Below are 57,017 nucleotides of genomic sequence, written 5' to 3' on the forward strand. Positions count from 1 at the left end.
CCCGGTAGCTCGTCAGGCTCATAACCTGAAGGCCGCAGGTTCAAATCCTGCCCCCGCAACCAAAACTTATATGACTATCAAGACTTTAATCGGCCTCCTTCGGGAGGCCGAAGTCGTTTTTATCCCTAGCACAACGCTAGGGCAGATTCTGTGGTCGATGAATCGATTGTGAAGGGACAGGGCGAGCGGAAGCTGATTCAACATCCACTGCGAAAGAGGTGGATGATGGGACGAGCACTGAGCGATGATCTTCGACTACGCGTGTTAAAAGCGTCTGCGGCGGGCATGTCTGCGCGCCAGTCGGCGGCGCGGTTCGGGGTTGGGATTTCGATGGTGACCTTGCCCCCAAGTTTTATCCAGTTTTGAGTTTGCTCCAGCGGTTTTGGGTTGCTGTATTCGGGGCGGTAGCGGCGGGTGGCGGTGCGGAGCCATTTCGGCTGCGCAGCACCGCATCACGTCGCGGGTTGATGGTCTTGGGCGAACTCGGCGGGTGTCAGCTAGCCGAGGCCAGAGTGTGGGCGGTGATCGTTTGTAATCGCTGCGCCAGTTTGAAAGCCCTGATCGAGCATGGGGCAGTGACGAGAGAGCGTTTCATTCAGAAACTCGTCTCGCAGCCGCCCGTTGAAGCTTTCGATGAAGGCGTTCCGGATCGGCTTGCCAGGCGCGATGTAGTGCCATGCCACTTTGGTCCGATCCGTCCATTGCAGGATTGCGTTGCTGGTGAACTCGCTGCCATTATTGCTGACGATCATCTTCGGCTTGCCTCGTCCCTCGATGATCCGGTCCAACTCACGGGCAACCCGCAGGCCGGAAAGAGGCGTATCGGCGACGAGGCCCAGGCATTCCCTAGTGCAATCGTCGACGACGGTCAGCACCCGGAACCTGCGACCATCGGTGAGTTGATCCGACACGAAGTCCAGTGACCAGCGATCATTGGCGGCAAGCGGGACCAGCATCGGTGCTCGTATGCCTATCGCTCGTTTCCGACCGCCGCGCTTGCGCACCGTCAGCTTCTCTTCCCGATAGAGCCGGAAGAGACGCTTGTGGTTCACAAGGTGACCCTCACGCCTGAGCAGCACATGAAGGCGTCGATATCCAAAGCGGCGACGTTCATGCGCCAGCGCCTTCATCTGCTCGCGAAGGTCATTGTCATCGCTGCGCCTGGTTTCGCAACGGATCGTCATCCGGCAAAAGCCGATGGTTTTACACGCCCGCCGTTCGCTCATCTGGTGGTGGATCATCAGATGAGTGACAGCGTTCCGCCTTGCTGCGGGCGTCACCATTCTTTCCCAAAAGGTCTTTCAAAGCCGCATTGCCGAGCATCGCATCTGCAAGGAGCCGTTTCAGCTTCGTGTTCTCGTCTTCCAGCGTCTTCAGACGCTTGGCTTCGGATACGTCCATGCCGCCGAATTTGGCCTTCCATTTATAGATGCTGGCATCGCTGACGCCGTGCTTGCGGCAAAGCTCCGAGACCCGCGTGCCAGCCTCGTGCTCCTTCAGAATGCCGATGATCTGTTCGTCTGTGAAACGATTGCGCTTCATTCCCTGGTCCTCTCAATGGGCCAGAGCTTACTTCAAAATGGATTATTTCAACGGGGCAAGGTCAGCCGACCTTAATGTTGAGTTTCGAACGACGAGCTCTCCCCGGAGAGTGACCGTCTTTAAATCCGAGTGCCCCTTGATCATACTCAGAATTGCATCAATCATTTCGTCGCGCGGTTGCTCATAGGTGGTAATGCCATATCCGAACGAACCGGATAGCTCGTAGTTGTCGAAGCCCACTATCGCAATGTCTTCAGGCACTTGAAGGTGGAACCGCGCCCGGATTTCATCCATGGCGCCCATCGCCAGAATGTCGTTTTCGCACATCAGGACATCGATGCGATCGTCAGGAGACGCCTCACTCAAGTACTTCCTCACCGAGGCGGCGCCAGCGTCCAGGCTGTATTTTTCCGCGCTCATGTGGACAATGTCCTGGATACCTTTTTCCGCCCAAAACTCCGTGAAATAGTAGCTTCTTTTTAAAGCTGTAGACAAAGCCGTAGCACCACTCATGAAGCCTGGGCGCCTATATCCCCTCGCATGAAGGTGGTCTACGATTTCCTTGAGGGCCAGTTCCGCGTCGCAGACAACAGCGGGAACGCCGTCGATCTGACTGTCGCGTGCAAGCACGAACATAGGCGGCATGCCTTGCCCCTGCTGCAGGTCTGTCAGAGTTTCGTCACGAAACGCTGTACCAAAGAGAATGATGGCATCGACCTGACGCTGGTCCGCGTGGAGAAGGGCGTTTACATGGTCAAAGTGACTGTTGATATTGATCAGCATCACCACCAGGCCGGCCGCCTGGAGCTTCTCGGTGAGCGCCTCAAGGAAGGGGAGTTTTTGCGGGTTGGAAAAGTCATCCACGAAGACGGCGATCTGTCCCGTCGAGTTGGTTGCGAGGCTTCGTGCAAGGAGGTTCGGCGTATAGTTTAAAGCTGCGGCAGTCTCCAGTACCTTCCGCTTGCTTTCGTCAGTAATAGAGGCGCCCGGTGTGAAAGCGCGGATTACGGTCCACTTCGAGACTCCTGCCGCATCCGCTACCTGTTTTGCCGTTGCTCTCTTCCGCATGAACTCTCCGGGAATGGAACATAAATTCCATTTTTCTGATACAGTGAAATGAATGCTTGCTTTTAACGCATTCTGACATAACATGCACCTGCTTGCACCCGGTAGCAAACAAATTTGCACCCGGTAGCATTCGAATTTGTCATCCAGAGGAGTGGGTGACATTGAGGAGGAAAAAATGAAATCCATTTGGAAGAATGTCGCTTCTGCGGCTATTGCTGTGTCACTGGCTGCAGCGGGGTCGATAGGCGTCAGAGCCGATGAACAGCCCAGCATCATTGCTGTCACTCATGGGCAAGCGTCCGACCCCTTCTGGTCGATCGTGAAAAACGGTATGATGCAGGCCGGCAAGGACATCAATGCCAAGGTTGACTATCGTGCACCTGAGACCTTCGACATGGTCGCGATGGCTCAGCTCATTGAAGCTGCAGTCAATCAGAACCCGGCGGGTATTGTAATTTCCAATCCCGATCCGGATGCGCTGGGCCCGGCGATTGCCAAGGCTATTGCGGCCGGTATCCCCGTCATTTCCATGAACTCCGGCATTGCCGCAACGGAAAAGCTGGGCATCAGGCTCCATGTTGGCCAGGACGAACTTACCGCAGGCGTGAAGGTCGGCGAAAAACTGAAGTCGCTCGGCAAGAAACACGTCCTTTGCGTAAACCAGGAGGTCGGAAATGCCGCTCTTGACCAGCGTTGCGCGGGGACGGCGAAGGGCTTCGAAGGTGGAAAGGTTACGGTCCTGCCGACGACAGCCGATCCGGCGGAAATTGAATCGAAGATTCAGGCTGCTTTAACCTCAGATCCTTCCGTCGATGTCGTACTTGGCCTGTCGGCACCCCTCGTTGGTGAGCGGGCGGTCGCTGTTGTCGAGAAGATGGGCAATGGTGACAAGGTCAAGGTCGCTTCTTTCGATCTTTCGGCGAATTTCCTGAAGGCTGTTTCGGAAGGCAAGGCACTGTTTGCCGTGGACCAGCAACCCTACCTTCAGGGGTATCTGCCAGTCACATTCCTCGCGCTGAATGCCAAGTATGGCACTATTCCTGCTGGAAACGTCGCCTCGGGTCCGAGCTTCGTCGAGAAGGATGCGGCAGCCTCGGTGATTGAGAAATCCTCCCAGGGTATCCGCTGAGCGGGACCCATCTAGCAGCTCTCGCACCTCCGGCGGGAGCTGCCCTCATCGCCTGGCATCCGATCCGCGTGACGCGTGAACGGCAACCGATGGCGCACGTAGAAAACTTACATCTGAGGTATGCCCATGACGCTGGCCAACGAACAGAACGGGTCACCGACTCGATCCGACGAGCGCCTGAAAAAGGTTTCGACTTTGACCGCGCTCGCGCGACGTCCGGAACTCGGCGCCGTCGCAGGATTGGTGCTCGTTACGATATTCTTCATGCTCACCGCAAACCCAGCCATGTTCACACTTGCCGGTATTGTAAACTTCATGGCGCCAGCAGCCCAGCTCGGAATTCTTGCGGTTGGTGCGGCACTTCTAATGATCGGCGGCGAGTTCGATCTGTCCATCGGCTCGATGGTCGCATTCGCGGGGCTGGTTTTCGGCACGGCCCTTGTCGTCCTTAATCTCCCGCTCAGTGTCGCGATCCTGATCGCGCTTGCTTTTGCCGTGGTCATAGGTGTCACCAATGCCCAGCTCACCATGCGCACCGGGCTTCCATCGTTCATAGTGACGCTTGCGTTTCTCTTCATTCTTCGCGGCTTAACGCTCGTCGGCCTGAAGTGGGCGAGCGGCGGTTCAACCCAGCTTCGCGGGATGAGAGAGGCTGTTGCGGACAGTCCCCTTGCGCCGCTGTTTTCAGGCGATGCCTTCCCGGGTCTCTTCACATGGCTTGGCAATGCAGGAATTATCGAGACCTTCCCGAACGGAACGCCGAAAGTCCCGGGTATTCCGGTGGAAATCCTCTGGTTTGTGCTCATTGCACTCGTCGCGACATGGGTTCTGCTTCGCACACGATTTGGAAACTGGATTTTTGCATCGGGCGGTGACCCGAAGGCTGCCCGCAAGTCGGGTGTTCCTGTCGCCCGTGTAAAGACCACCCTATTTATCGTAACCGCGATGTGCGCCACTCTTGTCGCCATTCTAACTGTCCTCGACGCCGGTTCGACTGATGCCCGACGCGGCTTTCAGAAAGAATTCGAAGCAATTATCGCGGCCGTTATCGGCGGATGCCTTCTCACCGGCGGCTACGGTTCGGCGATCGGCGCATTTTTCGGTTCGATCGTCTTTGGTATGGTTTTGATCGGCCTCACCTACACGTCAATCGACCAGGATTGGTACCTCGTCTTCCTCGGCGGGATGCTGCTGACCGCCGTTATTTTCAACAACATCATTCGTAAGCGTGTGACGGGAGAACGCTGATGAGCACGACCCAGACACCACTCGTCGAGGTCAAGAACCTCGTCAAGCACTTCGGCTCGATTATCGCACTTAACGGCGTTTCGCTGAGTGTCCACGCAGGAGAGGTTCTGTGCCTTCTCGGAGATAACGGAGCCGGCAAATCAACCCTGATCAATACTCTTTCCGGCGTTCACAGACCGACATCCGGCGACTTCCTCGTCGAGGGGAAACAACATCTCTTTACCGGTCCAAGAGATGCGCTCGATGCGGGGATCGCGACCGTTTACCAGGATCTGGCGATGATCCCGCTGATGTCTGTCACAAGAAACTTCTTCATGGGTCGCGAGCCATTGAAGGGCTTCGGTCCGTTCAAATACATGGACATGGAATTCGCGGATCGCGTTACCAGCGAAGAAATGAAGAGAATCGGCATCGATGTTCGTGAACCCGGACAGGCCGTCGGCACGCTCTCCGGTGGCGAACGTCAATGCGTGGCGATCGCACGCGCCGTGTATTTCGGCGCAAAAGTCCTCATTCTTGACGAACCGACATCTGCACTCGGTGTTGCGCAAACCTCGATGGTCCTGAAGTACATCGATCAGGTTCGTAGCAAAGGTCTGGGCGTCATTTTCATTACCCATAACGTCAGACACGCTTTTGCCGTCGGCAACCGTTTCACAGCTCTGAACAGGGGAAAGACGCTGGGGACATTTGCCAAGCATGAAATCGACCTCGATGGCCTGCAGAATCTGATGGCCGGCGGCAAGGAACTACAGTCGATCTCCGCGGAGCTGGGCGGCACCATTTGAAGACACTTGGAAACATCAATTTTGGCTCGGCGCATTCGCCGGGCCTCGGGACAGCCATATCCAAAATCCAGGAAACCACCCCAAATGAGCAATGCGAATATTAGCCCGTTTCCGTTAGCGGCCTGCGCGGAGATGCTGTGGCGGGACAAGCCGATCGAATGGCGCGCCTCCCGATTGAAGGAGCAGGGATTTGGCGTCGGCCTCTGGAATTGGCAAGAGCACGACATCAGCAAGCTCGAAGCCACCGGTGCAACCTTCACAATTATGAACGGTTACCTGACAGGCTGCCTCACCGATGATGAGGGCGCAGCCGAACTTTTGAGAACCGCACGCGAAACGGCTCATATCGGCAAACGTCTTGGCGTTCAGCGCCTCAATCTTCACGGCACAGGCCTCGGGGATCGTGGACTGCCGGTTCAGCCTGTCGAGGTCGTCACGGGAACCATGTGGCTGAAGGCTCAGGAGACGCTATGCCGTATCGTTGACCTCGCGGAAGAAGAAAATGTGGTTTTCACACTGGAGAACCTGAACCTTCCCGTCGATCACCCCGGCGTGCCGTTCGGGCGCGCCGAAGACACGTTGGCGCTCGTGTCCAGCATCGATCACCCGCGTCTGCGTTTGAACCTTGACCTCTACCACGCGCAGATCGGTGAGGGGAACCTGATCGAACTTTGCCGCAGGAGCCTGTCGTGGATCGGTGAGATTCAGGTGGCTGACGTACCCGGCCGATTTGAGCCGGGCACCGGCGAGGTGAATTGGAAGGGGATCGCAAAAGCCCTGAGCGATATGGGCTACTCCGGCCCGATCGGGATGGAAGCTTGGGCATCCGGAGATGCCGACGCCGCGCTCGCTGCCTTCCGCGAAGCCTTCACTCTCTGATTTCAAAAACAGGACTAAAAATCATGACCAAGGTCAAAACAGTCAACGTCGGACTTATCGGGGCAGGGCGCATCGGTTCATTCCATGGGGAGAGTGTCGCAAAAAGGCTCGTAGACGCGGAGCTTGTGGCCGTCGCTGATCCCGCTCCCGGGGCCGCCGCAAAACTTGCAGACGCGCTGGGCGCCGACGCTTCTTATACCGACGTCGCAGAAATGCTTTCTCACCCCGGTCTGGATGCGGTCATCATTGCCACACCTGCACGCTTTCACACCAATATCCTTGTGCAGGCGGCGGAGGCCGGTAAAGCGATCTTCTGCGAAAAACCGATGGCACTCACGCTTGAAGATGCGGACCGCGGTATTGCAGCCGCCAAGGCCGCAGGCGTTCCCCTGCAGGTCGGTTTTAATCGCCGTTGGGACCAGGCATTTTTTGAAGGCCGCGAAGCGATCGATGCCGGAAAGGTCGGCGCGGTTCAGCTCATCCGGTCACTGACGCGCGATCCCGGTCCGTTCGGCGGTGATCCTGACAGGATTCCGTTGTGGACGATCTTCTATGAAACCCTTATACACGACTTCGACACATTGCTTTGGTTGAACCCCGGCGCAAAGCCTGTCGAAGTGTTTGCAATGGCAGATGTATTGGTTCGCCCGGATGCACGCGACAAGGGCTTCCTAGACACGGCGGTCGTCAATATCCGCTTTGACAACGGGTCTATTGCGGTTGCGGAAGCAAACTTCTCTGCAATGTACGGCTACGATATTCGCGGCGAAGTATTCGGCTCCGGCGGAATGGTCACGATGGGCGACGTACGACGTTCGAGCATGACGCTGTTCGACGCGACTGGCGTATCCAACGACACATGGCGGCGCGACACGGACCACTTCGTCCAAGCCTACACGGCGCAGCTTGCTTCTTTCGTTGAGGCGGCTCGTCGCGGTGTTGTTCAGAATGCACCCACGGGAGCTGATGCTCGCAACGCTCTGGCGATCGCCCTTGCTGCCATTGAATCCGTGTCGAGAAAACAGCCGGTTCCTGTGAGTTGAAGGCCTAGCTGACAGGGGCGCTGTCGGCCTCTGTCAGCACATATATGTTGGAAAAGTTCGTGACCAGAAGCCTGTTGGTGAGGCTAGGAGGATCATCATGGAAGCGAAAGCAGAAGTTCAGAAGCCAAAAACGGGCTTGTCGCAATCATTTCTGCACGTCGCAATTACCCTCTGACCGCCGCTGCTTTCACGCTTTGTTAACCTTTTGAAGTCCGAAGAGGCGCGCAAGGAGATCATTCTGGTCGTTTACGGTCCAGCCGCCTGAAAAACCGAAGCCCTTCCTCAGCCACAGCATCGCCTCGAAACCCGCGATCGTTCGCCGCGCCGTGTTGAATGACTGGAAGCCACCAATCTTCGGCATGTTCTTCTTCACGCGGAAATGGTCGCTCTCGATGCCTTGCTGCAGGTGTTTGGTGACGTAGTGCACGGGATCCGGATGCAGAAGCCCATCGTCAACCGACGTTTTAATCGCCGATGGAAACGTATTGGCGCCATCCGTGCCGATCCTGCCGGGCGACAATAACGGATCATCTTTCAGCATTTTGCGGAAGAAACGCTTGGCGGCATCGAGGTCGCGCTTGGCTGTCAGCAGGAAATCAACGGGATTTCCTGCTTTGTCGATGGCGCGATACAGGTATCGCCATTTGCCGCGGACCTTCACATAAGTCTCGTCGATCCGCACCGATCCACAATGTGGTCGGCGAAACCGGCGAAGCCGCTTCTCGATAATGGGCGCATAAACCAGAACCCACCGATTGATCGTGCTGTGATCGACCTCGAAGCCACGCTTACGGAACATCTCGTCCGGATCCCGATAACTGAGCGGGTATCGCAAATACCACGTAACCGCCTGCACGATCACCCACGCCTCGAAATGCCTTCCCTTGAAATCGTCCTTTGATTGGCGCTTTAGCTTTTCGGCAATGGCATTCAGAATCATTGGCTTGCTCCGCAACTTTTGGAGCGCGAATTTCTCTTCCGATGGTCAACTTTCCGTTAAGCTAGAAAATTTGCGACAAGCCCGGAGCGGCCATCCCGTAGTCTAGGCGCGCATATTGGGCGTAGGCGCCGCCACCGACAATGCCCATGACACGGTCTCCGACTGCAAATCCGCTCACCCCGTCCCCCATGGCGATGACCTGACCAGCGACTTCAAGCCCGAGAATAGTGCTGTCGCCGTAGCTTTGTGAGCCATAGACACCTTCACGAGAAGGAAAGTGCTACAAATGCCTGCAGATGATAACGAACTGAATGGTCGAAACGGTTTTGCGTCTTAGGCAAAGATGAGGGACCGACGGTTCGCAGAACATCTCGCTGTTTACGTCGATGTCGTCCGCACCGGAAGCTTCTCGGCTGCGTCTCGGCGCCGGGCCGTCACGCCCTCGGCTGTCGTTCGACAGATCGATGCGCTGGAGAAGGACCTCGGAGTTCCTCTCCTCGTTCGCTCGACACGGGCGCTGTCTTTGACGGACGCGGGCCGTCACCTGTTTGAGCGCGTCCAGCGCCTGCTTGACGATCTGGCCGACACCCATGCCGAGGTTGCTGCTTTCGATGGTGCGGTCAGCGGCACGTTGCGGATCGCCTGCTTCCCGACGTTCGGAAAACGCTACGTCATCCCCGTTCTGACATCTCTCGCGCGGGAATATCCGAGCCTGCATGTCGAACTGGATCTGACCGAGCGGCTGGCCGACCCGGTCGCAGAGCGGCTCGATCTGGTGGTGACGATGGGGGATCTCCAGGATAGCACGTTGATCGCAACCAGGCTGGCGCCTCTTGATCGCATCATCGTGGCGAGCCCTGCCTATCTTGAGCAATATGGGGTGCCGGAAAGTGCAGATGCGCTTCGCCAACATCGTGTCCTCGATAAGCTCCACGGTAACGATCTTCTCGGTTGGTCTAATATTCTTGGCACGCCAACAGGGGAGGCTTGCGAGCGCGTCGTATTCCGGTCCGACGATTTTGAAGCGATGAACGGGGCTGCGATCGCCGGGATGGGGGTGGCGTTCCTGCCGAGCTGGGTCTCGGGGCCTTCCGTCCAGGCGGGTGATCTTGTCCGCCTACCGCTATCGGGCGAAGGTTGGAATGAAAGGCCTTCCGGGATCTATCTTCTTCGTGCGCTCCAGGTGCCATCTGCGAAGATCAGAGCATTCACCGAGGCGCTCAAAAATCACATCGGGACTCCGCCGCGTTGGAGTTGAGGCTCCCCGCAACAGGAAATCATTAAACGGCAGATGAGCAGGCAGCTGATAGCTGCCGTCGTTCGGTTCCCTTCAAGGCGAGGAGCAGAACGATGATCTCCCACTCCGCCATCCATAATCGTGTCTTCTTGAGTTTCATCCCATACGTTTCTGGTTCCCGCTGAACATGCCGCCGCGAAACACCTCGGCTTCCGGGTTGAGCGCGAACAGGACGACATCGGAATCGGTTTTTGCTATGGGCTTGTCATCAACCCGACGCGCGAACGCGCTTTCGCCGCTAACGATCGTGACGTCGCCGAAATCTATCGCCCCGTCGAAGACATAGAGCAGAAAAGCTGTCCCGGGATCGGCCGCGGCGGGGAGGCCCAGCTGCGTGCCCTTCTTGATGTGGGCATCGAACACCCGGACATTGGATCGCACAATAAGCGGCGCCTCCGTTGGCTCGGCAATCAATCGCCACTCGTTTTCACTGCTCGCGTCAACGAAATCATGAAACTGCACCATCGGCTCAAGATCGGGAGCGTTGGGCCGCAGGAAGATTTGCAGCGCTCGAACCGGGCTGTTTCCGAGCATCAGCTCTTCGTGCTGGAAGGTGTGGCCGGCATTCATCATCATGAAATGCGTCTTGTCGAGCTTCTTCTCGTTTCCGACCGTATCGCGATGGAGCATCTCGCCGCTGCGGATGTAGGTCAGGATCTCATCGTCCTTGTGCGGGTGCATGCCGATGAGGTGACCGGGTTGCACCTGGGCGCGATCGATCCTGCCGATCGGACCGATCCCGCTATCATCGCCCGTTAGGGAGAAACCCGGATACAGGATTTCGACGCCGAAGCCTTGGACGATGTTCCCGCGCATCCGGCCTGCGGAAATCTTGGTGATGGTCATTGGAATTTCCTTCCATTTCGGGCGCGGGCGATTGTTGCCCGCGCCGATGAACACGATATCGTTCCGACATCAGTGATAGTTCAGGATGCCGACCAGCTTCTGACCGAGCGGGCTCGTCCAGTCGACGGCAAGTTCGGAGATGATCTGATCGACAGTGGTGATGATGGCTCCGGCCTTTTCCATGCGACGGAGAGCAAGGTCGTCGCCGTACTTGGTGTAGGAGGCGGAAGCATCCGCCGAGACCTGAACCTCGTAGCCTTCGTCGAGCATCTGCAAGACCGGGAAGGTGACGCAGATTTCTGTCGTGACGCCTGCAACGAACAACTTCTTGCGGCCGGTCGCCTTGACCGCCTGGTTGAAGCCGTCGTGGTGCATGGCGTTGACGATACCGGGGCGCTTGATACGGGCGTCAAAGGCTTCGGGCAGGATTTCCTTGAGTTCCGGAAGCAGCGGTCCCTGGATCTGGTCTTCCATGCTGGATGTCAGGATGGTCGGGATATTGGCGGCCTTGGCGATTCGGGCGAGTTTCAGCGCGTTTTGCTTGACCAGGTTGATATCGTGCGAGTGGGTCCAGGCCATCGTGCCGATCTGATGGTCGATCAGCAGCATGGCGGAATTTTCGGGGGGTGAAGACGTTATTATGCATTGTCGTGTTCCTTTTGCTTGTCGGCGGTGGGTGAAATTCGGTTTCGATCCGCTCGATGACTTGAATTTGGCGTTGCGATCGGTGGTGCGGTAGCTCTATGATTTGCCACTCTGTAGAACGAAAAATGGAACGCAAACATGATCAGCTTGGAGGACATGCAGACCTTCGTTGAGGTTGCCGACGGCGGAGGGATCACGGTCGCGGCCCGGCGTCTCGGACTGCCGAAATCGATCGTCAGCCGGCGGCTCGTCCGCCTCGAAAGCGAACTGGGCGTTCAGCTTTTAGCGCGCACGACCAGAGGCGCATCACTCACCGAAGCCGGTGTTTCCTTCCGCGAGCATGCGGCGCGCATGTGCCTGGAAATGGACGTGGCGCGCGAGGAAATGTTGCCGACCGGGGAGTTGCGGGGACGACTACGCGTGGCGGTTCCTTCGTCCTTCGGTCCCGGACACTTCGCGCCGGCGCTGGCCGAGCTTGCCCGCCGCCATCCGCTGATGCAGCTTCACGCGCACTACAGCGACCGGTACGTTGATCTGGTGGCAGAAGGGTTCGATTGCGGCATACGGGTCGGCTACCTTCAGGATTCAAATTTGACGGCGCGCAAGATCGGCGCCTTTGCGGCCGGATTGTTCGCCAATCCAGACTACCTGAGTGCCCGCGGCATCCCGAAAACGCCCTCGGACCTGCTCGAACACCAGGCCATCCTTCAAGGGACCGAAAGCTGGAGGGTGTCGGACGGCAGCCGCACGGTCGTCGTCAACGGGCAGGGAAGGTTCAAGGCGGACAGCGCCGTGGGCATCGCCGAAGGGACGGCGGCCGGGCTGGGTGTCGCGGCCCTTCCTGTCGTGATCGCGCAAAGCTACGTGACGGCGGGCGCGCTCGTGCCGATCATGACGGAATACAGCCTGCCGGAGATCGGCGTCTACATCGTGCGGCCGCCGGGATCGCATGTCTCGCGGAAGGTCAGGGTGCTGATCGATTTCTTTGTCGCGCGGTTCTCGGCGAGCGCCGCAGGGGATGCGTCCTAACCTCGTGCGGAGAGCCGACGCTCCTGAAACGCGACGCCCCAGTCGCGCATGGCCATGAGCACGGGCGCGAGCGTCTGCCCGAACGGTGTGAGCGAATACTCCACGCGCGGCGGGACTTCAGCGAAGACTTCGCGGGCGACAATCCCGTCAGCTTCAAGCTCCCGGAGCTGCATCGTCAATGATCGCTGGCTCGGATCGCCGACCAGGCGGCGCAGCTCGCCAAACCGGCGTGGCCCGTCCAGCAGCCGGTAAATGATCATGGGCTTCCACTTGCCGCCGGTGACATCGACGGTGGTCTCGACGGGACACTTCTGGCCAAGGCTCATCCTGGTCTCCAATGGTGTACTTTCTATCCCTATAGGCAGAACTGTTGCCTACTTGCAAGATTGCCTGTACCGCGCCTAATTGGAGCGAGTTGATTGGAGGTGTTGTCATGCGCGCTGCGTTTTACGAGAAACAAGGAGCTGCGAGAGAGGTGCTTGTTGTCGGTGACTTGCCCGACCCACAGCCGGGCGCCGGCGAGGTCAGGGTGAAGGTGGCTGCCTCGGGCATCAATCCTTCCGACATCAAGACGAGAACCGGATTCGGGGATAAGGCCATGCCATTCGCGCGGATCGTTCCACATCAGGACGGCGCGGGCGTGATCGACGCCGTCGGCCCCGGCGTCCCTGATACAAGAATCGGCGAGAGGGTCTGGATCTACATGGCGCAATGGGGCCGCGCGTTTGGGACAGCTGCGGAATTCGTTGTCGTGCCGTCCGCGCAGGCCGTCATGCTGGCCGACAACGTGTCCTTTGAGATCGGGGCCTCACTCGGCGTTCCTGCGATGACGGCGCATCGCTGCCTGTTCGCCGATGGTGACCTGCGCGGCAAGCGGGTTCTGGTGCAGGGTGGCGCTGGGGCGGTCGGCAACGCGGCGATCCTGCTTGCGAAATGGGCGGGGGCATGGGTGGCGGCGACGGTGAGCCGCGAGGAGCAGGCAGAGGTGGCGCGAGCGGCTGGGGCCGACCTTGTGCTCAACCGGCACGAGGAGAACGTCCCGCATGCCATACGATCGGCGACGGGCGGCCATGGTGTCGATCGTATCGTGGATGTCGATATCTCCGCCAATATCGAAGTGGCAATCTCCTGCCTCGCCCGCGACGGTGTCGTTTCGGCCTACTCGACGGAATCACCGGAGGCTAAGCTCACAATCCCGTTCTTCAAGGCGCTGCTTGGAGGCTTCTCGTTCCGTTTCGTCTATGTCTACACCATGCCGGAAGCGGCGATGCGTCAGGCGACTGAGGAGATTTCGGCCTGCGCCGCTTTGGGGACATACGTTCCGCAGATCGCGAAAACATATGCCCTCGACGCAGTGGCCGATGCCCACGAGTTTCAGGAGAGCGGCAAGGCTGTCGGAAAGGTCCTCCTCCAAATTCGGAATCCGTGACGCGGTCCGCTCAAACTCAGCTTATCAGGCGATAACGGCTTTCGGTTCTAAGAACGCCTCGAGGCCGAACACCCCATACTCGCGACCGATCCCCGACTGCTTGAACCCGCCAAAGGGAGCGAGCGGTTCATGCGGCGCGCCGTTGACGACCACCCGCCCGCTGTCCAGTCGATCCGCAAGCCGCTGCATATGAGCGGCGTCGGTGCCATGCAGATAGGCCTGGAGGCCGTAGGGGGTGTCGTTTGCGATAGACATGGCTTCGTCTTCGTCGCGGTAGGCGATGACCGACAGGACCGGCCCAAAAATCTCTTCGCGTGCGATCCTCATCTGATTGTCCACGCCGAAAAAGATCGTTGGCTTCGTAAACCAACCGCGATCCAGACCGGCGGGCCGCCCAGGGCCACCCGTCAGGAGACGGGCGCCTTCGCGCGTTCCCAGTTCGATGTAGGACTGGACGCGATCGTACTGCTTGCGGCTCACCATCGGCCCGATCATTGCGTCGGGATCGCTCGGGGCGCCGACCTTGAACGTCTCGATCTCCTGCTTCAGCCGGACCAGGACGTCATCGAGCCGAGGGCTCGGAACCAGAATGCGAGTGCCGGCGATGCAGGCCTGACCGCTGTTGATAAAGCCCATCCGCAGTACGGCAGGAATGACGACGTCAAGATCGGCATCGTCGAGAATGATGTTCGGCCCCTTGCCGCCAAGTTCCAACGTGACGCGCTTGAAGCTCTCGGCCGCGTTTCGCATGATTTCCCTACCAACGGCGGTTGAGCCCGTGAAGGTCACCTTTGTGATGTCTGGATGCCGGCTGAGTTCCGCACCGACGACATTGCCGAACCCGTTGACGATGTTGAATACACCCTTCGGCAGACCCGCTTCATGCAAACACGCCGTCAGGATCTGCGTCTGGATCGCGCTCATTTCGCTCGGCTTGATGACGATGGTCGAACCGGCGGCGATGGCGGTTGCGAGCTTTGAGGTGATGAAACCGATATTGCTGTTCCAGGGGGTGATAGCCGCAGCAACGCCAGACGGCTGCATGACCACGCGGGCGCGGCCCATTTGGCGCTCGAATTCATAGTCCTCCAGAACGGACGCCATGGTGAGGAAGCTCGAAGCGGCATGGGGAATAGCAAAACGCGTGAAGTTCTGCGGAGCGCCATATTCGAGCGCCATTGCTTCGGTGAGGTCAGAGACGCGCGCGGCGACTGCGGCGTTCAAGCGTTTCAGCATATCGATGCGCTCGGCCTTCGACGTGCGTGAGAACTCGGGGAAGGCGCGCTTTGCCGCCGCGACGGCTTCCCAGGCATCCTCGCCGCCGCCAAGCCTAACCGTGCCGATCTTCTCTTCCGTGGACGGATTGTGGAGATCGGCCATTTCGGTGCCCTTTGGCGTGACGAACTGACCGTCGATATAGATCTTGTCGATGTTGCGCATTTGAAACTCCTTCCGACTGCCAGGCCTATGTGGCATTTCAGGACTGTCCTGATAAGCTGGCCAAAATCGTTCAGCCTGATAGGAGATGACGGACAATGATGCGTGGCTCGCTCGCCGAACTCGAAGCAGTTCTCGCGGTGTCTTCCAGAGGCGGGTTTCGGGCCGCAGCGCGCGAGCTTGGGATCCCGTCGTCGTCGCTCAGCCAGCAAATAGCTACGCTGGAGGCGCGCATGGGCGTCAGACTGTTCAACCGTTCGACGCGCAGCGTGGTCCTTTCCGCCGCAGGCGAACAATTCGTGGCGAGCGTCGGTCCGGCGCTGGAGGCCATTCGCAACGCCGTCGAGCATGTCGACGAGCATCGTGCCGAAGCCACGGGTACTCTGCGCATCAACACGTCGGTGGGTGCGACCCGGATGATCCTGACGCCGCTGATCCTGGAATACATGCGAAGGAACCCGCAGATGGCGGTGGAGATTGTCACGGAGGGGGCACTCGTCGATGTCAATGCCAGGGGTTTCGACGCGGGGATAAGGATTCGGGAAGCCGTTCCGCCCGACATGGTCGTCGTTCCTATCGGCGACAGCGTCCGTCCGGCCATCGTCGGTTCGGTCGAATATTTCCGCCAGCATGGAAAGCCGCAGGTTCCGTCAGATCTTCAGAACCACGAGTGCATTCGGGCCAGAATGGCGAGCGGCACGCTCTATCGCTGGGAGTTCGAAAAGCGAGGAGAGAGCATCATGCTCGACGCTCCCGGCAAGCTCACGCTCGACGATAGCGACCTGATGCTCCGGGCGGCCCGGGAAGGAGCCGGACTTGCCTATCTGAATGAATGGCAGGTATCAGACGACGTCGCGGCTGGAAGGCTGGAGCAGGTTCTTGCCGACTGGACCCCGCCCTATCCGGGGCTCTGCCTTTATTATCCGGGAAGGCGGAATATCCCCGCCAAACTGCGGCGGTTCGTCGATCTCATCAGGGACGTTCGACACGGCAGCCACGTTGAGACCCAGCCTCAGGACTGAGGAATCTCTCGCCAACTCTGCGGTAACCAGTAGCTTTTAGCGGGCCCATCCATCGAGCTCACCACGCGGATCGGTTCCAAGCACTGTTGCACACAGCGTAACGGTGCACTGTCAAAGATGAGTATTCAGCCCGCTGATCGCCCGTTGCATCCTTTGCGCATGGATCGGGAAAGGACCCGGTCTTCAATCAGGAGCGATCACATGAAACTTTATCACCATCCGCTGTCAGGCCACGCGCACCGTGCCCGGCTTTTCCTCTCGCTGATCGGGCTCCCCCACGAGCTGGTCGAGGTCGATCTGAAGGCTGGCGCCCACAAGCACCCCGACTTCCTGAAGATGAATCCTTTCGGGCAAGTACCGGTGCTGGCGGATGGCGATGTCTTCATTTCCGACTCCAACGCGATCCTGGTCTACCTCGCCAAGAAGGCAGGCCGGACGGAATGGCTTCCGGAAGACGCAAAAGGGGCGGCTGAGGTTCAGCGCTGGCTTTCGGTTGCGGCAGGCGAGATCGCCTACGGACCGGCCGCTGCCCGTCTGGTGACGGTCTTCGGCGCCAAGTTCAATCCGGAAGAGGTCATTGGCCGTGCACACACCATCCTTGGCCGGATCGAGAGCCAGCTGCAAGGGCGGGAATGGCTTGTGGGCAATCACCCGACGATTGCCGATGTCGCTATCTACAGCTACGTCGCGCGCGCTCCGGAGGGCAATGTCGATCTGAGCGCCTATCCGTCCGTGAATGCTCTCTTGCGTCGGGTCGAACAACTTCCGGGCTTCGTCGACTTCGTCAAGACGCCGGTCGGCCTTGCCGCCTGACCCTCGACAGGGTGTGCGATACGTCGCGCGCCCTTCGCCTCTTTCCCCTGGAGAACGCAGATGTCCATGACCCTCACAAAACTGCCGACGTGGCATGAAGGCGAGACCTTTATCCAGGAAAAGCTCGGCGTAAAGGAACGCATGGCCGCAGTCGGTCAGCGTGTCGTTCGCGATTTCATGCCGGACCAGCATCGCGACTTTTATGCGCAACTGCCGTTCATCGTCCTTGGCAGCGTCGACCAAGCCGGTGATGCCTGGGCGACTTTTGTCGAAGGTCAGCCGGGGTTCATGTCGTCGCCTTCGCCTGTTGTGCTGGACATCGCCGCGACCCGAGATCCAAGTGATCCCGCAAGTGAAGGGTTGGCGGACGGCCTCCCGATTGGTCTTCTCGGTATCGAGATGCACACCCGTCGTCGCAACCGCATGAACGGTTTTGTCTCAACGATAGAGGGCGGTTTCCGCGTCGATGTTGACCAGAGTTTTGGAAACTGCCCGCGTTACATCCAGCTGCGCGACTTCGCGTTCGAGCGCCAACCGGGAGCACCGTTCCAGGGTGAGGCGGAGGAACTGCCCGTGCTGGATGATCAGGCACGCGCGATCATCCAGCAAGCCGATGCTTTTTTTGTTGCCTCCTACGTCGATCGCGAAGACCGGCGCCAGGTGGATGTCTCCCACCGTGGCGGCAATGCCGGATTTGTTCGCGTTGGCGACGACGGCGTCCTGACGATCCCCGACTTTGATGGAAATCTTTTCTTCGCGACGCTTGGCAACATCCTGCTGAACGGAAAGGCAGGACTTCTGTTCGTGGATTTCGCAACGGGCGATGTGCTGCAGATGACGGGGAAGGCCGAAGTCATATTCGACTCACCCGAAATCGACGCGTTTCAAGGCGCTGAGCGGTTTTGGACATTCAAGCCGACACGTATCGTTCGTCGCCGCAATGCATTGGCTTTAAGATGGGCATTCCAGAAAGACGGCTGGTCGCCAAGCTCCCTGATGACAGGCAGCTGGAGCCAAGCCGCCGACCGTCTCCGCGCGACAGAGCTTGCCACAAGCTGGCGGCCAATGACCGTCACCGCGATCGTTGATGAGAGCGCAACGATCAAGTCTTTCCATCTGCAGCCCGGCGATGGCGCAGGGCTGCTCCCCCATAGGGCGGGTCAACATCTACCTATACGGATAAAGCTGCCCGGCGAAGAAAAGTCGATCATCCGCACCTATACGCTTTCGGTTGCGCCGTCCGATGGTATCTACCGCATCAGCGTCAAGCGAGACGGCCGGATTTCGCAGTTCTTGCATGATAATGCTGCCGTTGGCGATGTCATCGAGGTGCGCGCGCCGGCCGGCGACTTCAGCATCGACGCCGGGTCGACCCGTCCGGCGGTTCTTCTCGCAGGCGGCGTCGGCATCACGCCGCTGCTCGCGATGCTCCGTCATGTCGTCTATGAGGGGCTCCGCAAGCAACGCGTCCGCCCGGTGACGCTATTCCATGCGTCTCGTTCCAAGGCCGATAGGCCTTTCGACAAGGAGATCGCCAACCTTATCGGCGTGACGAAGGGCGCCGTGCGCTTGGTCAGGGTTCTCAGCGACCCCACGGATGCTGAAGAGGGCAGGGATTACGACGCCGCGGCGCGGATCGATATGGCGATGCTGACGCGGTTTCTCCCCTTCAACGACTATGATTTCTATCTCTGCGGACCTGCCCAGTTCACGCAAGGGCTTTATGACGGGTTGCGGGCTTTCAACATCGCTGACGATCGTATCCAGGCGGAAGCCTTCGGCCCGTCGTCGCTCATCCGCACGGGGCTCGCTACACCAGCCGTGATATCTCCCGCCGCGCAGCCGTCGGATAAACCGGTGCCGGTCATATTCACGAAATCCCTGAAAGAAGCACGGTGGACACCTGGTTCCGGCACTCTCCTGGAGTTCGCCGAGGCGCGAGGCCTCGAGCCCGAATTCAGTTGCCGCGAAGGCAATTGCGGGACATGCCGGACGAAGCTCGTCAAGGGTGCCGTCGCTTATGTCAAGCAGCCCACCGCGAAGATCGGCGTCGACGAAGTGCTGCTCTGCTGCGCCGTTCCAGCCGAACAGGAAGGCGGCCTGCAGCTTGCTGTGTAAGCGGCGATTGCTGCGTCCAGCGCAACAGTCCCTTGTTTCCTTTCGATCTTCAGCAAGTTGCGCCACCGGATCATATTCAATCTCAAGAGAGCAACGTCTCTCTCAACCGAAAAAGGAGAATACAATGTCACGCATTCCTACCCCGGCCACCATCGAAGACGCTCCGGAAGCCTCTCGTCCGATCCTTGAGACCATCCAGAAGCAGATCGGATCCGTTCCGAACATTTTTCGGCTGGTTTCCAACAGCCCTGCCGCATTGACGGGCTTGACCTCGCTCCAGGGCGCACTCGGCAAAGGCAAGCTGCCGCCGGCCACCCGCGAACGCATTGCGCTCGCCATGGCTGAAGCCAACGGCTGTGACTACTGCCTCTCGGCGCACACCTTCACCGGCACGAAGTTCGCCAAGCTCGACGCGAGCGAAATCTCCGCCAACCGCAACGGCACGTCGAACGACCCCAAGGCGGCGGCTGCCGTCGAATTTACCCGGGCATTGACGGTGGCTCGTGGTTCCGTCGCGCCAGCGGAAATCGCCAAGGTTCGCGACGCAGGCTACAGCGACGCGGAAATCGTTGAGATCATCGCCCATGTCGCCCTCAATACCTTCACGAATTATGTGAATGAGGCCCTCGACACAGAAATCGATTTCCCCCGCATCCACCGAGCAGCTGCGTGATGCCTGGCCGGAAGGCGGTGCAAGACGCTCCGCCTCGCCCACGATTGACCATCAACCCCAGAGGAACTTTTCCATGTCTCGTCCCCCGCTTCCCCCATTCACCAGAGAGAGTGCCATCGAAAAGGTCCGGTTAGCCGAAGATGGCTGGAATAGTCGCGATGCTGCCAAGGTCGCGCTCGCCTACACGCTCGACACACGCTGGCGCAACCGCGCCGAGTTCGCAAAGAACCGCGCCGAGGCCGAGGCATTCCTGACGCGCAAGTGGAACAAGGAACTCGAATATCGCCTCATCAAGGAACTATGGGCTTTCACCGGCAATCGTATCGCCGTGCGATATGCCTACGAATATCGCGACGACAGCGGCCAGTGGTACCGCGCCTATGGCAACGAGAACTGGGAATTCGCCGAGGATGGTCTGATGCGGGAACGTCACGCCAGCATCAACGAACACCCGATTTCCGAAGCCGACCGGAAGTTTCGTTGGCCCCTCGGCCGCAGACCAGACGACCATCCTGGCCTGACCGATTTCGGCTTTTAAGCCTTAACCCGAGGAGATGAAGAATGGTCGGCTCGTCAATTGATCCACGGGCAAGACTTTCAATAGAACTGGCCCTCACAGGAACGAATGCGAGCAAGCCTCTACTTGCCAAACAAGAAGAAGCCGGTCGTGCCCTCGGGATGACCGGCGCCGAGATGGATGTGGCAAGGCGGGGTTCAAGCTTCGACTTCAATACATCAATCGCCCTATCACTTGCTTTGAATGCCTGTCGCGAAACGCGCCAGCGCGCAATACGCGCTGGCATTTCCGAGGAAACCTGTGAGGAAATCGAACGCATCGCGCTTTCTCTTCGTGTGCAGGCCGCCTGAACCTCAGTTGCCTCTTGAGGCTTCGGTTCCGAGCACTTAAGGTGCTGGAAACAAACGCGATTGGGGACGAGGATGGATCGGTGGCAGGCAATGAGGATCTTTGTAAAGGTTGCCGAAACCGAGAGCTTCGCAGACACCGCTCGCCAGATGTTCATGAGCGCCCCGGCCGTCACGAGAGCGATTGCCTCGCTCGAAGACCTGATTGGAGCTCGCCTCCTGGTGCGGACCACCCGCTCTGTGAAGATGACCGAAGCGGGGGCTCGCTATTTTGAAGACTGTCGCCGGATTTTGGCCGATATCGCTGAAGCGGAGGCGGCCGCCGGCGGCTCCTATGCTACGCCGACGGGAACTTTATCGATAACCGCGTCAGCTCTGTTCGGCCAAATGTACGTCCTCCCGATTGTTACAAGCTACCTCGACACATATCCGACGATGAAGGCCAAGACGCTGTTCATCGATCGACCGGTCAACATTGTTGAGGAAGGGATCGATGTCGCTGTGCGTATCGGTCATCTCCCGGATTCAAATCTCTCTGCCGTCAAGGTCGGAACGGTCCGTCGCGTCATGTGCGGTTCGCCAAAGTATTTCGAGCGCCACGGCGTTCCGAAATCGCCAGACGATCTCAAAGACCACCGCATCGCTGCATCGACAGCGGCATGGGCTTCACCTGAATGGAAGTTTGCCGGCGATCTGCGCGTATCCGTGGATGCGGCCCTGCAATGCAATACCAACGAAGCGGCGATACAGTCCGCGCGTGAGGGATGGGGCCTGACCAGGGTTCTCAATTACCAGATCGGCCCAGCCCTCGTCGCAGGAGAACTCCAGATCATTCTCAGCGAGTTCGAGGAACCAGCTTTGCCAATTCATATACTCCATCCTGAAGGACGCCATGCTCCAGCAAAGGTCCGTGCCTTCGTCGATATGGCTGCATCCAGACTACGCGAGAACCGGCTTTTGAATTGATGTTTGGCTTTCCAGGGTGAAATAGTCGGCGATCAGGTTGCTTGTGGCATGCTCATTATGTCGCATTCATATCATCTGATGAAATAATCCCTTGTCGAGTACGAGCATTCTCCCTCCAGGAAGAAAGAGCGATGGTGGTTGCAGGCAACAAGCCTCCCGCAATCACTCCTGAGGAGAACCACAATGTCTCATACTCTCGCCGTACTGCTTCTCGCATCCGCCAGCATCTTTGTTTCCGCTCCAGGCGCGACGGCCCTCGCCGCAACACCTGCCATCACGCAGCAGGCGCCTGCAACGGTCCATTATCGCTCCATGAAGATCGATGGGGTCAACGTCTTCTATCGTGAAGCCGGCCCCGCCGACGGCCCCGTCGTCGTGCTGCTTCACGGCTTTCCGACATCGTCCCACATGTTTCGCAACTTGATCCCGTTGCTCGCAGATCGCTACCGCGTCATCGCCCCTGACTATCCGGGCTTCGGCCAGAGCGATGCGCCGGACCACACAAAATTCGAATATTCCTTCGGCCACTATGCCGATATCGTCGATACGCTGCTGACCAAGCTCGGTGCTGCCAAATATTCGATGTATGTCATGGATTACGGCGCACCTGTCGGCTACCGGCTGGCGCTCAAGCACCCGGACCGCGTCACCGGCCTGATCGTCCAGAACGGCAATGCCTATGATGAAGGCATTCGTGATTTCTGGAACCCGATCCGCGCCTACTGGAAGTCGGGCGCGAAGAAGGACCGCGAAGCGCTCTCAGTGCTCGTCGCACCTGAAACAACCAAGTTCCAGTATACCGATGGCGTCAAGGACCTGTCCCGCATCAGCCCCGACAACTGGGTCCATGATCAGGCTCTACTCGACCGGCCGGGCAACAAGGATATCCAACTCGACCTCTTCTACGACTACCGCACGAACCTGCCGCTATATCCGCAGTTCCAGGCTTTCTTCCGCGGTCGCAAGCCGCCGACGCTGATCGTCTGGGGTAAGAACGACCAGATCTTCCCGGAACAAGGCGCACATCCCTATCTGCGTGACCTTCCTGAAGCTGAGTTCCATCTGATCGACACGGGACATTTTGCGCTTGAAGACAAGCTGGATGAAATGGCGCCGCTCATTCGAAGCTTCCTTGATCGCAAGATCTCGAAGTGAAACGCCGCTGGCTTCCTGCAACTGCCGAAATGGTTGCGGGAAGCCTCACCCGTTTGTGGGCTTCGATGTCGCAGGCGTTCAGTTTGTTTTAAACGCCTGCCGTGTCAGGTCAGGAAACCGTTGCAGACCAGATGCCATCATTAGATGCTTTTGGCGCATAGCGTTACTTAAAATCAGAGGGTTGGCTGGATTAGGTCGAAGTCCAGCGGTTTGATTCCTATCAAGATGAAGAACTTCGCGAGCATGCCATCTGCACAGGCTTCCTTTCCACAAAGTAATATACTCTCTTAAGATTGCTAGCGGTTACCATCCGTCATGGATGACCTGTCAGGTTACAGACACCGAACGAGCTATATCAAAAAACGCCCGCACAAGCTTGCCTCCGCTGCGTTCGCGCAGGCATATGAGAGCCTCATCCATGAGGATCTGCGGGCCGTCGATCCGGATGGGAAGAAGGCGATTATCGTGTCCGAATTCGGCGTAGGATACAAACCCGACACCACCACCCGATGCAACGATTTCTCGTACTGCTTCCCGGCCTCTTGCTTCAATTCTCGGCATAAATGTCACGCCGCATTCACTGGCCATGGCCTCTAATTTCTGGCGCGTCTTCGATCCCTGTTCACGCATGACCAAGGGGTATTTTGACAATTCTTCGAAGGTGGCCACTCCGGACAAAGCCAACGGATTATCCTTGCTGGCGAAAGCGATAATGGGCGTTGAGTTGAGTTTCAGGACTTCAAATTCGTTGCCTTGGGGGATTTCACCAAGCACGCCGATATCCGCGTCGTAGGAATGCAGGCTGGTCGTCACGGTTTCGGTATTGCCTGCATCGACGATAATCTGGACGTTAGGGTAGGTCTTACGGAAAACCGCTAGAATGTGAAGCAGATGATGCGCCGCGTCGGCGACGATGCGGAGTTTTCCGGAGCGCAACGCACGCGATTCCGATAACATGTCGAGCGCCTGCTGCTCCGTGTCGAACATGCGGCGTGTGACTTCCAGGAGCTGCTGGCCCGCGTGGGTGAGTACGACCTGCTTCTTGGTCCTGTTGAACAGCAGGACGTCGTATTCCTCTTCAAGTTTGCGTACCTGATCGGAAATGGCTGGCTGGGTCAGGAAGAGCGCTTCGGCCGCGCGGGAGAAGCCACCGTGGATCGCCACATTGTGAAAAGCACGCAACTGCACATACCGCATCTTCTTACCCCAAGTATAGCATCAGCCAATGAATGCATCAAAACGAACGATTTGATTTATGTAAAGGGTCAAGTGATGCTGGCCTGATTTTTCTGGAGCATTGCGGAGCGCTGGCATGAACATTTACTCGGTCTTGCTCGAACTTACGGCTGCGGTCGTCTTGTTGCTGTTTGCAATCAGCCTGCTTCGAACCGGTATCGAACGATCCTTCGGTGAAATCATTCGAAGGACGATGTCAGGCCCGACGGGCCGGATACGGGCCGCGATCAGCGGGTGCGCGCTTGCTGTGTTGTTCCAGAGTTCGACTGCCGTTGCGATGCTGACCGCAGGGTTTTCCGCGAGCGGCCTTATTGGTCTGGAGACCGGGCTGGCTGTCTTGTTAGGCGCCGATCTCGGATCCGCATTGGTGGTCAAGGTGCTAACTTTCGATCTGCACCTGTTGGCACCCGCACTCCTGATCGTGGGCGGTCTCATGCATCTTAAGGCGGGATCAGCTGTGATCAGGAATGGCGGAACCGCAGTTTTGGGAGCTGCTTTGCTTTTGATCTCCCTGAAGATGGTGGGAGGTGCGACCGCGCCTATCGCTCAAAACTCGGTTCTGCCAATCCTGGTGAGCTATATCGGACGCGATCCTGTTACGGCGATGCTGCTCGCTGCTGTTTTCACATGGGCACTGCATTCCAGCGTTGCAGCTATTTTGCTGATTTTGACCTTTGCTTCGAAGGGGGTCATCTCCGTCGATGTTGGCGTGCCACTTATCCTTGGCACGAATCTTGGCGGTGCCATGATCGCTGTCTGGTTGACAAGGGGGCAGCCGCTCGATGCACGCCGTCCGCCACTGGGTAATCTCCTTTTCCGCGCATGTGCAGCCCTCGTGACACTTGCATCCCTGTATGCTGGCCTTCCCATGGTCTGGCTACCTGGCGCATCCGACGCCGCACAACTCGTCAATCTGCACGTCATTTTCAATGCCGGGCTTGTCGGCTGCGGATTGTTCTTGTGTAATCCAATGGGGAGGTTTCTTAAGCTCATCGTAAAACCTCCTTCGGATGAGGTAAAAAGCTTTTACCATCGCGACAGTGCCTTGGACCAGGCGCTGATTTCGACTCCAACCCTTGCGTTGGCGGCCGCTGCTCGCGAAGTGTTGCATATGGGAGAACTTGTTTCTCGCATGCTCGAGCCGGTGATGAAAATCATGCAGGCGCCGACAATGCCCGAAATCTGTGAACTTCAGGACCTTGATCACGAGGTGAACCGAGCGCATCGCGAGATCAAACATTATATCGCCGCCGTGAACCGGGGAGTTCTTGACGAGGAACAAGCCAGGTTTGGAATGGAACTGGCGGAAGCAGCAATCCATCTCGAATATGCCGGCGATGTGATCGTGAAAAGCCTGCTGCAATTGGCTGAGAAGCGACTTGAGAATGGTAAGAATTTTTCTTCAGAGGGCTGGGGGGAACTAACCGAACTCCATTCGACGGTAGCCTCAAATGTCAAACTTGCATCCAGCCTTCTGATGTCTCCGGATCCGTCGATCGCCCGCCAGCTTGTGCGACAGAAGGAGCATGTGCGCCGGATGGTACAGGCTAGCAGTACCCGGCACATCCTACGCCTGCAGCAAGGTGTTCAAGCCAGCATCGAGTCCAGCAACATGCACTTGGAAATGGCGCGCGCTTTGAAAGAAATCAATTCGTTGGTCACGACCATGGCTTACCCGCGGCTTATCGCAAGCGGTGACCTGCTCGATAGCCGCCTGACATCCGTCGCCTGATGTATAGGCGTAAGTAATGATTTTATCTAAAAGAACGATTTTACATATATGTCGATAGGTCTCATCCTTGTCCTACAAGCTCTAACGCGAGGACTGGAAATGACAATCGAGACATTGAAGGAAAGTCGTCAGCCACTGGAGTCTCCGAGATTAGGGGAACCTTATCTGCTGACCCCGGGTCCTCTGACGACTGCCTATGAAGTGAAAGAAGCCATGCTTCGGGACTGGGGTTCATGGGACGGCGACTTTCGCGCCATGACCGCAGAGCTTCGTCGTGAACTTTTGGACATTGCAGGAGACGTCAATGGCGAGTTCGACTGCGTGCCGATGCAGGGCAGCGGTTCGTTCTCGGTCGAGGCCATGCTCGGAAGCTTTGTTCCCAAAGACGGTAAGGTTCTGGTTTTGATCAATGGTGCCTATGGCAAGCGCATTGCGCAGACGCTGGGCTATATCAACCGCAGCCATGTAATCATCGACAAGGGTGATTATATGCCGCCGCGAGGAGCAGAGGTTGCCGCGGCTCTCGATGCCGATGCGGCGATAACACATGTGATCGTCGTGCATTGCGAGACTAGTTCGGGCATTCTCAACCCCTTGAGGGAGATATCGGAAGCTGTATACGCGCGCGGTCGCAAGCTTCTTGTGGACTCTATGAGTGCGTTTGGTGCCGTACCGGCGGGGATTGCAGATTTCCGCTACGAGGCAATCGTTTCGTCCGCCAACAAATGCATCGAGGGTGTTCCCGGGTTCGGCTTCGTCATTGCACGCAAGACAGAGCTTGAGGCCGCCAAAGGCCGCAGCCACTCGCTGAGTCTTGATGTTCACGCTCAATGGGACGCGATGAACAAGACGGGGCAATGGCGCTTCACGCCGCCCACCCATGTCGTGGCAGCCTTCATCGAAGCATTGCGCCTGCACCGTAAGGAAGGTGGTGTCGCTGGACGAGGAGGCCGCTATACCCGCAACCGTGATATCATGGTGGCTGGAATGCGAGACGCGGGCTTCGAGACGCTGCTCGGCGATGACTGGCTGTCGCCAATAATTGTCACCTTTTTCAGTCCGGCTGATCCGAAATTCCGGTTCGAAACATTCTACGATCTCATGAAGACCAAAGGTTTCATCATTTATCCCGGCAAGTTGACTGTTGTCGAAAGCTTCCGTGTCGGCTGCATCGGTCGCATGGACGAACACGTCATGCGCAAGGTCGTTGAAGCCGCCCGTGCTTCGCTCGCAGAAATGGGTGTTACCAGCGCAGCCCCTCCCGAAGTCGCTCTTGCAGAACGCAGCCGCTTGGCTGCCTGACCAATCAAGGATACCGGAGTTTCCAATGAATCAGATTTCGAAAATCACCGTTGATGCAAACAGGCGTTCCTACCCATGGCCTCTGGTGCCGGCGATCGCCATCTGCCTGGACGGTTGCGAACCAGCCTATCTCGACGAGGCAATCGAGGCGGGCCTGATGCCGACCTTGAAGCGCATCAAGGCGAGTGGGACTGAAAGGATGGCGATGAGCGTCATTCCAAGCTTCACCAACCCGAACAACATGTCGATTGCGACCGGCCGGCCGCCATCGATCCATGGCATCTGCGGCAACTATCTTTACGAGCCGCAGACGGGCAAGGAAGTCATGATGAACGACCCGCGCTTCCTGCGCGCGCCGACGATCTTCAAGGCGTTCTACGATGCTGGAGCCAAGGTTGCCATCGTGACGGCAAAGGACAAGCTGCGCGCTTTGCTCGGAAAGGGCTTGAGCTTCGACGATAATCGGGCGATCTGCTTTTCCTCGGAAAAATCCGACACGTCGACAAAGGCGGCAAACGGCATCGACAACGCTTCGGCCTGGCTGGGGCTCCCCGTGCCCGAAGTCTACTCGGCCGATCTTTCGGAGTTTGTTTTTGCAGCTGGCGTCAAGCTTTTGAAGGAATTTCGTCCTGACGTTATGTATCTGACAACCACGGACTACGTTCAGCACAAGTATGCCCCGGGCGTTCCCGAAGCGAATTCATTTTACGAGATGTTCGATAAGTACCTGACGCAGCTTGATGCGATGGGTGCTGCCATTGTTGTTACCGCCGACCACGGCATGAAGCCCAAGCACAAAGCCGATGGCACGCCGGACGTGATCTATGTCCAGGATGTACTCGACCAGTGGCTGGGGAAAGACGCAGCGCGCGTGATCCTGCCGATCACCGATCCCTACGTCGTCCATCACGGTGCGTTGGGCTCCTTTGCGACCGCCTATCTGCCAGAGGATGCAAGCCGCGAGGACATCATCGAGCGTCTTGCGGCCATCGATGGGATCGATCTGGTGTTGGCAAGGCCGGAGGCCTGTGTGCGGTTCGAACTTCCAGACGACCGGATCGGCGACATCGTTCTGATCTCTTCGGAAAACAAGACTCTTGGAACCAGCGAGCATCGCCACGATCTTGCCGCCCTCAATGAGCCGTTGCGGTCCCACGGTGGGCTTACCGAACAGAGGGTTCCCTTCATCGTCAACCGGAAGCTTCCCGATCTGCTCAGTGCAAACTCCCTGCGAAACTTCGATGCATTCTTCTACGCGCTTGTTGCCGCCGCGCAGCCGGCTAGCTGAGGTGATTTCATGACCAAGGCTGAAACAGACTTCAAGCTTCGAAATGAACCGATGCGCATTGCTGGCAGGCCGGTCTCGACGGATGCTGTCATCGAAGTTCGCTATCCCTGGAACGATGCGGTTGTCGGCACTGTGCCGGCGGGCCATGCTGAACATGCACGGGAGGCATTTGCAATCGCCGCGGCGTACCAGCCAAAGCTAACGCGTTATGAGAGACAACGTATCTTGCTGACGGCTGCCGACGCGTTGGTGGCCAAAAAGGAAGAGATTTCCGATCTGATTACGCTGGAGCTTGGCATATCGAAGCAGGATTCCCTCTATGAGGTCGGACGTGCCTACGATGTCTTGACGCTCTCCGGGCAGATGTGCATTCGCGACGACGGCGAAATCTTTTCCTGCGACCTGACCCCGCACGGCAAAGCCCGCAAGATTTTCACGATGCGCGAGCCCCTGACTGCGATTTCAGCGATCACACCGTTCAACCATCCTCTCAATATGGTGGCGCACAAGATCGCGCCTGCCATCGCGACGAACAATTGCGTCGTCCTGAAGCCGACCGAACTGACGCCAATGACGGCACTTGTCCTGGCTGATATCCTTTACGAGGCCGGCCTGCCACCGGAGATGCTGTCCGTTGTTACCGGTTGGCCTGTCGATATCGGAATGGAAATGATCACCAATCCCGAATTCGATCTCATCACCTTTACCGGTAGCGTACCCGTCGGCAAACTGATCGCAGCCAATGCCCGTTACAAGCGGCAGGTTCTGGAACTGGGGGGCAACGACCCGCTTATTATTCTCAACGATCTTTCCGACGACGATCTCGCGCGGGCGGCCGACCTTGCCGTCGCCGGTGCGACCAAGAACTCCGGACAAAGGTGTACGGCCGTCAAACGTATCCTGTGCCAGGAAAGTGTTGCGGACCGTTTCGTTCCCCTCGTGCTTGAACGGGCAAAGAGGCTTCGGTTTGGTGATCCGATGGATCGCTCGACCGATCTTGGAACGGTCGTTCACGCCAAGGCAGCTGAGACATTTGAGAAGCGTGTTCACATGGCGGCCGAGCAAGGAGCGGAGGTTCTCTACAATCCCGGCCGTAACGGCGCACTTTTGCCACCGATTGTCCTCGATCATGTCCCGCACTCTTCCGAGCTGGTTATGGAAGAGACATTTGCACCGATCATACCGATTGTCCGGGCCCCCGATGACGACGACGCCCTGATCGCTTTATCGAACTCCACCGCGTTTGGCCTATCTTCTGGCGTCTGCACGAACGATTTCCGTCGAATTCAGAAATATATCGCAGGGCTTAAGGTTGGAACCGTCAATATCTGGGAGGTACCTGGTTATCGCATCGAGATGTCGCCCTTCGGTGGGATCAAAGATTCCGGAAATGGCTACAAGGAAGGCGTTAGCGAAGCGATGAAGAGCTTCACCAACGTCAAGACCTTCTCTCTTCCCTGGTAAACGCATATATGCCGGTCTTTTGAAAAAGGGGCGCTTTCGCGTCCCTTTTTTTGTAGTTCATCAATCCTGCTATATTTTAAGGCACATAGTATAAATCGTCTAGAAAAGTGATTTATATTTGCGCATGACGAACGTCATATGCCTGTTACATAGGCGTGCATCTCATCGATTCAATTTTGGAAATGATAAGAATAATAAATTTTACTAACTGATGCGTGCGTGCAGAATGGGTACCAGCGGACGGGCCACGGCGGAAAATGCGGTCGTCTCCTGCGATTTTTGGCACATTTCAATTTTCAATGAAGGAACCGGACATGAACAGGCGCACGCATTTTTTCATGGCTTTGGCAGCAGCCACTATGCTTTCCTCTGCTGCACTCGCCCAGACAGAATTGACTGTCTATACTTCAATTGAGGCGGTTGATCTTGATCGATACAAGCAGGCTTTCGAGAAAGCAAATCCTGACATTAAGATAAACTGGGTGCGGGACTCGACCGGCGTCATGACCGCCAAGCTACTCGCCGAGAAGGACAACCCGCAGGCGGATGTCGTCTGGGGTGTGGCTGCGACCTCGCTGCTACTCCTGAAGTCCGAAGGCATGCTTGAAGCCTATCAGCCGAAGGGTGTCGAAGCCCTCGATAAGAAGTTCGTTGATGCCGACACGCCACCTTCATGGGTGGGAATGGACGCTTACGTCGCAGCACTTTGCTACAACACCAAGGAAGGCGAGAAACTTGGTTTGAAGGCACCCGTCAGCTGGGAAGATCTGACCAAACCCGAGTACAAGGGGCACGTGGTCATGCCCAACCCAGCCTCTTCGGGTACCGGCTTCCTGGACGTGTCCGGCTGGATACAGACATTCGGCGAAGAAAAGGCCTGGAGTTACATGGACAAGCTCCATGAAAATATCTCAGCCTACACCCATTCCGGATCCAAGCCCTGCAAGATGGCGGCGTCCGGCGAAACGGTCATCGGCGTATCCTTCGAGTTTCCGGGAGCCAAGGCAAAGGCGGCCGGCGCGCCTATCGACATCATTTTCCCGAAGGAAGGCTCTGGATGGGAGGCTGAAGCGACTGCCATCATCGCGGGCACCTCGAAACTCGAAGCGGCAAAGACCTTGGTCGACTGGTCGATCACCAAGGAAGCCAACGAAATGTACAACGTTGGCTATGCCGTTGTTGCCTATCCGGGCGTTGCAAAGGCGGTCGAATTTCTTCCTGCCGACATTCCGTCCAAAATGATCAAGAACGATTTCGAATGGGCCGCAAACCATCGTGGCGAAATCCTCAAAGAATGGCAGAGACGCTTTGACGCAAAGTCGGAACCGAAGAGCTGATGCGGCGGTAGTCCACTCGGGACCCAGACGGGGTGGCCGGCGGCCACCCGTCAAACGAAAGGCTTGCCTTCTTTGATCGGAGCAACATCATGAGACATGCTTTGGCAGTCGAACCGACACATACGAGTGTACAGCGCCCTGTTCTGGAGGGTGACAGTTTGAGGCCGGAGTATCTGGAAGTTGCCGGCCTGTGGAAACAATATGACGACTTCGTCGCGCTTAGGGATATCTCGCTCCTGATCAGGCAGGGTGAGTTCGTCTGTTTTCTTGGGCCATCCGGCTGCGGCAAGACGACGTTGTTGCGGGCAATCGCAGGGCTGGATCTCCAGTCGCGCGGCTCGATTGTTCAGGCAGGCAAGGATATTTCCACCCTCCCGGCTTCGAAGCGCGATTACGGTATTGTCTTCCAGTCCTACGCGCTGTTTCCAAACCTGACGATCGAAAAAAACATATCCTTCGGATTGGAAAATGCCGGACGTCGCCCCGCAGAGATCGCCGCGCGCGTTTCCGAACTACTGTCGCTTGTGGGGCTTTCAAGCCAGGCAAAAAAATATCCGTCACAGCTTTCCGGCGGTCAGCAGCAGCGTATTGCGCTTGCCCGTGCGATTGCGGTATCGCCTGGCCTTCTGCTGCTGGATGAGCCGCTTTCAGCTCTTGATGCGAAAGTCCGCGTTCACCTGCGCCATGAGATCAAGTCGCTGCAAAGAAAGCTCGGCGTAACGACGATCATGGTAACGCATGACCAGGAGGAAGCCCTGGCAATGGCAGATCGCATCGTAGTGATGAACCACGGCGTGATCGAACAGATCGGGACCCCGACCGAAATCTACCGGCATCCGAAATCCCTCTTCGTCGCCGATTTCATCGGCGAGACAAACCAGTTTGAAGCGCGCGTCGCGACAATAGGTTCGATCGAGATCGGTCGTTCAGAGTTTTCCTGCGATGCCAGTCAAATGGCAATCGGCACGCAAATAACCGCCGTCGTCCGCCCGGTGGATATCATTCCGCATGGCGCGGATGCCCACGCCGCGAATGCTGCTGACCGCCCAGTGACACCCCAGAACCTGATTGATGCACAGGTTCTTGATATGGAGTTTCTTGGCATGTTCTGGCGCACGCGCCTGACCGCTCCACGGCTCGGGGAGACTATTCTGGTTGCGGACTTTTCCGTTAATGCGGTGCGTCGCCTCAGGATCGAGGTCGGCGGTGCTATACAGGTCGAAATCCCCCGTGACCGCCTCCTCCTTTATCCGAAAGGAACCTGATAATGTCACTTGTGATGGACGGGATGCCTGCGGGCAGGACACTCAAGCAGGACATTTCACGAGACGAGTTTGTCAAGCGGGGGCTCATGGTCGTGATTGGCCTCTATCTGCTCGTTGCCTTGGCCGCACCCTTGTATGTCATGCTTTCCAAGTCGTTTTCGACGTACCGTTTCGACCTCGGCAGTTTTGAATTCCAGGTCAGTGATGAAAGTGGTTTCAACTGGACCGATCCGACAAGTGCCGCAAAACTGAATGCAGCGACCGGTGCCTTTTCGGGCGCAGACCTCGACACCACCTCCGACGGTCGTCTGGCCGCAACGAAACTTTTTGCCGAATTCAACTTCCGCAGTCCTGTGAAGTATCGAATCCGCGGCACATCAGACGACGCTGCCTATCTCGTTGGATCGACGTTGCAGAGGGACACCAGTTGGCAGGAATACGATTCCAATACATTTCGTCGCGTTGTTCTTCGTCCGGCTCGTGACTTCGGCCTTTCAAATTTCTTGACTTACTTCTCCACGCCGGCTCTTGCACAATCTATCCGTAATTCTGTTTTGATGGCTACGATCAGCACCGTTGCCACGGTCAGCATCGCGTTCGCGCTCGCCTATGCACTCGCACGGAGCTGTATGCCCTGGAAGGGAGCGGTGAGGGGTATCCTGACCATTCCTATCCTCGTTCCATCCTTGTTGCCAGGCATTGCGCTTGTTTATCTGTTCGGCAACCAGGGGGTATTCAAGGACTGGTTGCTGGGTTATTCCATCTACGGGCCGATCGGGATTGTTATTGGTTCGATCTTCTTCACGCTGCCGCATGCGTTCATGATCATTTCGACCGCTCTGTCGATCGCCGATGCACGCCACTACGAAGCTGCAGCTTCGCTGAGGGCCAGCAAGTGGCGGACGTTCTGGACCGTCACGGTGCCTGGAGCGCGCTATGGCGTTGTTTCGGCCGCGTTCGTTGTCTTCACGCTGGTCATCACTGACTTCGGATTGCCGAAGGTTATCGGTGGTCAGTATGGCATGCTGGCTGTTGACATCTACAAGCAGGTTATCGGTCAGCAGAATTTCGAGATGGGCGCTGTCGTATCCGTGATCCTCCTGTTCCCCGCCGTTCTTGCATTTGCGGTCGACCGATTGATGCAAAGGCGGCAGGTTGCACTGCTTTCGGCTCGCGCCGTTCCATATGCCCCGAAGCCAAATCCGCGGTTCGATACGGCCTGCTTCGCATTCTGTAGTCTCGTGGCCTTGTTTGTCCTTGGGATCATCGCCATGTGCCAACTCGCAGCCGTGGTGAAATTCTGGCCCTACGATCTGAGCCTTACGGCCAAAAATTTTGCGTTCGATCTCATGGATGGCGGCGGATGGGATGCCTATTATAATTCAATCCATCTCGCGCTTCTGACTGCAATATTCGGTTCCATTGTTGTCTTCGCCGGGGCGTATATGGTCGAAAAGGCGCAAGGCTTTGCTCTTGGTCGGGGGATGTTCCATTTTCTGGCGATGATGCCTATGGCGGTCCCCGGAATGGTTCTCGGGCTGGCTTACATCTTCTTCTTCAACAATCCCGCCAACCCCCTTAATTCCATCTATGGAACTATGACCATTCTGGTCGTCTGCACGGTGACACACTTTTACACCGTCGCGCACCTGACGGCCCTGACTGCACTGAAGCAGATGGATCCTGAGTTCGAATCAGTCTCATCATCGTTGAAACAGCCCTTCTACAGACTGTTTTTCCGCGTTACGGTTCCCGTTTGCCTGCCTGCGATTCTCAGCATCGCGATCTACCTTTTCGTCAATGCAATGACGACGGTGTCCGCCGTGGTGTTTCTCTACGCTTCTGACACGAAGCTCGCGTCTGTCGCTGTGCTCAACATGGATGATGCAGGTGACATCGCACCCGCAGCCGCGATGGGCATGATGATTTTCTATACGAACGTTATCGCCAAGCTCATCCATGCCGGCGTTGCGCGAGGAATCCTCATCCGCACGCAGGCCTGGAGATGACCGGCGGCGTGCGGAAGGCCATCTTGGAAACAACAGAAATGAACGAGCTGATTGACGGCGAGGTTTGCGCGTCAATCCGTAAAGCGGAAAAGATCATATGAACAGCAAGCTTGACCTTGTCGTCGTCGGGGCGGGTATTGTCGGCCTTTCCATGGCGTTTGCGGCCGTAAGAAGGGGCAAGACAGTTCTGATCGTGGAGCGCAACTCAAAAGCAATCGGCGCGTCTATTCGAAATTTCGGTTTCATCACTGTCTCTGGACAAAAGGAAGGCCAGCAGTGGGAGCGTGCCCGGCGCTCGCGGGAAATCTGGGAAGACGTCGCGAAAGAGGCCGGGATCGAAGTGCTTCACACAGGGTTGGTCATGCCAGCTTACAGAGCCGAAGCCGAAGCGGTGATGGAGGCTTTTCTGGCAACGCCGATGGGTGAAGATTGCGGCCGTCTAACACCTGCTCAAGCTTTGCAGCATGTGCCGTGTATACGGCAAGATGGCATGCGAGCAGCTCTCTGGAGCCCGCATGAACTGCGCGTTGAATCGCGTGAAGCACTTCCCAAAATTGCTGCGTGGCTGGAACAGCGTCACGGCGTGGCATTTCAGTGGAACACGGCGGTCACCGCGATCGATGGCACCAAGATCGTGACAAGCCGAGGCGTGATCGAAGCGCAGGCTTGTATCGTATGTCCCGGCAATGATTTCTCGACCCTTTTTCCAGAACGTATAGCGGCTGTTAATCCAAGTATCTGCAGTTTGCAGATGCTCCGTGTGATGCCGGACCAGCCTATCCGGTTCGGCGCGGCGGTAATGTCCGACATGAGTTATGGCCGGTACGAAGGCTTTGCCGATCTGGCTCCAGCCCGGGCGCTCTGCGACCGCCTGGATAGTGAGCTTGGAGAGATGCGTTCAGAAGGAATTCATCTTATATCGGTGCAATCGGCCGATGGCTCACTCGTCGTGGGCGACAGTCACGTTTACGGCGATGCACCTGAACCGTTTGCCAAGGAACGCATCGATCACCTCGTGATGGAAGCGTTCGATCAAATATTTGACTTGCCCAGTCGAAAGGTGGTTTCGCGTTGGTGTGGCACCTATGCTTCGGCCAGTAATCCGGTCATGCTCGACGAGCCCGCCGACAATGTCCGACTCGTAATTGTGACCAGTGGCAGCGGCGCATCGACGGGTTTTGCACTGGGGGAGCAAGTCGTCGAAGAGCTTTTCGCCTGAAGACGTGACCGAAAGGGCCAATGTGATCACTCGATTGCAACAAATTTTCGAGTCATCGGTACTCTCCGTCTGTGCTTGGTAGTTCATGCCGCTGGCAAGAGTATCGTGCGGGCTGCAACTGACGGCCTTCGAGATCGCCTTCCGGCCACAGGACGCAGGCATTAAATAATACTCGCGCAGATTTCCGGAGTTCAGCCTTCCCACGCGCGCCAGCACTTTGTTTGATGGACGTGGCTTGCGTCTTGCCAGTCGCGCAGCGACACACGTATCACAGAAAGTTAGATGCGGCTCGCAACTTTACTTTTTCTTTTTTCCCTGGGGACGCGATTTCTAAGTCCGGCTGATATATCGCCGTGTCATTACTACGGGTTGATCGGAAAATGCCCGAGACCAATCGCAAGGACAAGTCCCGTCCAATCATTGATGATGTGAGCACCGGTAGACACCCAGATATTTCTTGTAGCGATGAAGGCGAGCGTCAGAAGGGTACGGGTGACGCCAATCCCTATTAAAGATTGCGCCCAGTGCCAGTCGTATGTTGGCAGATGCGCAGCGCCGAAGAGAAGCCCAGACATGATCAGAGCTATAACAATCCCTGGCGTTCGCGCCATGTGGAGGCGTCTTACGCAGAACCAAAGTATTCCAAGGAATGGTAGGATGCCTAGTAACTCCTCTCCTAACAACTGGATACAGGTGACTACAAACGTCTCTCCGATCTTGACGGTGGACATGGTCGCGAACGCGTCCGACATCGGGTTTGGACGAAGCTCGAAATACCGTTGGAGCATCCAGCCCGTTGCAAGCGATCCGATAAACGTGATCAAGCCGAAGAGCACCATGAGAGCCAAAGATTGACGGTTAATTGGTCGGAATAGGCACTTCCAACACGACCCGGCTGCTCTTCGGAGAACCATCAGCGGGATAGCGGCAAACAGAAGCGCCGGGACAATATTGTACGGGAAGCTGCGCATCGGGATGAAAATGAGCGCCAGAAAGGCGATCATCACTGACGCCATAAGAAAAAGCCATCCTATCCCTTCAATCTCAACCGGCCTTCCGTTGTATAGTGGGAGATCGCGTTCCGATGAGATCATCTCGGAGCCTCTGATGAGATGGCTATTCGACGTAGAGCGTGAGATCGTAACCCGCGGACTCGTTGCGACGGGCGGCGTTTCGCATCAGGTAGACATCAATTACATAATTTCCGCTTGAGGGGATTGAGATGCTTGTGCCATTGCCGTCGATGGCGCTGTTATACATCGCTGCGTCGGCGCCAGGCGCTGTCACATTGAAGTACAAGCTCGTATTTCGCGAGTCGAGCTGAACGTTCATCGTCTGGCCGGCAGTAACCGACATCACGTATTGAACAGTCTGATAGCCCTTGATCGAGGACGTAATGGTCGAAGTCGAGGAGCCTGCGGCAAAATGCACAACTTCGCGCCTTACGTCGTTTGCTAAAGCTGGAACTGTCGCAAAAATGGCAGCGCTGAAAATCAGGAACTTGATGGCCTTCATCGAATGGCTTCTCCTAACCGGCAGAGTGAAATGTGTCTTTCAAGGTCCGTCACTCTGATGCGCGCGTCGCTTCGTGTACTACACCTTGGTAGCAAATTCTGGAGATGCGTCGAGCGAAACGTAACTCGTCAGAGCCGAATAGGGAAGCCGGAAAGGCTAGGAATTCAGCGATTGCAACTACATACCTCACGAAGAACCGGTGACATCAAACAGTGGGGATGTGGACACGATTAAACTGCCGATTGTTCGAGGAGTTGCCATCGAGCTGGCGCATGGCTAGTGTTCTGTCGTGAAACAATGGTACGCTTTTTCATGACGACGCTAATCACAGACGCTCCGTATTGACGAGGCTTTACCACTTTTTCGATGAGAGATGTTTCGGTGGCATCGAACAGTGTCCTGGTGCCGATCAATAGAGGCCGGATTGGATTTCCTAAAACTTCTTCGCTCATTCGAAGAATTACTCTTCGAAGTCATGACGTGGTTCATTTACTATCCACGTACAATGTGGCTTACGATCACGCACCCACTGCGTATGATCGACTACTCAGACCATGAGCTGAAAGAAGGTGTCGAGCGGCAGTACACCGACGCGCTCAGTCCGCCATTACTGCTACTGATCACCCTAGCGGTTGTGCATTTCACCGAACTCGGTCTAAATCTCGAACACATTCATCCCGGGAGCGAAGTCGCAAAATCGTTTATCAGTTCCGACCAAAATTTGATAATAATGAGATCGTTCCTGTTCGGACTTTTGCCTCTGTTCGCTGCACTTTGCTACGTACGCAAGCGAGGACTATCTCTTGAGCGGAAGAACCTGCGCCCCGCATTTTTCGGACAATGTTATTTGGCTGCGGCTTATGCATTGATGGTCTCGCTATCCTATATCGTCAGTGGCCAGAGGTTTGCCGGAGCAGCCGCTATCGGGACTGCGGTGTTGGTCGTAGTAACACTCTGGTACCTTTACGTACAGGCGCTTCAGTTTAGACGTTCTCTGGCTACAACCTCTCTAACAGCTTTGATACTGGCTCTGAAGGTATACCTTCAGGCATTTTTCTTCGTCCTCATCATTGCCCTGATAGTGACTGGAGGAACAACCTGATCTGAGACGCTAAACGTCAGTCCAAATCCATAGAAGAGTTTGAAACGATGTCGAGGTTTCTCCTTCCGCCTGGCCAGTGAGCTGCAAGCCGAGAGATTGTTGGCTGGCGACGGAACAATAGTACCCTCTTGCCACGGGTTTTCTCTAACGAGTCAACGCGCCGCGCGTAACTATACTCGGCGAGCTCATGAAGTCGTCTTCCTGTAAATCCCTAGCCGATTAAGCCGCTGAGCTTCATAAGATTTCACTCGTTAGATCAGCGGGTCGCAGGTGCACTTCCCTTCAAGGCGCCAAGGTTCTTGAGTGCGCCACAGGAGCCGACTGTCATCGGACTCTATTCATTTCCGGTCATGTTCAATTATTGCCTGAAACGGTTCGGCAGAAACGGAAGCGCCTCGCCGCTGATGCGACTTTCGAGTGCGTCGAGCACGAGATCTGCTGTCTTGGGAGCGGCGGCAATGCCGACATGCCCGTGGCCGAATGCGGCGACAAGACCAGGGTGCCGCGACAGCGGGCCGATCACCGGCAGGCCATCCGGTGTGGAGGGACGATGCCCCATCCAGAGCCGAAGCCTGAGTGTCTTGTCCGTGGACAGATAGGGGTAGCTCGCCAGGGCATGCCGTTGCAGCACCTGCGCGCGCTCCCAATTCGGAGGTTTATCGACTGATGCGAGCTCGACCTGGCCCGAAAGGCGCAGACCCATGTCTGTCGGTGTGTTGGCCATCCGGCCGGTGCTCGGCATCACCGGGATCTCGAAAGGCGTTTGCCCCGATGTAACGGTCACATGGTAACCCCGTTCGCTCTGCATCGGAATGCGCACGCCGAGCGGGCGCAGCAGATGGCCGGAATGTATGCCCGCAGCCACGACGATGCGGTCGGCAGATAACGTTTCGCCGCCCTCGAGCACGGCCTGCGGTGTCGCGCCGTCGAGGATGGCGGTCGCGGCGGATTGGTGGAATTGGACGCCCCTGCGCCGCGCGGCGTCCACAATGCCGGCTACATAGCGCCCGGTGTCTCGGCAATGGGCACCGTTGACCACATGGATGGCGAACCGGTAGGCAGGGCCGAGCGCCGGCAGCCTTTCGCGGATTTCAGCCTCATTCCATTCCGCATAGGCAACGCCATTCTCGCGACGCAGCTCCCAGCTCAGTGCTTCGGCCTCGAAGGAGGCTCGGTCGGGATAGGCGTAGAGCAGCCCCTTTTGAAGAATGAGCTGCTCCTGTCCGGTCTTCCGCGCGAGCTCCAGATGCCGTTCGGGTCCATCGTGCAGCAGGAAGTTCAGTAATTTCGCCGTCCGGCGCACGCGTGCCTTGCTCGCACCTGCCCACAAAAAACGGAGGAGCCACGGCGCCAGCTGCGGCAGAGACGCCCAATCGATCGTCAGCGGCCCGTTTCGGTCGAGGAGGAAGCTGGGGACTTTCCGCCACAGGCCAGGCATGCTCATCGGGATGATCGATGCCGGGCTGATCCAGCCGCCATTGCCATAGCTTGCGCCGGCCTCGCTGCCTGGCGCATTGCCATCGCAAAGAACTACATCCCAGCCCGCTTCCGCTAATCTTAAAGCTGTGGTGGCACCGATGATGCCCGCGCCGACCACGATTACCTTGCCTGTCATTGCCGTTTTCGTCCTGCTCTCAGGAAAGTCCGCCATGGAAATGGCTGAGGAATTCCCGCGTTTTCGTCTCGCGGGGTTCGTTGATGACCTGGCGCGCATCGCCCGACTCGATGACGAAGCCGTCCTGCATGAAGATGACGGTGTCGGCGACATCGCGGGCGAAAGCCATCTCATGGGTGACGAGGATCATCGTCATACCCTGCTCGGCGAGTTGGCGGATGACCGCCAGAACCTCACCCACCAGTGCCGGATCGAGTGCCGAGGTGGCCTCATCGAACAGCATGACCTCCGGTTTCATGGCCAGTGCCCGGGCAATCGCCACGCGCTGCTTCTGTCCACCGGAAAGCTGCTCCGGGCGTGCATCGGCTTTCTCGACCAGCCCGACTTTGGAGAGCAGCTCCATCGCGAGTGTCCGCGCAGAATTGCTTTCCTGTTTCAACACGCTCACCGGCCCGATCATCACATTGTCGATGACGCTCATGTGCGGGAACAGATTGAAGTTTTGAAACACCATTCCCGTATTGGCGCGGAAGGTTGCCAGATGCCGGTCGCGCATGGCGACGTGGCCCGAGGAAAAGTCCATTCGCCTTCCGCCGATGGTGATGCAGCCCGCATCGGGCAATGACAGCAGATTGAGGCTGCGCAACAGGGTGGATTTTCCCGAACCGCTCGGCCCGATCATCGCCACGACATGACCGCGTGGCACGGAAAGATTGATATCTTTCAGGACCTCCAGCGGTCCGAAGGACTTCTTCAAGCCCACGACCTCGATCATCGGTTCCGTGCCGGCCATCGTCTGGATCTCGTTATTCATGTCCTGCGGCCCTCCAGCCAATGCGCCAGGCGTGTCATGGGAAACAGGACGGCCAGATAGATGGCTGCAATCAGGGTGTATGTTTCGAGTGGCCGGTAGGTGGCGGATGTCACCAGTTGACCTTGATAGAGCAGGTCGGGCACCGCGAGCACGGAGAGAAGCGAGGTGTTCTTGAGCTGCAGGACGGACTGGTTCACCAGCGGCGGCACCATGCGGCGCAATGCCTGCGGCAGGATGATCTTGGCCATCAACTGGCCTCGCCGCATGCCGATCGCGCGGCCCGCATCCCATTGTCCCGTATCGATCGAGACGATGCCGCCCCGGATGATCTCGGCATAAAACGCGGCGCCGTACATGGTCAGCGTGATGAAGGCCGCCATCGCTGGCGAAATCTGGATACCGACCAGCATGGGCAGGGCATAATAACACCAGACCAGTTGCACGAGGACAGGTGTACAGCGGAACAGTTCCACGATCGTCATGATCGGAACGGTAACGACTTTCATCCCAGAGAGCCGGGCAAGAGCGAAGACCGTGCCGACGACGATGCCGGAGATGATGGTCAGAACAGTAAAGCCGACCGTATAACCCAAGCCTTGAAGAAACAGGCCGCGGTACTGCCAAAGGCCGGAGAAGTCCCATTGATACTGCATCACAGCGCGCTTTGTTCGGCCCCGCGGAATATCCGGGGAGAGGTTGATGTAAAAAGCCACTCGCCAAGCGTCAGGATGTCGAATACCGGAAGGCCGAGGGCTGCCGAGATCGCCTGTGCAAAGGGCGGCATGTTGGTGCATTCCAGCACGATCGCGCCGACCGAGGGATGCTCGGCGATGAGCTTTCGGGCAACATCGATCACTTCGGCCTCCAGCGCCGCATGATCATATGCCGCGGAGCCCTCGATGAGCGCATGAAAAGCGCCGCCGGAGGGCACGCCGCGCACGGGCACCGATGGATCGGCCCCACAGGCTTCGAACACGTCATCACCCAGGCTGGCGGCATCATAGGTTATCACGCCGGGACGCAGCCCGGCGCCAAGCGTCATTTCCACCATGGGCAGCTGCATCAGGCTGGAGGCGGCGACCGGCACGCCGAGCGCCTCGGCCAATTTCCGCTGATGTCGCGCCATGAAGCCGCAAGACGTGATGATTGCGCTGCAGCCCTCCGAGATCAGCTCTCGTCCGGCGGCGATGAAATCTTCAACGAGACCCTCGCCGCCTGCACGGACGACGAGGGAAACGGACGCACCGCGCACTTTGCGAAACTTGACCGGAAAACGCCATGACCCGGCATGGCCGACATCACCAGGTGGACGCTCGAACGTCGTATCCAGCATGATGATGCCCAAGGCACCTGAGGAAGCGGACATTGGGTTCCTGTCAGAACGTCAGATTTGCAGGCAATGCAGCCTTGTCGACCCCGACGAGTGCGAGGCTTTCGACAATCCAGTTCGAGATCTTGCCCTGCTCGCGGCGCTCCGCAAGCCAGGTATCGACATAATCGCGGAACTCGCCATTCGGATCGCGGCGCACACCAATCGTGGTCGGCTGGCTTGCATGGGGTTCAGGAATGATAAGCTTGACATTCGGCGCAAGGTTCTTCGTCGTCACGACAGCAAGCAGGGCGACCTGAATGATGGCGTCGGCGCGGCCCGATTGAAGCGCCAGAATGGTCTCATCCGCAGATTTGAGCGCGACCAGTGTGCAGTTCGGCAGGTTCTTGCGGGCGAAATTGTCCTGCGTCGAGCCGAGGTCGACGGCTACCCGCATCTCCGGCCTGTTCATCTCCTCCCACTTCGTCACTTCCAGGTCCTTGCGGGCAACGAGGGTGAAAGTATTGTCCATCAACGCCTTGGTGAAGTCGACAACCTTGGCGCGCTCCGGATTGTTGCTAAGCCCGAACATGATGTCGATCTTGTTGCTTTGCAGATCGATCACGGAATTGCCCCAGGTCGTCTCGACCAACTCCAGTTTGACGCCGATATGTTGCGCCAGATCACGGCCCATTGCGACGCAGAAACCTTCCCACTCTCCGGTCGCCAGGTTCTTGTGATAATAAGGCTCGGTGCCTGCAAACACGCCGATCCGCAACGTACCGCGGGCTCGGATCGCTTCGAGCGTTGCGCCTTCGGTTGCTGCGAGAAGTGCGGAAGATGGGAGGAGTGCTGCAGCCCCTGCAAGCAGCATTACTCTTCCGAAGTCACGTCTGTTCATGGCCATATCCCCAGTTGATTATTCGTTCCCTATTGCGCCTTGCGGGCGATCAATGCGTTGTCGCGATTGATTTTATTGGAAAGCACGACCGAATAGGTCACGCTCTCGATTTCCTCGATCCGGGCAAGCTCTTCGATCAGGGCTTCCAGATCTTCCAAAAAATTGACGTTCACACGGCAGAGGATGTTTGCCGGGCCGCTGATCGCATCGGCTGTCAAGATCTCCGGGTAGCCGCGCAATACCACGAATAACCTTTGCGTGGCGCGCATGGCGGTAGTGATGAAGATATAGGCTGAAACGCTTTGATCGATCTCGCGGCGACCGACGATCGCGCGATAGCCGAGAATGACGCCGCGGCGTTCCAGCCGCTCGAGGCGCTCCTGGACACTCGATCGTGCGAGGCCGACACGTCGGGCCAATTCACTGGCAGGCACGCGTGCGTTTTCCTCCAGGATGCTGAGCAGATTGCGGTCAATGCTGTCGCCGTAGTCCATGTCGTTCCCACTTTCTTTTGTGGAAAGACTGCGTTCAAACTTTCCCAAAGAAAAGCATTGAAAAATGGGTTCTTCATGACTTTTATTCATGATCCCCAACAGGAGCTTCGTCATGCGCCGTTTTCTGCCATCCTTGAGTGCCCTGCATGCATTCGATGCATCCGTGCGTCACTTGAGTTTTACCAAGGCGGCCGAGGACATGGGGATCACCCAAAGCGGCATCAGCCGGCAAATAAAAAACCTTGAAGATTTTCTGGGTCTTACCCTGTTCGAGCGCGCCGGGCCTAAACTGATCCTGACGGAGGAGGGCACGCGGTATTATGATGAGATTTCGCGCCTTCTCGATAAGCTGGAAGATGTCTCCATCGATGCCGTCCGCGGTCGAAAAGCACAGAGCATGCTGAAGATCGGCTTTCCGCCGACACTGATGCGGCGTTGGGGCGCGTCGATGCTGACCGCGTTTGCAGCCGCGCATCCCCAGACATGGTTCGAGGTTTATCCCTGCCGTCACGATCTCGATTTTGCGACATCCGAGCTGGATCTGGCGTTTCTGCGCGGCACCGGAAATTGGAGCGGAGCGCGCAGCCAGCTGCTCTTCGACGAGGAATTGGTTGTAGTTGGCGCGCCGAAGCTGATGCCGCTGCAAGGTCTCCCGAACGACGAGGCGCTGCTGGAATATCCGCTGATCCAGAATTCCAGCCGCCCGAGCCTGTGGCTGCATTGGCTGCGGGGTGCAGGCGTGCACTACAAGAGCCGCATTTATGGCCCGCGCCTGCCGAACTTCGATATGATCCTTGAATGCGCCATCAACGGTATGGGACTGGCAATCGTTCCCGAATTCCATGTGCGCACCGAACTGGCCGCGGGGATTTTGAACCCCGCTCTAAGCAGGCTTCAGACATCGGGCGAGGGCTTTTATCTCTGTTTCCCGCAGGCGCGGATGAACTCGGCCAATGTGCGGATCTTCCGCGACTGGTTTGCTACCGAATTCGCGCGCCGGCGGCAATTCCTGCCTCTGACGCATCCCTTAAGTCAAAAATAGGACTTTTCTATGGGCTTCAGTTCAAGCGGATCTTCTCCCCGCTTCAATAGCCAGGAATAGACCGGCGGCACTCGGTCTGCGATGGATTCGACGTGAACGTCAATGAAGCACGGTCCGTCGTCATGGGTAAAGGCGGCTGCGAGTGCGGCATCGAGTTCCGAACCTGTCTTGGCTGTCCATGCCTTGAGGCCATAGGCTTCCGCGATTGCCTGACCGCGCGGCGCCAGAAAGTCGACGCCAAAGCACTGATTGTGACCTTTGAGCCGGTGGAGGCCCTTGATCCAGCCGAATGTGCCGTTGTTGAAGAGGATAAGGATTGCCGGTACCTGCAAGCGCACCAGCGTTTCCAATTCGCCGACCGTCATGCCGAACGATCCGTCGCCAAAGAGACCGATCGGCCTCTTGGATGGATCGGCCCGCCAGGCTCCGACCGTGGCGGGAAGGGCCGAACCGAGTCCACCGAAGGCGCGCGGAATGGCAAAACGCGTTTCACGATCATTGATTTTAAGGAAGCGCGTCATGTAGGGCGTCGGCGTGCCGGCGTCGGAGTAGATCAAAGCCGGCTTGCAGGAGGCATGGAGGGCCTCATTGAAGGCACGTACGGCCCTCTCCGGCCGCAAGGGAACCCGCTCGTCGGAAAGCGCTTCCTCGGCGTGCTCCCAGAAAACCTTTCGACGATCATTGAGGCTGCCGATCCACGCTTCGTGTCGGGCGGGTTCGATTGCAGCGTCCAGTGTCAGGAGTTCTTCCAGAACCAACAGGGCATCGCCCTGGATGGACAGCAGATTCTCATAGTTGTTCGCCATGATTTCCGGGGAGATATCGATCTGCGCCAGACGGCGATTGAGGGTGATCCGCGGGAAGGTCCAGCCGATGGTGACGACCGAGCCGATGCGCGAGCCAACGAAGAGCGTGAAATCCGAATGCTCCAGCGCCCAGTTCGCATGGGGATGAAAGCCGTTGTCGCCGATGACGCCGATGGCGAGGCGGTGGTCGTCGTCAATGGCGCCTTGGCCGGTCATTGTCGTGCACATGGGCACGTTGTATTTTTCGGCAAGCTGCGTGATCCGGTCGCCGGCACGCGCGCGGTTTACCCCGCCGCCTGCCACGATCAGCGGCCTCTCGGCCCTGGCCAGAAGTTTGAGCAGGTCCTCCAGCTTCGAGCGCGGCGGCAGTGTCGGGTAAGCGGGGAAGGTGCGGCATTCCTCTTCGACATGAAGGGAGATCCGCCCCGGGTCCACTTCGGCAAGCAGCATGTCCTCCGGAATTTGCAGATGCACGGCGCCGGGTTTGCCAGAGCATGCGACACGAAAAGCCCGGCGGATGATTTCCGGCAGTTTTTCCGGCGATTTCACCTGAACGGACAGTTTCGTCACTGGCTCGAAGAGCTTAGCGCAGTCGAGTTCCGTCAGAACGCCGCGGCCTTCGCCGGGAAGCGGGATATCGATGGTGAGAAGAATTACTGGCACGGACGAGCCGTTCGATTCGGCGACCGGGGGCAGCGAATACATCGCGCCCGCGCCTGAGGGGCACTCGAAAACCCCCGGTCTATTGGTGAACCGCCCATAGGCGTCAGCCATGTAGCCGGCTGAACGCTCATCGCGGGCCATGACATGACGAATCTTGTCTTCACGCAACTGAAGGGCCTCGTAGAGAGGAACGTTGGTGTCCCCCGGGACGCCGAAAATCGTGTCGACCCCGTAACCGATGAGCATTTCCACCAAAATATCCGCTCCACGCATTTCGTTCTCTCCTGTCTGTGCTGCAGGAGGATAGGACCGTCGGGAGCCGGCGGGGACCGGCGATGTGTCGGGCCTATGAAGCGTGAACCGTCAGATTGCCGGTCTCGGCCGCTGCACGGCCTGTCGCCCACGGAAATACTCAGACGAAATTCACTATGTAGGCCGCTACTCGCTTTGCGCCTGGTGCAAAGAATTCCGGTCGCTGCCGAACTCTCACCGCGAGGCAAAGCGCTATTGCCAGATTTGTTGGCCCGTATCTCGCCGCTCGGATAGGACCACATCAATCTCAACGGACAATATCGTTGGCCAAAGTCTAAGCGTAGGACCTCTTCGAAGCATCTTTGGCATTCACGGCAGCCAAAGCCTGTTCAATCGACGTGTAAATCTCGGTATCGATGCCTTTAGCGCGCCACGAGACGACGCTTAGGACGTCGCCACGCCTGTTTTTTCTGGCAAAGAGAACCGTTCCAGGCGGTAGGTCGCTGTGGTGGATCATTGAGAGCACCTCCGTTCGAACGTATGGCCAGAATTCGTTGGGTATCCCCATTGCCAAAAGCGCCTGCAACTCGTTCCAGAACAGTTTCGAGCTAATCGTGCGATCGTCTTTCTGAACTACAACTACATAACGGCTTGCCTGTCGCAGGCGGAGCAGTACAGGCAAGCTTGTTGACTGGGGTGACACGTGTTGTCGACAGTTCATCAGCGGTGAAATTCCGTCTATCTTGATATGATTTTCGAAGCCAGCGGTGAGAACCAACCGGTTGACGCCTTTGCGATGGCGATCTTCTGGTTGGGCACTCGACGTCTCTACCGGGCAGTTTGAACGTCCTGTTGCCTGCCAAGATGGAAAATGCGGCGCGGCAGCACGGCGACGGCCGTTAATCCACCGTATGCGATGGCCGCCACCGCCACGATCTGGAAAAGGGAATTGAGACTCGCCTCAAACCAGATCACCGAAGCCCACCCGACGAAAGCAGCCAGGATCATCCTGACTGTTCCGGCAAGAACCGGGAGAAGAACACGCTTCAGTCCCTGGCTTGCAAAATAAAGTGCCAGTCCCAATCCAACCGCACCATAGGCCGGTGCGACGGTTTGCAGATACTGCGAGCCTAGCTGCTGCACATCCGGATCTGCCGTGAACAATCTCATCCAAATCATGGGGAACAGAGTGGCGAGAATGCCGATTGTCTGCGTGATGCCAAATGCAATACCTGCGCCAACCCAGGCGACCCGGCGGGCGCGTTCGATCTGGCCCGCTCCGATATTAATCCCAACCATGGTGACGATAGCGGTTCCAAGACCGAAGATGATGGGAATTTGCAGATAATCAAGCCGCGATGCGATGCCGAACCCCGCAATCGCATCTGCGCCGAAGTGGCCAACGGCTGCCGTTACGAAAGTAACCGTCAGATTGACCTGGATCGTGCCGACAGCGGAAGGCAGGCCGACACCCAGAATGTCCTTGAACAGTCGACCTTGCAGCGGCACAATTTTGAGCTTTAGCGGGCTGCTTGACGAGCGCAGGTAAAGGGCAAGCACCAGTGCCGCGATCAGATAATAAATGAAGACCGCAGCGCCTCCGCCTGCCACGCCGAGCTGCGGGAAGGGCCCCCAGCCGAAAATCAACGGCGGCGACAGGACGAGGAGAAGGAACGCGCCGGAGATGATGACGAGTGCAGGCACGTTCACGTTGCTAGCGCCCCGCAGGGCTGCCGAAAGCAAAGCCGTGATCCAGATCGGAATGGAGCCTGCAAACACAATTCCTGAATAGATGAGGGCGGCCTTCAGGGTTTCTCCCGTCCCTCCCATTGAGCGGTAGAGCAGAGGTCCAAGGAGGATTGCAGCGACTGAGAAAATGGCTCCGAATACTGTGGCCAGAACAATCGAATGCCAGACGAGCCCATCGGCATCAGCGTGGCGGTTGGCACCCAGCGCTCGCGCCACGGCTGAGGAAACTCCGCCTCCAATTCCGCCATTCGACATCATTTGCATCAGCATGAGGACCGGAAAGACGAGGGTCACACCTGCTAAAGCCTCGGTCCCAAGGAAACTGACGAAATAGGTTTCCGCGACCCCAACAAAGGTCTGGACCACGAGAACGACGACCGTGGGCAATGCCAGCCGAAACAGCGCGGGTGTGATTGCTCCATGAAGAATTCCATATGGTGTCTTCTGTGAAATTGTTGAGACGTGAGAATTTTTGCTGTCAGGCATATCGGCCATGGCTGATCCTAAAAAGTTCTCCGAGGCTCTGCTCCGTTCCCACGGCCATGGGCTCGCAACCGGTTCTCAGAATTTGAAAATAGATTGTTTTTGAAATCTAAATTATATAGAGTTCATTCGCAATCTAAAATATCACTTCCGAGCGTGAGACCGGAGCCCGTGCAGGCGTTCAAAACCCATGTTTCCGATCAAGGATCGATAAAAGCTGAAATGGTGGAAAACCCACTTGCCGGGGACCTATGCTTTGCCGTGCAGCGGACAAACCGCATCATCTCCCGCCAGATCAACGATGCATTGCGCTCGACAGGACTAACGGCAGAGCAGATATTTCTTCTTGCAGCGATTGGTGAAGCAGGTTCCCCTCGAATATCGGAAGTTTCGCTACTTCTTGGCCTTGACCACTCAACCGTCGTTTCAAATCTAAAACCCCTTGTAAGGAAGAACAGGGTGACGATGTCCGTGGATGTCGATGATCGCAGGGCGCGAAGACTTTTGCTCACCGACAATGGAAGTGAGCGCCTTGTAGTGGCATTTGAAAGTCTTCAGGAACTTGAAGATGCACTGGCGAAAAAGGTTGGCGGGATGCTGAATGTTCTCAGCCTATGTCGGATGCTCAGCGAACTCTCCACCGCGTGAGCCTGGCATTGGCCGCGCGCAGCCGACACCGGCAACTGACTGCAAGGATACAGCCATCACCCTCTATTTTCGGCGCCGTCTTCCCGTACTACCTCCTCATGGGGTTGTGCCTTTAAGCCAGCCACTTCGGTCTCCAGCCGGTCCAGCCGTTTCTCCAGCGCGATGAGGTAGTCTCCCTGCGGATCGTCGATACCCAGGACGACATCTTCCCACGATCGCCATTTTTCTCGAAAACGTTTCAACATTTAAAATCTCCATCGCCATCAACTTTATAAGTCGGCATTTGCATGCCTGGCAGTTTGAGCGAGCGTTATGCCATTCTCTCTGAAAGAGAGATCACCTCTGCCGGTTGCCGCAAACCGGTTGCGACAACGGAAACTCTTAACCGCCCTGTCAGCGCATCATTGAAAGTCGCGCCGACGACGATATTCGCGTCGTCGTCGACTTCTTCGCGAACACGAGTTGCAGCTTCGTCGACATCAAAAAGGGTCATGTCCGGTCCGCCAGAGATCGAGACGAGAAGCCCTTTCGCTCCCCTGACGGACGCTTCATCGAACAGCGGATTGGCAATTGCTGCCTCGGCGGCATGTCGGGCGCGGGCGTCTCCCGTTGCCTCGCCCGTGCCCATGACCGCTCTGCCCATGTCACACATGACTGACCTTACATCGGCGAAGTCGAGATTGATCAATCCTTCCTTGACGATCAGATCGATGACGGAACTGACCCCGGCATGCAGCACATGATCTGCCATTTCGAATGCATCCGCGAAGGTCGTCTTCGCATCGGCAACCCGGAACAGATTCTGATTGGGGATGACGATCACCGTGTCTGCGCATTCGCTGAGACGCTCGATTCCCTGCCGCGCTGTTCGCATTCGCTGCGTACCTTCGAATGTGAAGGGCATGGTGACGACGCCGACCGTCAGTATGCCTGCCTTGCGCGCAGCATGGGCGATAACGGGTGCGGCACCTGTTCCCGTTCCGCCCCCCATGCCCGCCGTCACGAAACACATATGGGTTCCGTGGAGGTGATCCATGATCTCGTCAATCGACTCTTCGGTTGCCGCCTGTCCAATATCGGCCAATGATCCGGCGCCAAGTCCCTCCGTGACGGTCGGGCCAAGCTGGATAAGGCGTGGCGCTTTTGACATGGACAAAGCCTGGGCATCGGTGTTCGCAACGATAAACTCCGCACCCTCGAGACCCTGCATGATCATGTTGTTGACAGCATTGCCGCCGCCACCGCCGACGCCGATGACGGCAATCCTTGGCTTGAGGAGCGTTATGCCGGGCGGTGAAACGACAGTCGTTGGTTGCATAGTGGGAGTGTCCTGGTGGAGACTTTGTTCAAAGGTGACCACGCGCGGGGGCTAGTCAGCCAATGGCGTACGATTGCCTCTCCTCCGGCCAGCGTCGAAACACTGCACTTGCATTGACCCCACCGAAGCCGAAGCCATTGGATATCGCATACTCAACATCGAGAGGTCGGGCATCGTTTGCGACAAAGTCGATGCCATTGGCCTCAAGGTCAGGTGAACTGAGATTCAAGGTCGGGGGCGCGATCTGGTGCTGGAGCGCCAGGATCGTAAAAATAGCCTCAAGGCCGCCGGCGGCCCCCAGCAGGTGCCCCGTCGCCGACTTCGTGCCGCTGACGGCGATCGACTTCCTTTGGCCGAACAGGCTCTTGATTGCTCTGAGCTCTCCGAGATCTCCAACCGGGGTCGAAGTCGCATGTGCGTTCAGATGGCCGATTTCGTGCGGGGCGACACCCGCCTGGGCGATGGCGATTTGCATTGCCCTGCGGGCGCCGCTTCCGTCTTCCGGCCCCGACGTAATATGATGGGCGTCGGCGGTCGTTCCGTACCCGACGAGTTCGGCAATCGGCGTCGCACCACGAGCAAGGGCGTGGCTCAACGCTTCAATGACGAGGATGCCTGCGCCTTCACCCATCACGAAGCCGTCGCGGGCGGTGTCGAAAGGACGTGAGGCCTTGGCCGGGGTCTCGTTAAAGCCTGTCGATAGCGATCTTGCCGCTGCGAAACCACCAAGGCTTACAATGTTCATACAGGCCTCGGTTCCGCCACAAACCGCAATGTCGGCTTCATTGGACCTGATCAGTCGCGCTGCATCGCCAATCGCCTGAACGCCGGCGGCGCATGCCGTCACCGGCGCTCCCAGCGGGCCTCTGAAACCATGCCGGATAGAGACTTGTCCGGCAGCGAGATTGACGAGAAAGGATGGAATGGTGAAGGGCGAGAGGCGGCGGACGCCGCGTTGGTCGACGGTACGCACCGCCTCCGTTATCGCGGGAAAGCCACCGATGCCCGATGCGATGATTGTCGCCGTTCTCAGTTTTTCTTCTTCGGAAGCTGGCTTCCAGTTCGCCTGTGCGAGAGCCTCTTCCGCCGCCGCCAGCGCAAAGACGATGAAACGGTCGACCTTACGTTGATCCTTCGAGGGCAGGGTCTTGTCAGGATCAAATCCTCCTTCAGGATCTTCAGTCAGGGAAGGGACCACGCCTCCGATTTTTGAAGGCAAATCCCCGACGATGTCGTCACCCAGCCGTCGGATCCCGCTTTTGCCAGCAAGAAGCCGGGACCAGGAGATATCGACATTTGCACCAAGGGGGCTGACGGCTCCCATTCCCGTGACAACGACACGACGCATTTGCATTTCCACCTGTTAACGATCAAAATTTTGGCATGCCTTCGGCACCCGACCGAATGACCGGTCGTGAACTTGGGACATGCGGTTCGCGCTATTCTCTTCTGATAGCGTGGGGCTACGGCCGAGCTGTGCCAGCTATCGGCGACGAATATCCAAAAACCATCCGTTAGCCGCCATCGCGGCCAGCAATGCGCCGGACCTCGCTCGCTGCCGCATCGAGTACACTCGTCGAAAGCGCTTCATCCCCAATGATCCTGGACAGCGTCACCGCACCGACCATCATGGACAATATTGCCATGGCCTTTTCGCTTCGAGCTTTATCGCCACCCTCTCCGATAAGCTCTTCAAGCACCTCGAAGTGTGCTCGGATACCGTCTTCAAACGGGCGCCGAACTTCGGCGGTTTGACGCGCAGCGTCGGAGCCGAGAGCAACGAGCGGGCATCCTTCTGCCTTCTCGCCACTATGGTCTTTGGAAAGGTAGAAGGTGATGATCGATTCCAGCGGATCCGACGTGTCTGCTGCGGCATCAGACCACCTTCTCGTGGCGCTCTCGAGAGCACGCCGTGATGCAAGCGCCGCAAGATCGTCCTTGGATGCGAACTGCTTGTAAAATCCACCCTGGGTGAGCCCCGCACCCTTCATCAGGTCTTTCAGGCCAATCCCGTCGAAACCATGCTCTCGAAACAAGCGGCTGGCGACGTTGATCACCCTTTCCCGGTTTTCCTCTGCCTGTACGCGGCTCACTCTCATGTGGACCTCCAATTAGGTTTCATTTGACATCTATATGTCTTTTAGAGTTAGAGTGCAATCTAATATTTTCAGGATGGCCGTCAAGAAGGGGCGATGAAATGAAACGGAAACTTGTTGTCACTGCAGCAGCAGTGCTGGCGCTGGCCGCAGGCGGAGCCGCAGCGCTGCTGCTTCCGACGCAGGCACCCGAGGCAAAGGCTGCCGATCCCCGGACTTTGGCGCCACTGGTCAACCTCGCGACGGCCAGGCTTCCTGGCAATTCGAGCAGCAGCTTTACCGGAACCGTTGGTGCCCGGGTCCAGAGTAATCTCGGCTTTCGCGTTCCCGGAAAGATCGTTGAACGTTTTGTCGACGTCGGGGAGCAGGTAAGCGCTGGACAGCCATTGATGAGGCTTGACGAGACCGATCTTCGTCTTGCTCTGACCGCCAAGCGAAACGCTGTCATCGCAGCACAGGCGACATTTGTCCAAGCGAAAGCCGATGAGAAACGCTTTGCCGTGCTGGTGAAGACCTCTGCTGCCTCGACGCAGCAATATGAACGATCGAAGGCCCTGCTGGATACGGCGACGGCACAGTTGGCCGCCGCTCAGGCTGACGCCGATGTCGCGGAGAACGAAGCAAAATATGCGGTTCTCGTTGCCGATGCGGATGGAACCATTGTCGAGACGCTCGGTGAGCCGGGCCAGGTGGTAACCGCCGGGCAGCCGGTTGTCCGGCTCGCGAAGTCTGGTCCGCGCGAAGCCATTGTCTGGCTTCCCGAAACCATGCGTCCTGACATTGGAGTTCAGGCTTCTGCATCGGTTTATGGCAGAAACAATGCCGAAAAGGCCAAGCTGCGCCAGATCTCCGATTCTGCCGATCAGCAGACCCGCACCTATGAAACGCGCTGGGTGCTTGAAGGGGCTGCGTCCAATGCTCCACTGGGGGCGACCGTCACTATCGAAATCGAGAACAGAGATGCGCAAAACCACGCCGAACTGCCGATAGGCGCCCTGTTGGATGACGGGACGCGCACTGGCGTCTGGGTGATCGATCAGCAATCGTCCGTCGTGAAGTTTCGTGATGTGAAAGTAGAGCGGGTAAGCGAAGAGAAAGTGGTCGTCACTAACGTCAAGCCGGGAGAGGAGGTCGTTGCGCTTGGCGCACATCTTCTGAAGGATGGAGCGCAAGTTCGCACCAGCGTTGGGACAAAAGAGGTGACAAACTGATGAACCTCAATCTGTCCGTCCTTGCGGTTCGCGAACGCGCCGTCACGCTGTTCTTCATCGTCCTTCTGTCGCTTGCCGGCGTCTATGCTTTCGTCAAGCTGGGACGCGCCGAAGACCCTTCCTTCACCATCAAGACGTTGACGGTCACGACTGTCTGGCCGGGCGCAACCGCGCGCGAGATGCAGGATCTCGTTGCCGAGCCGCTGGAGAAGCGCATTCAGGAATTGGCCTGGTACGACCGGGTCGAGACAACGACGCGCCCCGGCTTTGCCTATCTTACCGTCACGCTCAAGGACAATACGCCGCCAAGCGCCGTCGCTGAAGAATTTTATCAGGCGCGCAAGAAGCTCGGCGATGAAGCCAGAAACCTGCCGCAGGGTGTTCTGGGGCCGTTCGTGAACGACGAATACTCCGACGTCAGCTTCGGCCTTTACGCTCTCAAGGCGCGGGGCATGCCGATGCGCGATCTCGTCCGGGAAGCCGAAAAGATCAGGCAGGACATGCTTCATGTTCCCGGCGTGAAGAAGATCAACATTCTCGGCGAACAGCCCGAGCAGATATTCGTAGAGTTCTCCTATGAGAAGCTCGCCACGCTCGGCATATCTTCTCAGGACATTGCCGCAGCCCTTCAACGGCGCAATACCGTTACGCCCGCTGGCTCAATAGATACGCAGGGTCCGCAGGTGTTCATTCGTCTCGATGGTGCCTATGACAGTGTTCAGTCTATCGCTGATACGCCCATCGTCGCTTCCGGCCGCGCGTTGAAGCTTTCCGACATTGCTGAGGTACGCCGGGGTTATCAGGAGCCGGCAGGCTATGTCATCCGTCATGACGGCGAGCCGGCCATCATGCTCGGCGTGGTCATGCAGCAGGGCTGGAATGGTCTGGAGCTTGGCAAGGCTCTTGAAGAGCGCTCGAGCCAGATCGCACAATCATTGCCCCTTGGCATAACGCTGACGAAGGTTAGCGATCAGGCCGTCAACATTGACGCGGCGGTGGGTGAATTCATGGTGAAGTTCGCCATGGCCCTCGGCGTCGTGCTCTTCGTCAGCCTCATTGCGCTGGGCTGGCGGGTGGGCATTGTCGTAGCGCTTGCCGTGCCTCTGACGCTTGCTGTCGTCTTCATCATCATGCTCGAGACGGGGCGCTTCTTCGACCGCATCACGCTCGGTGCATTGATCCTTGCACTTGGCCTGCTGGTCGACGACGCCATCATCGCCATCGAGGTGATGGTCGTGAAAATGGAAGAGGGTATGGATCGCATCAAGGCGGCTGCCTATGCCTGGAGCCACACTGCGGCACCGATGCTGTCGGGAACGCTTGTGACCATTATCGGCCTGATGCCGGTCGGTTTCGCCGCCTCTGCAGCGGGTGAATATGCCGGCAATATCTTCTGGATCGTGGGTTTCGCACTGATTGTTTCCTGGTTCGTGGCGGTGATCTTTACGCCCTATCTCGGCGTTAAGTTGCTTCCCGATATCAAGCCGGTGGCAGGCGGCCATCATGCGATTTACGATACGCCGAACTACAGACGCCTGCGCGGTGCGATTGAATTCACCGTCAAGCACAAGTTCCTGACCTGCGCCATTGTTGGCGTTGTCATGGCGCTTTCGGTTGTCGGGATGGGTGCGGTGAAGCAGCAGTTCTTCCCCACATCGGACCGTCCTGAGGTTCTTGTCGAAGTCCGCATGCCAGAAGGCACGAGCATCGAAACGACAACCGCCACGGTCAAGAAACTCGAGGCGTGGTTGAAGCAGCAACCCGAAGCGAAGATCGCCACCAGCTACATCGGCCAGGGCGCCCCCCGCTTCTTCTTCGCCATGTCGCCCGAACTGCCCGATCCTGCCTTTGCGAAGATCGTTGTGCTGACATCCGACGCACATGAGCGTGAGGTGCTGAAACTGCGTCTTCGGGAAGCCGTTGCGCAAGGGCTGGCGCCCGAGGCATTCGTCCGCGTGACGCAACTCGTCTTTGGTCCCTACACGCCATTCCCCGTCGAGTTTCGGATCAAAGGACCGGATGCCGAAGAGCTGTACAAAATCTCCGAGCAGGCACTTGCTCTCATGAGCTCGGTACCTGATGTCAGAAATGCCAACCGTGACTGGGGTAATCGAACACCCGTTGTCCGGTTCGTTCCCGATCAGGATCGCCTGAACCTCATCGGCATGTCGTCCGCCGAGGCTGCCCAGCAGATACAGCTCCTGCTGAGCGGTGTTCCCGTCACGCAAGTCCGTGAGAACATCCGAAACGTTCCTGTCGTGGCGAGAAGTGCCGGCGAAATCCGCCTCGATCCTGCCAGACTCGGGGACTTCTCGCTCGTGACGAGAGACGGCCGTGCGATCCCGCTCGATCAGATCGGCCACACGGAGGTGCGCTTCGAAGAGCCGATCCTCAAGCGCCGTGACAGAACGCCTGTGGTGACGGTCCGATCCGACATTAACGAGGCGACGCAACCGCCGGAGGTTTCGCAACAGGTGATGACCGCTCTTCATCCACTCGTTGCATCTCTGCCTGCTGGCTACACAATCGAGATGGGCGGCAATATCGAGGAGTCCCTCAAGGCGAATACTGCCCTTGTGAAGGTGTTCCCACTGATGATCGCAGCGACCCTGATCGTCATCATCCTTCAGGTGCGCAGCCTGTCGACGATGACGATGGTGATGCTGACAGCACCGCTCGGTCTTGCAGGCGTCGTGCCGACCCTGATCCTGTTCAACCAGCCTTTCGGGTTTAACGCGATCCTGGGTCTTATCGGCCTGGCGGGCATCCTCATGCGCAACACGTTGATCCTCACCGAGCAGATCAAGGAAAACAAGGCCGCGGGCCTGGACGACTATCATGCCGTTATCGAAGCCACGGTGCAGCGAACGAGGCCCGTCATCCTGACGGCGCTTGCCGCGGTCCTAGCCTTCATTCCCCTGACGCATTCGGTTTTCTGGGGTTCGATGGCTTACACGCTTATCGGCGGAACGGCGGTGGGTACGCTCATCATCCTGCTCTTCCTGCCGGCGCTCTATGCTGCATGGTTCCGCATCAAGCCACCCAAGGCAGACATGGGTTCGACGGAGCACGGAAACTCGGAAACAGCGCAGCATTCGCTTGCTGCGGAATAGCCAACCCGTCCCTCCGCAGCAGATGATGCCGCGGAGGGATCATACTGCCTGGCGAGAAGTGGCGTGTGTTTGCGTGCCCACTGGACCCTTTCGGAAACCATGC

49 protein-coding genes and 4 pseudogenes are annotated in these 57,017 nt (G+C 57.6%); 30 read left to right on the top strand and 23 right to left on the bottom strand.

The genetic code is table 11. The features are described from left to right. Window positions 1–225 precede the first annotated feature (225 nt). A pseudogene (locus BS627_RS24255) lies at window positions 226–330 on the top strand (IS630 family transposase); the annotation flags it as partial. A 167-nt stretch (window positions 331–497) separates the two neighbouring features. Here the strand turns inward: BS627_RS24255 and BS627_RS18370 are convergent. Together BS627_RS18370 and BS627_RS18375 are read right to left on the bottom strand one after the other, a co-directional pair. Further along, window positions 498–1,542: pseudogene (locus BS627_RS18370) on the bottom strand (IS3 family transposase). 42 nt (window positions 1,543–1,584) lie between these two features. Beyond that, window positions 1,585–2,610 (bottom strand): LacI family DNA-binding transcriptional regulator, encoded by a 1,026-nt coding sequence (locus BS627_RS18375; RefSeq protein ID WP_077984631.1) that lies wholly within the window; start codon window positions 2,608–2,610, stop codon window positions 1,585–1,587. Between the two features lie 175 nt (window positions 2,611–2,785). On the opposite strand from BS627_RS18375, the gene BS627_RS18380 reads away from it, so the two are divergent. The 5 genes from BS627_RS18380 (at window position 2,786) to BS627_RS18400 (ending at window position 7,697) form a co-directional block, all read left to right on the top strand. Next, complete coding sequence (locus BS627_RS18380; protein WP_077984828.1) at window positions 2,786–3,739, top strand: sugar ABC transporter substrate-binding protein; 954 nt, start codon at window positions 2,786–2,788, stop codon at window positions 3,737–3,739. A 126-nt stretch (window positions 3,740–3,865) separates the two neighbouring features. Beyond that, window positions 3,866–4,987 (top strand): ABC transporter permease, encoded by a 1,122-nt coding sequence (locus BS627_RS18385; protein ID WP_077984632.1) that lies wholly within the window; start codon window positions 3,866–3,868, stop codon window positions 4,985–4,987. Beyond that, the gene (locus BS627_RS18390; protein WP_044460120.1) at window positions 4,987–5,775 is read left to right on the top strand and encodes an ATP-binding cassette domain-containing protein; all 789 of its coding nucleotides are present in this window, start codon (window positions 4,987–4,989) and stop codon (window positions 5,773–5,775) included. Before BS627_RS18385 ends, BS627_RS18390 begins: the two co-directional genes overlap by 1 nt. 84 nt (window positions 5,776–5,859) lie before the next feature. After that, window positions 5,860–6,654 carry a TIM barrel protein gene (locus tag BS627_RS18395; RefSeq protein ID WP_077984633.1) on the top strand — a complete coding sequence of 265 codons (795 nt, stop codon included), beginning with the start codon at window positions 5,860–5,862 and terminating at the stop codon, window positions 6,652–6,654. A gap of 23 nt (window positions 6,655–6,677) precedes the next feature. Further along, on the top strand, window positions 6,678–7,697 hold the full coding sequence (locus BS627_RS18400) for a Gfo/Idh/MocA family oxidoreductase (protein ID WP_077984634.1): 1,020 nt from the start codon (window positions 6,678–6,680) through the stop codon (window positions 7,695–7,697). Window positions 7,698–7,884: 187 nt separating this feature from the next. Here the strand turns inward: BS627_RS18400 and BS627_RS18405 are convergent, their stop codons facing one another. Together BS627_RS18405 and BS627_RS24260 are read right to left on the bottom strand one after the other, a co-directional pair. Then, window positions 7,885–8,637, bottom strand: a complete 753-nt coding sequence (locus tag BS627_RS18405; protein ID WP_077984635.1) for an IS6 family transposase — start codon at window positions 8,635–8,637, stop codon at window positions 7,885–7,887. 61 nt (window positions 8,638–8,698) lie between these two features. Further along, a pseudogene (locus BS627_RS24260) lies at window positions 8,699–8,869 on the bottom strand (alcohol dehydrogenase catalytic domain-containing protein); the annotation flags it as partial. 111 nt (window positions 8,870–8,980) lie between these two features. On the opposite strand from BS627_RS24260, the gene BS627_RS18415 reads away from it, so the two are divergent. Next, window positions 8,981–9,895 carry a LysR family transcriptional regulator gene (locus tag BS627_RS18415; protein WP_077984636.1) on the top strand — a complete coding sequence of 305 codons (915 nt, stop codon included), beginning with the start codon at window positions 8,981–8,983 and terminating at the stop codon, window positions 9,893–9,895. Between the two features lie 135 nt (window positions 9,896–10,030). Here BS627_RS18415 and BS627_RS18420 read toward each other — a convergent pair whose 3' ends face one another. Further along, window positions 10,031–10,780: a pirin family protein gene (locus BS627_RS18420; protein WP_077984829.1), complete on the bottom strand. Its 750-nt coding sequence runs from the start codon at window positions 10,778–10,780 to the stop codon at window positions 10,031–10,033. Between the two features lie 69 nt (window positions 10,781–10,849). Continuing rightward, a pseudogene (locus BS627_RS18425) lies at window positions 10,850–11,426 on the bottom strand (isochorismatase family protein). Window positions 11,427–11,563: 137 nt separating this feature from the next. Between BS627_RS18425 and BS627_RS18430 the strand changes: the two are divergent. Continuing rightward, entirely contained in the window at window positions 11,564–12,454 is an 891-nt protein-coding gene (locus BS627_RS18430) for a LysR family transcriptional regulator (RefSeq protein WP_077984638.1), read from the top strand. Here the strand turns inward: BS627_RS18430 and BS627_RS18435 are convergent. Next, window positions 12,451–12,780, bottom strand: coding sequence for a winged helix-turn-helix transcriptional regulator (locus BS627_RS18435; RefSeq protein WP_077984639.1), 330 nt, complete (start codon window positions 12,778–12,780; stop codon window positions 12,451–12,453). The two genes, BS627_RS18430 and BS627_RS18435, sit on opposite strands and share 4 nt — an antisense overlap. A gap of 107 nt (window positions 12,781–12,887) precedes the next feature. Between BS627_RS18435 and BS627_RS18440 the strand changes: the two genes are divergently transcribed. Further along, on the top strand, window positions 12,888–13,883 hold the full coding sequence (locus BS627_RS18440) for an NADPH:quinone reductase (RefSeq protein ID WP_077984640.1): 996 nt from the start codon (window positions 12,888–12,890) through the stop codon (window positions 13,881–13,883). 24 nt (window positions 13,884–13,907) lie between these two features. Here BS627_RS18440 and BS627_RS18445 read toward each other — a convergent pair whose 3' ends face one another. Further along, window positions 13,908–15,323 (bottom strand): aldehyde dehydrogenase family protein, encoded by a 1,416-nt coding sequence (locus BS627_RS18445; RefSeq protein WP_077984641.1) that lies wholly within the window; start codon window positions 15,321–15,323, stop codon window positions 13,908–13,910. 98 nt (window positions 15,324–15,421) lie between these two features. On the opposite strand from BS627_RS18445, the gene BS627_RS18450 reads away from it, so the two are divergent. The 8 genes from BS627_RS18450 to BS627_RS18485 all read left to right on the top strand — a co-directional run bounded on the left by BS627_RS18450 (window position 15,422) and on the right by BS627_RS18485 (window position 22,931). Beyond that, the gene (locus BS627_RS18450) at window positions 15,422–16,342 is read left to right on the top strand and encodes a LysR family transcriptional regulator (RefSeq protein WP_245307190.1); all 921 of its coding nucleotides are present in this window, start codon (window positions 15,422–15,424) and stop codon (window positions 16,340–16,342) included. A gap of 201 nt (window positions 16,343–16,543) precedes the next feature. Continuing rightward, window positions 16,544–17,155: a glutathione S-transferase family protein gene (locus tag BS627_RS18455; protein WP_077984643.1), complete on the top strand. Its 612-nt coding sequence runs from the start codon at window positions 16,544–16,546 to the stop codon at window positions 17,153–17,155. Between the two features lie 60 nt (window positions 17,156–17,215). Beyond that, window positions 17,216–19,273 carry a 2Fe-2S iron-sulfur cluster-binding protein gene (locus BS627_RS18460; RefSeq protein WP_077984644.1) on the top strand — a complete coding sequence of 686 codons (2,058 nt, stop codon included), beginning with the start codon at window positions 17,216–17,218 and terminating at the stop codon, window positions 19,271–19,273. 124 nt (window positions 19,274–19,397) lie between these two features. Then, window positions 19,398–19,946: a carboxymuconolactone decarboxylase family protein gene (locus BS627_RS18465; RefSeq protein ID WP_077984645.1), complete on the top strand. Its 549-nt coding sequence runs from the start codon at window positions 19,398–19,400 to the stop codon at window positions 19,944–19,946. A gap of 73 nt (window positions 19,947–20,019) precedes the next feature. After that, the gene (locus tag BS627_RS18470) at window positions 20,020–20,484 is read left to right on the top strand and encodes a nuclear transport factor 2 family protein (protein WP_077984650.1); all 465 of its coding nucleotides are present in this window, start codon (window positions 20,020–20,022) and stop codon (window positions 20,482–20,484) included. Window positions 20,485–20,507: 23 nt separating this feature from the next. Next, window positions 20,508–20,813, top strand: a complete 306-nt coding sequence (locus BS627_RS18475; RefSeq protein WP_077984652.1) for a hypothetical protein — start codon at window positions 20,508–20,510, stop codon at window positions 20,811–20,813. A gap of 72 nt (window positions 20,814–20,885) precedes the next feature. Next, complete coding sequence (locus BS627_RS18480) at window positions 20,886–21,776, top strand: LysR family transcriptional regulator (protein ID WP_077984654.1); 891 nt, start codon at window positions 20,886–20,888, stop codon at window positions 21,774–21,776. Between the two features lie 183 nt (window positions 21,777–21,959). Then, window positions 21,960–22,931 carry an alpha/beta fold hydrolase gene (locus BS627_RS18485; protein ID WP_077984655.1) on the top strand — a complete coding sequence of 324 codons (972 nt, stop codon included), beginning with the start codon at window positions 21,960–21,962 and terminating at the stop codon, window positions 22,929–22,931. Between the two features lie 327 nt (window positions 22,932–23,258). Here the strand turns inward: BS627_RS18485 and BS627_RS18490 are convergent, their stop codons facing one another. Next, a complete protein-coding gene (locus tag BS627_RS18490) occupies window positions 23,259–24,128 on the bottom strand; it encodes a LysR substrate-binding domain-containing protein (protein WP_077984656.1) in 870 nt (289 codons plus the stop codon). 115 nt (window positions 24,129–24,243) lie between these two features. Here BS627_RS18490 and BS627_RS18495 point away from each other — a divergent pair, with 115 nt between their 5' ends. From BS627_RS18495 to BS627_RS18530, 8 genes are all read left to right on the top strand, one after another. Further along, complete coding sequence (locus BS627_RS18495) at window positions 24,244–25,899, top strand: Na/Pi cotransporter family protein (protein ID WP_077984657.1); 1,656 nt, start codon at window positions 24,244–24,246, stop codon at window positions 25,897–25,899. 99 nt (window positions 25,900–25,998) lie between these two features. Continuing rightward, window positions 25,999–27,201 (top strand): 2-aminoethylphosphonate--pyruvate transaminase, encoded by a 1,203-nt coding sequence (locus BS627_RS18500; RefSeq protein WP_077984658.1) that lies wholly within the window; start codon window positions 25,999–26,001, stop codon window positions 27,199–27,201. 25 nt (window positions 27,202–27,226) lie between these two features. Next, window positions 27,227–28,489 (top strand): phosphonoacetate hydrolase, encoded by a 1,263-nt coding sequence (gene phnA, locus BS627_RS18505; protein WP_077984659.1) that lies wholly within the window; start codon window positions 27,227–27,229, stop codon window positions 28,487–28,489. 9 nt (window positions 28,490–28,498) lie between these two features. Then, window positions 28,499–29,953: a phosphonoacetaldehyde dehydrogenase gene (phnY, locus tag BS627_RS18510; protein ID WP_077984660.1), complete on the top strand. Its 1,455-nt coding sequence runs from the start codon at window positions 28,499–28,501 to the stop codon at window positions 29,951–29,953. Between the two features lie 314 nt (window positions 29,954–30,267). Next, on the top strand, window positions 30,268–31,290 hold the full coding sequence (locus BS627_RS18515) for a putative 2-aminoethylphosphonate ABC transporter substrate-binding protein (protein ID WP_077984830.1): 1,023 nt from the start codon (window positions 30,268–30,270) through the stop codon (window positions 31,288–31,290). 89 nt (window positions 31,291–31,379) lie between these two features. Next, the gene (locus BS627_RS18520) at window positions 31,380–32,555 is read left to right on the top strand and encodes a putative 2-aminoethylphosphonate ABC transporter ATP-binding protein (RefSeq protein ID WP_077984831.1); all 1,176 of its coding nucleotides are present in this window, start codon (window positions 31,380–31,382) and stop codon (window positions 32,553–32,555) included. Window positions 32,556–32,557: 2 nt separating this feature from the next. Further along, the gene (locus BS627_RS18525) at window positions 32,558–34,564 is read left to right on the top strand and encodes a putative 2-aminoethylphosphonate ABC transporter permease subunit (protein ID WP_077984664.1); all 2,007 of its coding nucleotides are present in this window, start codon (window positions 32,558–32,560) and stop codon (window positions 34,562–34,564) included. 97 nt (window positions 34,565–34,661) lie between these two features. Further along, window positions 34,662–35,783: a TIGR03364 family FAD-dependent oxidoreductase gene (locus tag BS627_RS18530; protein WP_077984665.1), complete on the top strand. Its 1,122-nt coding sequence runs from the start codon at window positions 34,662–34,664 to the stop codon at window positions 35,781–35,783. A gap of 362 nt (window positions 35,784–36,145) precedes the next feature. Here the strand turns inward: BS627_RS18530 and BS627_RS18535 are convergent, their stop codons facing one another. Beyond that, window positions 36,146–36,787: a CPBP family intramembrane glutamic endopeptidase gene (locus BS627_RS18535; protein WP_205635505.1), complete on the bottom strand. Its 642-nt coding sequence runs from the start codon at window positions 36,785–36,787 to the stop codon at window positions 36,146–36,148. A gap of 112 nt (window positions 36,788–36,899) precedes the next feature. Further along, window positions 36,900–37,298, bottom strand: coding sequence for a DNA breaking-rejoining protein (locus BS627_RS18540; protein ID WP_077984666.1), 399 nt, complete (start codon window positions 37,296–37,298; stop codon window positions 36,900–36,902). A gap of 535 nt (window positions 37,299–37,833) precedes the next feature. On the opposite strand from BS627_RS18540, the gene BS627_RS18545 reads away from it, so the two are divergent. Next, entirely contained in the window at window positions 37,834–38,400 is a 567-nt protein-coding gene (locus BS627_RS18545; RefSeq protein ID WP_131829430.1) for a hypothetical protein, read from the top strand. Between the two features lie 358 nt (window positions 38,401–38,758). Here BS627_RS18545 and BS627_RS18550 read toward each other — a convergent pair whose 3' ends face one another. Genes BS627_RS18550 through BS627_RS18575 form a run of 6 tightly spaced genes read right to left on the bottom strand, consistent with a single transcriptional unit; the run spans window position 38,759 to window position 43,647 of the window. Continuing rightward, window positions 38,759–40,015: an NAD(P)/FAD-dependent oxidoreductase gene (locus tag BS627_RS18550; RefSeq protein WP_077984669.1), complete on the bottom strand. Its 1,257-nt coding sequence runs from the start codon at window positions 40,013–40,015 to the stop codon at window positions 38,759–38,761. A gap of 19 nt (window positions 40,016–40,034) precedes the next feature. After that, the gene (locus BS627_RS18555; protein ID WP_077984670.1) at window positions 40,035–40,829 is read right to left on the bottom strand and encodes an amino acid ABC transporter ATP-binding protein; all 795 of its coding nucleotides are present in this window, start codon (window positions 40,827–40,829) and stop codon (window positions 40,035–40,037) included. Next, window positions 40,826–41,482, bottom strand: coding sequence for an amino acid ABC transporter permease (locus BS627_RS18560; protein ID WP_077984671.1), 657 nt, complete (start codon window positions 41,480–41,482; stop codon window positions 40,826–40,828). The genes BS627_RS18555 and BS627_RS18560 overlap by 4 nt, the downstream gene beginning before the upstream one ends. Next, window positions 41,482–42,195 (bottom strand): aspartate/glutamate racemase family protein, encoded by a 714-nt coding sequence (locus tag BS627_RS18565; RefSeq protein WP_077984672.1) that lies wholly within the window; start codon window positions 42,193–42,195, stop codon window positions 41,482–41,484. Before BS627_RS18565 ends, BS627_RS18560 begins: the two co-directional genes overlap by 1 nt. Before the next feature lie 10 nt (window positions 42,196–42,205). Beyond that, window positions 42,206–43,039 (bottom strand): transporter substrate-binding domain-containing protein, encoded by an 834-nt coding sequence (locus BS627_RS18570; RefSeq protein ID WP_077984833.1) that lies wholly within the window; start codon window positions 43,037–43,039, stop codon window positions 42,206–42,208. 29 nt (window positions 43,040–43,068) lie between these two features. After that, a complete protein-coding gene (locus BS627_RS18575) occupies window positions 43,069–43,647 on the bottom strand; it encodes an Lrp/AsnC family transcriptional regulator (RefSeq protein ID WP_244634997.1) in 579 nt (192 codons plus the stop codon). On the opposite strand from BS627_RS18575, the gene BS627_RS18580 reads away from it, so the two are divergent. Continuing rightward, window positions 43,646–44,575 (top strand): LysR substrate-binding domain-containing protein, encoded by a 930-nt coding sequence (locus BS627_RS18580; RefSeq protein WP_244614259.1) that lies wholly within the window; start codon window positions 43,646–43,648, stop codon window positions 44,573–44,575. The genes BS627_RS18575 and BS627_RS18580 overlap by 2 nt on opposite strands. Here BS627_RS18580 and BS627_RS18585 read toward each other — a convergent pair. Together BS627_RS18585 and BS627_RS18595 are read right to left on the bottom strand one after the other, a co-directional pair. Beyond that, on the bottom strand, window positions 44,566–46,317 hold the full coding sequence (locus tag BS627_RS18585; protein ID WP_077984675.1) for a thiamine pyrophosphate-binding protein: 1,752 nt from the start codon (window positions 46,315–46,317) through the stop codon (window positions 44,566–44,568). The two genes, BS627_RS18580 and BS627_RS18585, sit on opposite strands and share 10 nt — an antisense overlap. 807 nt (window positions 46,318–47,124) lie before the next feature. Continuing rightward, a complete protein-coding gene (locus BS627_RS18595; protein ID WP_077984677.1) occupies window positions 47,125–48,540 on the bottom strand; it encodes an MATE family efflux transporter in 1,416 nt (471 codons plus the stop codon). A 159-nt stretch (window positions 48,541–48,699) separates the two neighbouring features. On the opposite strand from BS627_RS18595, the gene BS627_RS18600 reads away from it, so the two are divergent. Next, window positions 48,700–49,176, top strand: a complete 477-nt coding sequence (locus tag BS627_RS18600) for a MarR family winged helix-turn-helix transcriptional regulator (RefSeq protein WP_077984679.1) — start codon at window positions 48,700–48,702, stop codon at window positions 49,174–49,176. A 56-nt stretch (window positions 49,177–49,232) separates the two neighbouring features. On the opposite strand, the gene BS627_RS18605 is transcribed toward BS627_RS18600, so the two are convergent. The 4 genes from BS627_RS18605 to BS627_RS18620 all read right to left on the bottom strand — a co-directional run bounded on the left by BS627_RS18605 (window position 49,233) and on the right by BS627_RS18620 (window position 52,593). Next, the gene (locus BS627_RS18605; protein WP_077984680.1) at window positions 49,233–49,421 is read right to left on the bottom strand and encodes a hypothetical protein; all 189 of its coding nucleotides are present in this window, start codon (window positions 49,419–49,421) and stop codon (window positions 49,233–49,235) included. A 65-nt stretch (window positions 49,422–49,486) separates the two neighbouring features. Then, the gene (gene ftsZ / locus BS627_RS18610; RefSeq protein WP_077984681.1) at window positions 49,487–50,494 is read right to left on the bottom strand and encodes a cell division protein FtsZ; all 1,008 of its coding nucleotides are present in this window, start codon (window positions 50,492–50,494) and stop codon (window positions 49,487–49,489) included. Window positions 50,495–50,549: 55 nt separating this feature from the next. Continuing rightward, window positions 50,550–51,842: a beta-ketoacyl-ACP synthase II gene (gene fabF / locus BS627_RS18615; protein ID WP_077984834.1), complete on the bottom strand. Its 1,293-nt coding sequence runs from the start codon at window positions 51,840–51,842 to the stop codon at window positions 50,550–50,552. A gap of 166 nt (window positions 51,843–52,008) precedes the next feature. After that, window positions 52,009–52,593, bottom strand: coding sequence for a TetR/AcrR family transcriptional regulator (locus tag BS627_RS18620; RefSeq protein WP_077984682.1), 585 nt, complete (start codon window positions 52,591–52,593; stop codon window positions 52,009–52,011). A 98-nt stretch (window positions 52,594–52,691) separates the two neighbouring features. On the opposite strand from BS627_RS18620, the gene BS627_RS18625 reads away from it, so the two are divergent. Both BS627_RS18625 and BS627_RS18630 read left to right on the top strand, forming a co-directional pair. After that, window positions 52,692–53,801, top strand: a complete 1,110-nt coding sequence (locus BS627_RS18625; RefSeq protein WP_077984683.1) for an efflux RND transporter periplasmic adaptor subunit — start codon at window positions 52,692–52,694, stop codon at window positions 53,799–53,801. Beyond that, a complete protein-coding gene (locus BS627_RS18630; protein WP_077984684.1) occupies window positions 53,801–56,914 on the top strand; it encodes an efflux RND transporter permease subunit in 3,114 nt (1,037 codons plus the stop codon). Before BS627_RS18625 ends, BS627_RS18630 begins: the two co-directional genes overlap by 1 nt. The last annotated feature ends 103 nt before the right edge of the window (window positions 56,915–57,017 follow it).

This window comes from Agrobacterium salinitolerans (assembly GCF_002008225.1).
Classification (GTDB): Bacteria; Pseudomonadota; Alphaproteobacteria; order Rhizobiales; family Rhizobiaceae; genus Agrobacterium; species Agrobacterium salinitolerans.

What these genes read in the sequence shown, in the direction of transcription:
- BS627_RS18375 (WP_077984631.1), bottom strand. Translation starts at nt 2,610, where the DNA reads ATGCGGAAGAGAGCAACGGCAAAACAGGTAGCGGATGCGGCAGGAGTC.
- BS627_RS18380 (WP_077984828.1), top strand. Translation starts at nt 2,786, where the DNA reads ATGAAATCCATTTGGAAGAATGTCGCTTCTGCGGCTATTGCTGTGTCA.
- BS627_RS18385 (WP_077984632.1), top strand. Translation starts at nt 3,866, where the DNA reads ATGACGCTGGCCAACGAACAGAACGGGTCACCGACTCGATCCGACGAG.
- BS627_RS18390 (WP_044460120.1), top strand. Translation starts at nt 4,987, where the DNA reads ATGAGCACGACCCAGACACCACTCGTCGAGGTCAAGAACCTCGTCAAG.
- BS627_RS18395 (WP_077984633.1), top strand. Translation starts at nt 5,860, where the DNA reads ATGAGCAATGCGAATATTAGCCCGTTTCCGTTAGCGGCCTGCGCGGAG.
- BS627_RS18400 (WP_077984634.1), top strand. Translation starts at nt 6,678, where the DNA reads ATGACCAAGGTCAAAACAGTCAACGTCGGACTTATCGGGGCAGGGCGC.
- BS627_RS18405 (WP_077984635.1), bottom strand. Translation starts at nt 8,637, where the DNA reads ATGATTCTGAATGCCATTGCCGAAAAGCTAAAGCGCCAATCAAAGGAC.
- BS627_RS18415 (WP_077984636.1), top strand. Translation starts at nt 8,981, where the DNA reads ATGAGGGACCGACGGTTCGCAGAACATCTCGCTGTTTACGTCGATGTC.
- BS627_RS18420 (WP_077984829.1), bottom strand. Translation starts at nt 10,780, where the DNA reads ATGACCATCACCAAGATTTCCGCAGGCCGGATGCGCGGGAACATCGTC.
- BS627_RS18430 (WP_077984638.1), top strand. Translation starts at nt 11,564, where the DNA reads ATGATCAGCTTGGAGGACATGCAGACCTTCGTTGAGGTTGCCGACGGC.
- BS627_RS18435 (WP_077984639.1), bottom strand. Translation starts at nt 12,780, where the DNA reads ATGAGCCTTGGCCAGAAGTGTCCCGTCGAGACCACCGTCGATGTCACC.
- BS627_RS18440 (WP_077984640.1), top strand. Translation starts at nt 12,888, where the DNA reads ATGCGCGCTGCGTTTTACGAGAAACAAGGAGCTGCGAGAGAGGTGCTT.
- BS627_RS18445 (WP_077984641.1), bottom strand. Translation starts at nt 15,323, where the DNA reads ATGCGCAACATCGACAAGATCTATATCGACGGTCAGTTCGTCACGCCA.
- BS627_RS18450 (WP_245307190.1), top strand. Translation starts at nt 15,422, where the DNA reads ATGCGTGGCTCGCTCGCCGAACTCGAAGCAGTTCTCGCGGTGTCTTCC.
- BS627_RS18455 (WP_077984643.1), top strand. Translation starts at nt 16,544, where the DNA reads ATGAAACTTTATCACCATCCGCTGTCAGGCCACGCGCACCGTGCCCGG.
- BS627_RS18460 (WP_077984644.1), top strand. Translation starts at nt 17,216, where the DNA reads ATGTCCATGACCCTCACAAAACTGCCGACGTGGCATGAAGGCGAGACC.
- BS627_RS18465 (WP_077984645.1), top strand. Translation starts at nt 19,398, where the DNA reads ATGTCACGCATTCCTACCCCGGCCACCATCGAAGACGCTCCGGAAGCC.
- BS627_RS18470 (WP_077984650.1), top strand. Translation starts at nt 20,020, where the DNA reads ATGTCTCGTCCCCCGCTTCCCCCATTCACCAGAGAGAGTGCCATCGAA.
- BS627_RS18475 (WP_077984652.1), top strand. Translation starts at nt 20,508, where the DNA reads ATGGTCGGCTCGTCAATTGATCCACGGGCAAGACTTTCAATAGAACTG.
- BS627_RS18480 (WP_077984654.1), top strand. Translation starts at nt 20,886, where the DNA reads ATGGATCGGTGGCAGGCAATGAGGATCTTTGTAAAGGTTGCCGAAACC.
- BS627_RS18485 (WP_077984655.1), top strand. Translation starts at nt 21,960, where the DNA reads ATGTCTCATACTCTCGCCGTACTGCTTCTCGCATCCGCCAGCATCTTT.
- BS627_RS18490 (WP_077984656.1), bottom strand. Translation starts at nt 24,128, where the DNA reads ATGCGGTATGTGCAGTTGCGTGCTTTTCACAATGTGGCGATCCACGGT.
- BS627_RS18495 (WP_077984657.1), top strand. Translation starts at nt 24,244, where the DNA reads ATGAACATTTACTCGGTCTTGCTCGAACTTACGGCTGCGGTCGTCTTG.
- BS627_RS18500 (WP_077984658.1), top strand. Translation starts at nt 25,999, where the DNA reads ATGACAATCGAGACATTGAAGGAAAGTCGTCAGCCACTGGAGTCTCCG.
- phnA (WP_077984659.1), top strand. Translation starts at nt 27,227, where the DNA reads ATGAATCAGATTTCGAAAATCACCGTTGATGCAAACAGGCGTTCCTAC.
- phnY (WP_077984660.1), top strand. Translation starts at nt 28,499, where the DNA reads ATGACCAAGGCTGAAACAGACTTCAAGCTTCGAAATGAACCGATGCGC.
- BS627_RS18515 (WP_077984830.1), top strand. Translation starts at nt 30,268, where the DNA reads ATGAACAGGCGCACGCATTTTTTCATGGCTTTGGCAGCAGCCACTATG.
- BS627_RS18520 (WP_077984831.1), top strand. Translation starts at nt 31,380, where the DNA reads ATGAGACATGCTTTGGCAGTCGAACCGACACATACGAGTGTACAGCGC.
- BS627_RS18525 (WP_077984664.1), top strand. Translation starts at nt 32,558, where the DNA reads ATGTCACTTGTGATGGACGGGATGCCTGCGGGCAGGACACTCAAGCAG.
- BS627_RS18530 (WP_077984665.1), top strand. Translation starts at nt 34,662, where the DNA reads ATGAACAGCAAGCTTGACCTTGTCGTCGTCGGGGCGGGTATTGTCGGC.
- BS627_RS18535 (WP_205635505.1), bottom strand. Translation starts at nt 36,787, where the DNA reads ATGATCGCCTTTCTGGCGCTCATTTTCATCCCGATGCGCAGCTTCCCG.
- BS627_RS18540 (WP_077984666.1), bottom strand. Translation starts at nt 37,298, where the DNA reads ATGAAGGCCATCAAGTTCCTGATTTTCAGCGCTGCCATTTTTGCGACA.
- BS627_RS18545 (WP_131829430.1), top strand. Translation starts at nt 37,834, where the DNA reads ATGATCGACTACTCAGACCATGAGCTGAAAGAAGGTGTCGAGCGGCAG.
- BS627_RS18550 (WP_077984669.1), bottom strand. Translation starts at nt 40,015, where the DNA reads ATGACAGGCAAGGTAATCGTGGTCGGCGCGGGCATCATCGGTGCCACC.
- BS627_RS18555 (WP_077984670.1), bottom strand. Translation starts at nt 40,829, where the DNA reads ATGAATAACGAGATCCAGACGATGGCCGGCACGGAACCGATGATCGAG.
- BS627_RS18560 (WP_077984671.1), bottom strand. Translation starts at nt 41,482, where the DNA reads ATGCAGTATCAATGGGACTTCTCCGGCCTTTGGCAGTACCGCGGCCTG.
- BS627_RS18565 (WP_077984672.1), bottom strand. Translation starts at nt 42,195, where the DNA reads ATGTCCGCTTCCTCAGGTGCCTTGGGCATCATCATGCTGGATACGACG.
- BS627_RS18570 (WP_077984833.1), bottom strand. Translation starts at nt 43,039, where the DNA reads ATGAACAGACGTGACTTCGGAAGAGTAATGCTGCTTGCAGGGGCTGCA.
- BS627_RS18580 (WP_244614259.1), top strand. Translation starts at nt 43,646, where the DNA reads ATGCGCCGTTTTCTGCCATCCTTGAGTGCCCTGCATGCATTCGATGCA.
- BS627_RS18575 (WP_244634997.1), bottom strand. Translation starts at nt 43,647, where the DNA reads ATGACGAAGCTCCTGTTGGGGATCATGAATAAAAGTCATGAAGAACCC.
- BS627_RS18585 (WP_077984675.1), bottom strand. Translation starts at nt 46,317, where the DNA reads ATGCGTGGAGCGGATATTTTGGTGGAAATGCTCATCGGTTACGGGGTC.
- BS627_RS18595 (WP_077984677.1), bottom strand. Translation starts at nt 48,540, where the DNA reads ATGGCCGATATGCCTGACAGCAAAAATTCTCACGTCTCAACAATTTCA.
- BS627_RS18605 (WP_077984680.1), bottom strand. Translation starts at nt 49,421, where the DNA reads ATGTTGAAACGTTTTCGAGAAAAATGGCGATCGTGGGAAGATGTCGTC.
- ftsZ (WP_077984681.1), bottom strand. Translation starts at nt 50,494, where the DNA reads ATGCAACCAACGACTGTCGTTTCACCGCCCGGCATAACGCTCCTCAAG.
- fabF (WP_077984834.1), bottom strand. Translation starts at nt 51,842, where the DNA reads ATGCGTCGTGTCGTTGTCACGGGAATGGGAGCCGTCAGCCCCCTTGGT.
- BS627_RS18620 (WP_077984682.1), bottom strand. Translation starts at nt 52,593, where the DNA reads ATGAGAGTGAGCCGCGTACAGGCAGAGGAAAACCGGGAAAGGGTGATC.
- BS627_RS18625 (WP_077984683.1), top strand. Translation starts at nt 52,692, where the DNA reads ATGAAACGGAAACTTGTTGTCACTGCAGCAGCAGTGCTGGCGCTGGCC.
- BS627_RS18630 (WP_077984684.1), top strand. Translation starts at nt 53,801, where the DNA reads ATGAACCTCAATCTGTCCGTCCTTGCGGTTCGCGAACGCGCCGTCACG.